The organism is Bacteroidales bacterium, from assembly GCA_014860575.1.
Classification (GTDB): domain Bacteria; phylum Bacteroidota; class Bacteroidia; order Bacteroidales; family JAAYJT01; genus JAAYJT01.
Map to the genome: position 1 here is coordinate 57,672 of JACZJK010000026.1, position 57,671 is coordinate 115,342.

General features: G+C 44.0%; 38 protein-coding genes (2 of these 38 cut by a window edge). 18 read left to right on the forward strand and 20 right to left on the reverse strand.

What is annotated here, in order from left to right; translation table 11 throughout:
• Window positions 1-108: the 5' portion of a T9SS type A sorting domain-containing protein gene (locus IH597_07120; GenBank protein MBE0662222.1), read on the reverse strand. 1,695 nt of this gene lie to the left of the window's left edge; the window shows 108 of its 1,803 coding nt (coding positions 1-108); its start codon is at window positions 106-108; its stop codon lies off the left edge, out of view.
• A gap of 179 nt (window positions 109-287) precedes the next feature.
• On the opposite strand from IH597_07120, the gene IH597_07125 reads away from it, so the two are divergent.
• Complete coding sequence (locus tag IH597_07125; protein ID MBE0662223.1) at window positions 288-1,802, forward strand: GNAT family N-acetyltransferase; 1,515 nt, start codon at window positions 288-290, stop codon at window positions 1,800-1,802.
• A gap of 120 nt (window positions 1,803-1,922) precedes the next feature.
• A complete protein-coding gene (locus IH597_07130; GenBank protein ID MBE0662224.1) occupies window positions 1,923-2,957 on the forward strand; it encodes a pirin family protein in 1,035 nt (344 codons plus the stop codon).
• A gap of 224 nt (window positions 2,958-3,181) precedes the next feature.
• Here IH597_07130 and IH597_07135 read toward each other — a convergent pair whose 3' ends face one another.
• Window positions 3,182-5,236, reverse strand: a complete 2,055-nt coding sequence (locus tag IH597_07135) for an insulinase family protein (GenBank protein MBE0662225.1) — start codon at window positions 5,234-5,236, stop codon at window positions 3,182-3,184.
• Between the two features lie 15 nt (window positions 5,237-5,251).
• Window positions 5,252-6,577 carry an insulinase family protein gene (locus IH597_07140; protein ID MBE0662226.1) on the reverse strand — a complete coding sequence of 442 codons (1,326 nt, stop codon included), beginning with the start codon at window positions 6,575-6,577 and terminating at the stop codon, window positions 5,252-5,254.
• Window positions 6,578-6,788: 211 nt separating this feature from the next.
• On the opposite strand from IH597_07140, the gene IH597_07145 reads away from it, so the two are divergent.
• The 4 genes from IH597_07145 to IH597_07160 all read left to right on the forward strand — a co-directional run bounded on the left by IH597_07145 (window position 6,789) and on the right by IH597_07160 (window position 11,090).
• Window positions 6,789-7,718, forward strand: a complete 930-nt coding sequence (locus IH597_07145) for an ATP-binding cassette domain-containing protein (GenBank protein ID MBE0662227.1) — start codon at window positions 6,789-6,791, stop codon at window positions 7,716-7,718.
• Between the two features lie 140 nt (window positions 7,719-7,858).
• Window positions 7,859-8,578 carry an ABC transporter permease subunit gene (locus IH597_07150; GenBank protein MBE0662228.1) on the forward strand — a complete coding sequence of 240 codons (720 nt, stop codon included), beginning with the start codon at window positions 7,859-7,861 and terminating at the stop codon, window positions 8,576-8,578.
• 27 nt (window positions 8,579-8,605) lie between these two features.
• Window positions 8,606-10,114: a Gldg family protein gene (locus tag IH597_07155; GenBank protein ID MBE0662229.1), complete on the forward strand. Its 1,509-nt coding sequence runs from the start codon at window positions 8,606-8,608 to the stop codon at window positions 10,112-10,114.
• Window positions 10,107-11,090 carry a DUF4340 domain-containing protein gene (locus IH597_07160; protein ID MBE0662230.1) on the forward strand — a complete coding sequence of 328 codons (984 nt, stop codon included), beginning with the start codon at window positions 10,107-10,109 and terminating at the stop codon, window positions 11,088-11,090. Before IH597_07155 ends, IH597_07160 begins: the two co-directional genes overlap by 8 nt.
• Before the next feature lie 33 nt (window positions 11,091-11,123).
• On the opposite strand, the gene IH597_07165 is transcribed toward IH597_07160, so the two are convergent.
• From IH597_07165 to IH597_07195, 7 genes are all read right to left on the reverse strand, one after another.
• Window positions 11,124-11,801, reverse strand: coding sequence for a flavin reductase (locus IH597_07165; GenBank protein ID MBE0662231.1), 678 nt, complete (start codon window positions 11,799-11,801; stop codon window positions 11,124-11,126).
• Between the two features lie 66 nt (window positions 11,802-11,867).
• Complete coding sequence (locus IH597_07170) at window positions 11,868-12,953, reverse strand: acyl-CoA desaturase (GenBank protein ID MBE0662232.1); 1,086 nt, start codon at window positions 12,951-12,953, stop codon at window positions 11,868-11,870.
• A 316-nt stretch (window positions 12,954-13,269) separates the two neighbouring features.
• Window positions 13,270-14,124, reverse strand: coding sequence for a LytTR family transcriptional regulator DNA-binding domain-containing protein (locus IH597_07175; GenBank protein MBE0662233.1), 855 nt, complete (start codon window positions 14,122-14,124; stop codon window positions 13,270-13,272).
• Between the two features lie 206 nt (window positions 14,125-14,330).
• On the reverse strand, window positions 14,331-15,536 hold the full coding sequence (locus IH597_07180; protein MBE0662234.1) for an alkaline phosphatase family protein: 1,206 nt from the start codon (window positions 15,534-15,536) through the stop codon (window positions 14,331-14,333).
• A gap of 97 nt (window positions 15,537-15,633) precedes the next feature.
• A complete protein-coding gene (locus IH597_07185) occupies window positions 15,634-18,930 on the reverse strand; it encodes a TonB-dependent receptor (GenBank protein ID MBE0662235.1) in 3,297 nt (1,098 codons plus the stop codon).
• Between the two features lie 275 nt (window positions 18,931-19,205).
• Window positions 19,206-20,009, reverse strand: a complete 804-nt coding sequence (locus tag IH597_07190; GenBank protein ID MBE0662236.1) for a C40 family peptidase — start codon at window positions 20,007-20,009, stop codon at window positions 19,206-19,208.
• Between the two features lie 26 nt (window positions 20,010-20,035).
• Window positions 20,036-22,150 carry a cation:proton antiporter gene (locus IH597_07195; protein MBE0662237.1) on the reverse strand — a complete coding sequence of 705 codons (2,115 nt, stop codon included), beginning with the start codon at window positions 22,148-22,150 and terminating at the stop codon, window positions 20,036-20,038.
• A gap of 210 nt (window positions 22,151-22,360) precedes the next feature.
• Between IH597_07195 and IH597_07200 the strand changes: the two genes are divergently transcribed.
• The gene (locus IH597_07200; protein ID MBE0662238.1) at window positions 22,361-24,430 is read left to right on the forward strand and encodes an HDIG domain-containing protein; all 2,070 of its coding nucleotides are present in this window, start codon (window positions 22,361-22,363) and stop codon (window positions 24,428-24,430) included.
• Window positions 24,431-24,443: 13 nt separating this feature from the next.
• Here IH597_07200 and IH597_07205 read toward each other — a convergent pair whose 3' ends face one another.
• The gene (locus IH597_07205) at window positions 24,444-27,380 is read right to left on the reverse strand and encodes a GH92 family glycosyl hydrolase (GenBank protein MBE0662239.1); all 2,937 of its coding nucleotides are present in this window, start codon (window positions 27,378-27,380) and stop codon (window positions 24,444-24,446) included.
• Between the two features lie 157 nt (window positions 27,381-27,537).
• Window positions 27,538-30,120 carry a glycoside hydrolase family 2 protein gene (locus IH597_07210; protein MBE0662240.1) on the reverse strand — a complete coding sequence of 861 codons (2,583 nt, stop codon included), beginning with the start codon at window positions 30,118-30,120 and terminating at the stop codon, window positions 27,538-27,540.
• Window positions 30,121-30,265: 145 nt separating this feature from the next.
• Here IH597_07210 and IH597_07215 point away from each other — a divergent pair, with 145 nt between their 5' ends.
• Together IH597_07215 and IH597_07220 are read left to right on the forward strand one after the other, a co-directional pair.
• Window positions 30,266-30,484, forward strand: a complete 219-nt coding sequence (locus IH597_07215) for a hypothetical protein (GenBank protein MBE0662241.1) — start codon at window positions 30,266-30,268, stop codon at window positions 30,482-30,484.
• A gap of 7 nt (window positions 30,485-30,491) precedes the next feature.
• A complete protein-coding gene (locus tag IH597_07220) occupies window positions 30,492-30,773 on the forward strand; it encodes a type II toxin-antitoxin system RelE/ParE family toxin (GenBank protein MBE0662242.1) in 282 nt (93 codons plus the stop codon).
• Between the two features lie 10 nt (window positions 30,774-30,783).
• Here the strand turns inward: IH597_07220 and IH597_07225 are convergent, their stop codons facing one another.
• On the reverse strand, window positions 30,784-31,962 hold the full coding sequence (locus tag IH597_07225; protein MBE0662243.1) for an MFS transporter: 1,179 nt from the start codon (window positions 31,960-31,962) through the stop codon (window positions 30,784-30,786).
• A 379-nt stretch (window positions 31,963-32,341) separates the two neighbouring features.
• On the opposite strand from IH597_07225, the gene IH597_07230 reads away from it, so the two are divergent.
• The 4 genes from IH597_07230 to cydC all read left to right on the forward strand — a co-directional run bounded on the left by IH597_07230 (window position 32,342) and on the right by cydC (window position 38,621).
• Entirely contained in the window at window positions 32,342-33,700 is a 1,359-nt protein-coding gene (locus tag IH597_07230; GenBank protein MBE0662244.1) for a cytochrome ubiquinol oxidase subunit I, read from the forward strand.
• A gap of 35 nt (window positions 33,701-33,735) precedes the next feature.
• The gene (gene cydB, locus IH597_07235; protein MBE0662245.1) at window positions 33,736-34,761 is read left to right on the forward strand and encodes a cytochrome d ubiquinol oxidase subunit II; all 1,026 of its coding nucleotides are present in this window, start codon (window positions 33,736-33,738) and stop codon (window positions 34,759-34,761) included.
• 381 nt (window positions 34,762-35,142) lie between these two features.
• Window positions 35,143-36,918 (forward strand): thiol reductant ABC exporter subunit CydD, encoded by a 1,776-nt coding sequence (gene cydD / locus IH597_07240; protein ID MBE0662246.1) that lies wholly within the window; start codon window positions 35,143-35,145, stop codon window positions 36,916-36,918.
• The gene (cydC, locus tag IH597_07245) at window positions 36,915-38,621 is read left to right on the forward strand and encodes a thiol reductant ABC exporter subunit CydC (protein ID MBE0662247.1); all 1,707 of its coding nucleotides are present in this window, start codon (window positions 36,915-36,917) and stop codon (window positions 38,619-38,621) included. The genes cydD and cydC overlap by 4 nt, the downstream gene beginning before the upstream one ends.
• A 60-nt stretch (window positions 38,622-38,681) precedes the next feature.
• Here cydC and IH597_07250 read toward each other — a convergent pair whose 3' ends face one another.
• On the reverse strand, window positions 38,682-41,009 hold the full coding sequence (locus tag IH597_07250) for a family 20 glycosylhydrolase (protein ID MBE0662248.1): 2,328 nt from the start codon (window positions 41,007-41,009) through the stop codon (window positions 38,682-38,684).
• A gap of 54 nt (window positions 41,010-41,063) precedes the next feature.
• On the reverse strand, window positions 41,064-42,890 hold the full coding sequence (locus IH597_07255; protein ID MBE0662249.1) for an alpha-L-fucosidase: 1,827 nt from the start codon (window positions 42,888-42,890) through the stop codon (window positions 41,064-41,066).
• 128 nt (window positions 42,891-43,018) lie between these two features.
• Here IH597_07255 and IH597_07260 point away from each other — a divergent pair, with 128 nt between their 5' ends.
• The 3 genes from IH597_07260 (at window position 43,019) to IH597_07270 (ending at window position 49,780) form a co-directional block, all read left to right on the forward strand.
• A complete protein-coding gene (locus IH597_07260) occupies window positions 43,019-45,502 on the forward strand; it encodes a prolyl oligopeptidase family serine peptidase (protein ID MBE0662250.1) in 2,484 nt (827 codons plus the stop codon).
• Window positions 45,503-45,939: 437 nt separating this feature from the next.
• Window positions 45,940-47,736: a T9SS type A sorting domain-containing protein gene (locus IH597_07265; protein ID MBE0662251.1), complete on the forward strand. Its 1,797-nt coding sequence runs from the start codon at window positions 45,940-45,942 to the stop codon at window positions 47,734-47,736.
• Between the two features lie 250 nt (window positions 47,737-47,986).
• On the forward strand, window positions 47,987-49,780 hold the full coding sequence (locus IH597_07270) for a T9SS type A sorting domain-containing protein (GenBank protein MBE0662252.1): 1,794 nt from the start codon (window positions 47,987-47,989) through the stop codon (window positions 49,778-49,780).
• Window positions 49,781-50,002: 222 nt separating this feature from the next.
• On the opposite strand, the gene IH597_07275 is transcribed toward IH597_07270, so the two are convergent.
• From IH597_07275 to IH597_07285, 3 genes are all read right to left on the reverse strand, one after another.
• Window positions 50,003-50,365: a DUF4180 domain-containing protein gene (locus IH597_07275; protein ID MBE0662253.1), complete on the reverse strand. Its 363-nt coding sequence runs from the start codon at window positions 50,363-50,365 to the stop codon at window positions 50,003-50,005.
• A 259-nt stretch (window positions 50,366-50,624) separates the two neighbouring features.
• Window positions 50,625-51,389 carry a T9SS type A sorting domain-containing protein gene (locus IH597_07280; protein ID MBE0662254.1) on the reverse strand — a complete coding sequence of 255 codons (765 nt, stop codon included), beginning with the start codon at window positions 51,387-51,389 and terminating at the stop codon, window positions 50,625-50,627.
• Between the two features lie 99 nt (window positions 51,390-51,488).
• Window positions 51,489-52,499, reverse strand: coding sequence for a hypothetical protein (locus IH597_07285; protein ID MBE0662255.1), 1,011 nt, complete (start codon window positions 52,497-52,499; stop codon window positions 51,489-51,491).
• A gap of 625 nt (window positions 52,500-53,124) precedes the next feature.
• Here IH597_07285 and IH597_07290 point away from each other — a divergent pair.
• Window positions 53,125-53,556 carry a hypothetical protein gene (locus IH597_07290; GenBank protein ID MBE0662256.1) on the forward strand — a complete coding sequence of 144 codons (432 nt, stop codon included), beginning with the start codon at window positions 53,125-53,127 and terminating at the stop codon, window positions 53,554-53,556.
• Between the two features lie 90 nt (window positions 53,557-53,646).
• A complete protein-coding gene (locus IH597_07295; protein ID MBE0662257.1) occupies window positions 53,647-53,952 on the forward strand; it encodes a hypothetical protein in 306 nt (101 codons plus the stop codon).
• Between the two features lie 91 nt (window positions 53,953-54,043).
• Here the strand turns inward: IH597_07295 and IH597_07300 are convergent, their stop codons facing one another.
• Window positions 54,044-55,489, reverse strand: coding sequence for an alpha-L-fucosidase (locus tag IH597_07300; GenBank protein ID MBE0662258.1), 1,446 nt, complete (start codon window positions 55,487-55,489; stop codon window positions 54,044-54,046).
• A 340-nt stretch (window positions 55,490-55,829) separates the two neighbouring features.
• Window positions 55,830-57,671, reverse strand: partial view of a glycoside hydrolase family 3 C-terminal domain-containing protein gene (locus IH597_07305; protein MBE0662259.1) — the 3' portion only. It continues 822 nt past the right edge of the window; the window shows 1,842 of its 2,664 coding nt (coding positions 823-2,664); its start codon lies off the right edge, out of view — the gene reads right to left on this strand; its stop codon occupies window positions 55,830-55,832.

Sequence of the window (57,671 nt, forward strand, 5' to 3'; positions counted from 1 at the left end):
GCGGGTGTAGTTAAGCGTGCTTTTTATTAAGCCTTGAGCCTGGCTATAATTGAACTGAGCTTGTCCGGCAAGAATAAGTGAAAGAGCATAAATGAATATTTTTCTCATGATTTTCAGATTGGTTTTCAAAAATACGGTTTTCCTCAAAATCTCTTTGCTTCATTGTTGGTATTTGCCAGCCGATTGTAATAATGGCCTAACTTTACCGATCCTTTGCCGGATAGTAAACGATTTCGTGCGAACCCAACAACAATTGGATTGTTGTATTACTTAAACCTTGTTTATATATGGAAAAGATTGAAACCCGCAACCTGCAACTTAGCGATTATCTTGAACTTAAAGAAGCAATGATGATGGCTTATGAAAACTGGCAGACAGCTTACTGGAGAGAACACCATATTGAGAAACTGCTTGAGCTTTTCCCCGAAGGCCAGTTATGTGTTACTGTTGACGGTAAAGTTGCGGCCTGCGCACTGAGTATCATAGTCAACTATGATCATTTTGGCGATGATCACACTTACAAACAGATAACCGGCAATTATACTTTCAATACGCACGATTCTGAGGGTGATGTGCTCTATGGCGTTGAAATTTTTGTGCACCCCGATTTCAGGGGCCTACGGCTTGGGCGTCGCTTGTATGATGCACGCAAGGCGCTTTGCGAAAATCTTAACCTAAAAGCCATTGTTGCCGGAGGCCGCATGCCCGCTTTTCATAAATATGCCGATGAGATTTCTCCGCGCGAATACCTCTACAAAGTCAAAAAGAATGAAATTCACGATCCGACCCTGACTTTCCAGCTTGCCAACGATTTTCACGTTGTGAAAATCCTGCGCAATTATATGCCTGGCGATGAGGAATCGCAGGAGTACGCCACATTACTTGAGTGGAACAATGTTTTTTATCAGAGCAAGAAAAAGTTGTTCCGCACTTCCGACGAAACTGTTCGCCTGGGGCTTGTTCAGTGGCAGATGCGCCTGTACAAAGATTTTGAGGAACTCATTGACAATATTGAGTTTTTTATTGATACCCAGTCAGGTTATACTTGCGATTTTATTCTTTTCCCGGAATTATTCAACGCACCATTGATGCGAGATTACAACCACCTAACCGAAGCCGAATCCATAAGAGAGCTTGCCAAATACACAGAGCCTTTGTGCGACCGTTTCCGTGAATTTGCTATTTCTTATAATGTGAACATCATCACAGGTAGTATGCCATTGCTAGAGAACGAACGCCTGCTGAATGTGGGTTATTTATGCCACCGTAACGGCACTGTTGAGCGTTTTGAGAAACTGCATATCACCCCTAACGAAATTGCTTACTGGGGTATGTCGGGGGGCAGCAAGCTGCAGGTTTACAAAACCGACTGTGCCCGCATTGGAATCCTTATATGCTACGATGTTGAATTTCCTGAACTTTCCAGGCTACTTGCACACCAGGGAATCGATATTCTATTTGTTCCGTTTCTTACAGATACCCAGGCTGGCTTTAACCGTGTGCGAACCTGTGCCATGGCGCGTGCCGTTGAAAACGAGTGTTTTGTTGCCATCGCCGGAAGTGTAGGCAACCTTCCAAAGGTGAAGAATATGGACATTCAGTATGCCCAATCAGCAGTGTTTACCCCATCCGATTTTCCGTTTCCTGTGAATGGCATCAAAGCCGAAGCCACTCCCAATAATGAAATGACGTTGATTGTAGATGTGGATATTTCTCTTCTCAAATACCTTCATCACCACGGTTCAGTAACTATTTTGAAAGACCGCCGGAAGGATTTGTATGAGTTGAAGTGGAAGAAGTAGGAGCGTGGGGCATGGGGCAGAGGGCTGAGAGCGAAGGGATGCAAGCCCTGACCAGAGGGGATGGCATCCCTGGGTGTCGACATTTTCTTACCTTTGATCCATCACCAAAACCGCCAAACCATGTACAACAAAGCCATCATCAACATCAAGCCGTTGGGTTTTATGTGGGAAACCATTGATCCGTTTCTTTTTTGTGTTCACCATCTGGATCATTATCCGGCCGGAAATGATCAAATGGGACCTGCTGCATTATTGCAGGGACGGAACCTGGGGCAGGATTTTGAAATCAAAGACGGCTGGCGCATGTATCACGGCGAAACCATTCCCGGGTTCCCGGCACACCCGCACCGTGGTTTCGAAACGGTAACCATTGTTCTGAATGGTTTTGTTGATCACAGCGATTCGCATGGTGCAGCAGGCCGATATGGAGAAGGGGATGTGCAATGGATGACTGCCGGTGCAGGATTGCAGCATAGCGAAATGTTTCCACTTATAAAAAAAGATGAAGGGAATGAACTCGAACTTTTCCAGGTCTGGCTCAACCTGCCAAAAGCAAAGAAGTTTGCCGAACCCCATTTTAAAATGCTATGGGCCGAAGACATCCCTGTTTACAGCACCAAAGATGAAAAAGGAAAACTCACCGAGGTGATTGTTGTTGCCGGCAAAATCGGGAACGTTGTTGCAACAGGCCCGGCACCCGATTCATGGGCTGCTGATCCGGCCAATGAGGTTGCTATGTGGAGAATTAAAATGGAAGCCGGTACCCAATGGACACTCCCCGCTGCTTCACCTGAAGTCAGGCGCACGCTATATTTTTATAAAGGTTCGCAAATCCGCATTGCCGGCCTTGAAATTGATCCCTACCATGCCATACAACTTTTGGCCGATGAGGAAGTGATAATTGATAACGGAGGAGAAGATGGTTATATGTTCATGTTGCAAGGACTTCCTATTGCTGAGCCTGTGGCTCAATACGGACCTTTTGTGATGAACACCCAGGAAGAAATCCACCAGGCTATCCGCGATTACCGCTTAACACAGTTTGGTGGCTGGCCATGGCTCCGGCACGATAATGTGCATTCACGTTCCAAAGGCCGGTTCGCAAAACATGCTGATGGGAGAGAAGAGGAAAAACAAAACCCCGCCTCAACTTAGTGAAGCAGGGTCTTGTTTCTTGTTTCAGTTTGTAGGTTTCAGATTCAAGGTTCAAGGTTGCAGGATTCCTGCCCTTTCGTCCCTCGTCCCCGATTCCTGTTTCTTGTTTATGGTTCCAGGTTGCTAGTTCCTCATCCCTTCGTCCCCTCATCCCTTCGTCCCTTCGTCCCTCGTCCCTGTTTCCTGTTTCTTGTCTCTTGTGTCTTGTTTCAAACTCTTCCACTCTAATCAACCCGAAACAACTCGTCCTTCAGTTTAGGATTCACTTTCACTGAAATTACCTTCAAATCAATTATCTGGGGTCCAGCAGATTGTTTGATTGCGAATGGGAACTTAATTCCGTCAACTTCACGGTAATCAGAGAATTCAGTTGCACCAGCAATAGTCAACGATTTAACTTTTAGTCCTGATTCAACATCATAATAGTTTGTAGTGGTATTTCCTGAAGGATAAGTAAGTTCCACCTTGTAGGCATCTTTTCCGTTTACAGCTTCAATACCCAACAGTTGCTGTTTAATGGCATATTGGTCGTAATAAAGTTCAATGTTCATGATGGATTGCATTTTCATTGCTTCCAGCATTTCGCCGGTAACTTCTTCTTTGCCCATGGGCGAAGTAGCCACAGCCCGCTGTCCATCAAAAATTTGTGTGCTGAAAATCGTTCCGCCACTTCCAATCTCAACCCTCGATTTATCAGGCGCTTTCTGATAATTATCAAAAGTAAGCGACATGCCCTGCATTTCGGTTGTTGCTGACATGGTCATATCTTTGATACTACTCAATTTTTTTTCTCCTCCAATGGCGCTCACATACATTGCAGTAACTTTCTCTGCAGTCATATCGGCAGGCGCTGTTTTGAGCCGTTTGGCCGGGTCGTATTCATTGCCATCTTCATCAAAGTAATGGAGCCGCCCATCACCGGCAAATTTTTTGAGACTTTCAGCAACATCCGAGGCTTTACCCACAATCAGCACATTTGCATTATCGGGATAGAGATACTTATTGGCTACATCCATGATGTCTTTCTCAGTAATGCCTGCCAGACGCTGCAAATAGGTAGAATAGTAATCTTCATGAAGATTATACCTTGCAATATTCAAGGCGAAATTGGCTACAGTTTGCGGATTCTCAAGCGATAATGCAAAGTTGCCATTCATCTCGTTTTTATATAGCCGCAGTTCCTCTGCTGATACAGGCTCTTTGCGTATTAGATTAATCTCATACAGTATTTCGTGAACCGCGCTGTCGGTCACCATATTTCTCACGTCTGTTGAGGCAGTGAACGAACCAATCAACTTATCACTGTTCAGGCTAGAGTATGCGCCATAGGTCCAGCCGTGGGTTTCACGCAGGTTATCAAACAATCTCGAAGTTCCACCACCAAGTATGTTATTCATTACGCGGGCACTTATTGCGTCTTCTGAACCGGGTTTGTATTCAACCGGAAAGCCTATTCTGATTACCGACTGCACCGCGGTAGGCCTGTCAACAATGGCTACACGCATTCCTTTGGGTGGTTGTGGGTTCGGATAAATTTGTTCAGGAACATTGCCACGTTCCCATGCACTGAAATACTTCTCAATCAGTTTTTGGGTTTCTTCAAATTTCACATCACCAACAATGGCCATATAGGTAACCTCAGGCCTGACATAAGCGTGAAAATATTTCTCGCACATTTCCAGCGTGATTCTTTCAAAGCTTGCTTCGGTAGGGTTCACACCATAAGGATGATCTTTACCATACAGCAATACTTTGTTAACGCGCTCAGCAATGGAGGTAGGGTCATTCTTTGCAGCAGATAAACCTGATTTTGACTGGGTAAGAATCCTGTCGAAATGCTCCTGTTCAAACTGTGCATTGATCAGTACATCTGCGATTAACTCAGCAAGTGTTTCTGTGTATCCCGAAAGACCTGATGCATACAAACTTGTTGCGCTTGCACTCAATGATGCGCCAATGAAGTCAATTTCATCATCAATCATTTCTTTGGTGCGATTTTCGGTAGCTGTTCTGATCATTTGCCCGGTAATGTCCACCATTCCAGCGAAATCGCCTTCATGTACAGGACTGTAATCAAAGATCATTGAAAAAGTTACGCGGGGAACCTTGTGGTTCTCAACAACAAAAACACGCAATCCATTATCGAGCGTAAACGATTTTGCGTTCCCGATCTCAATAAGAGGAGCGGGGCCCGGTTCAGGACGAATGGAGCGGTCAAGCTGGGCGTAAGCATTCGCCAGGACTAAAAATGAAACTATGGTTAAAAGTATGTTTTTCATGATTGATTCCTCCGCTTATTGTTCTGATTTTGGTAAATAATGCAAAACCACCCGGTTATCGTTGTTCAGATATTTATTGGCCACCTGCAGAATATCGTCCATGCTTACCTGCATATAACGGTCAATCTCTGTGTTGATCAGGCCTGCATCGCCGTAAAAGATATGATACTCCGCCAGGTTATCGGCGATTGTTGACATGCGGGCGTTGGCAGTTACAAAACTTGTTTCAGCCATGTTGCGCGATTTCTGGAACTCGCGTTCGCTCATGCCTTCTTTCTTAAAAAGCTCTATCTGCTCATCAATGGCAGCTTCAAGCTCCATTGGATCAATACCCATGTTGGCGATCCCAAAAACAATAAACAATCCCGGATCAGCCAATGGAAAAGGAAATGAGAATACAGCAAGGCCTTTCTGCTGATCATCAACAATGGCTTTGTGCATGCGTGAACTCTGACCCGATGATAGGATATTGGTCAGCATTTCAAGCGCGTAACTGTCGGGATGGCCTTTTTGCGGGATGCGGTATGCCTGGATTACTGCCGGCAGTTGTATGTTGTCGTAAACAACATCCCTCACTTCGCCACCCAATTCAGGTTCATTAATATCCGGACGATACATTGATTTCTTACCTGAGGGTATTTCAGAAAAATACTTTTCAACCAATTCCTTGGTCACTGAAATGTCAATATCACCTGCAATGGCCAGCACTGCATTATTGGGCACATAATATGTCCGGTGAAAATCCTGGAACTCTTCCAGCTTCGCCTCGTCAATATATTGTACTGAACCGATAGGGGTCCAGTTGTAAGGATGCTTTGTAAAAGCACGCCTGAATATTTCTTCAAATATTGAACCGTAAGGTTGATTGTCATAACGTTGGCTGCGTTCTTCTTTTACCACGCTGCGCTGGGTTTCAACACCCAAGGAATCAATCACCAGGTGCAACATCCTTTCGGCTTCCATCCACAAACCAAGTTCAAGCTGGTTTGATGGCAGCAATTCGTAATAATGTGTTTTGTCCTGCGACGTGTAAGCGTTCACCTGCCCTCCGGCATCCTGAACGATTTTAAAATATTCTCCCCTTTCGATGTTTGCCGAACCTTCAAACATCAGGTGCTCCATAAAGTGTGCAAAACCCGTGCGGTCGGCGTTTTCGTTTTTCGAACCCACATGGTAGGTTACTGTAACAGCTACCACGGGAGTTGTGTTGTCCTGATGCAGGATCACATGCAAGCCGTTTTCGAGTGTGTATTCCACGAACTCAATCTGGCGTTGTTGAGCCTGCAGAGTGCCGGCAATCAGCGCCGGCAGCAGAAGCAGAAAAAATTGTTTTAGTCTCATCAGTTAAATGTTTTTGTTTCTTGAACCCCGGTTTGAAAGGCGTTTGAAAATTTCAAATTCAGGAATGGCAAATTTATAAAAATTAGAAGCCTGTGATATTGCCGGGTTGAATTATACTTGCGATCCTTTAAAAAATCATGTTAAAAAATGTTAAACCATTTGATAGACAGCATGTGTTTTTTTTATTTTGCCCAAAAATTTACAATCAATCATGGATATTGTTGTTGATAAATTTACACGCAAGTACGGTGCCCAACGGGCTGTGGATAACATCTCTTTCACAGTAAAAACAGGTGAAGTGCTTGGTTTTCTGGGTCCCAATGGCGCCGGGAAAACCACAACCATGAAGGCCATCACCACGTTTCTTGCTCCAAGTGCCGGCGATATTACGGTTGGCCCATATTCAGTCACGAAAAATCCTGATGAAGTTAGAAAACTCACCGGGTATTTGCCTGAAACCAATCCCTTGTATCCTGAAATGCCGGTGATTGACTACCTGAAGTTTGTTGCCCGCATCCATGGGATCCCGACTGCAAAACTTTCTGAAAAGATATTTGAGATGGTTGAGGTTTGTGGCCTTGGCGCTGAAAAGCACAAAAAAATCGGCGAACTTTCAAAAGGCTATAAGCAGCGTGTGGGGCTGGCGCAGGCTATGATCCACGATCCTTCGGTGCTGATCCTCGATGAACCTACTTCCGGACTCGATCCAAACCAGATTGTTGAAATCAGGGAGCTCATTAAACGCATTGGCCGTGAAAAAACGGTGATTCTCAGTTCGCATATCCTTGCCGAGGTAGAAGCTACCTGCGATCGGATTCTCATTATTAATAAAGGCCGTATTGTAGCCGACGGCTCTTCTGCTGATTTGCGCAAGCGGGCACAAGGCAAAGAGGTATTACATGCCTGCATCGAAGATGCCGACCCCAACCTGGTTTTTGAGGCATTGCGTGAATTGAACACAGTAGAGATGGTTGATTTTATCAAGAACAAGAGTAATTATTTTGAAATCCAGAGCCGGACCAACCGTTCTTCGCGCCGGGAAGTATTTCAGCTTTGCCGCGATAAAAACTGGTTCCTGACTGAGCTCACACCTCTGGAAACCAAGCTTGAAGATGTGTTCCGCGAACTGACTATGAACTAATTTAAAATTGAAAATTCGAGATTCAAAATTCAAAACCTCACTGGTATAACTTGCTATCAATTAATAAGTTAAATCTATGAATATTAAATCTTGAATTTGGAATCTTGAATCTATAATCTGGAATCAAAAATTAAAGAAACATGAAAGTCTGGGTAATTGCAACAAGAGAACTTCGATCATTTTTCGACTCGTTGATGGCCTACATTATGCTGGTGGCATTTCTGGGCTTCAGCGGATTTTTTACCTGGCTCTACGGGTCTGATATATTTTTCGTCCGTCAGGCAAGCCTTCAGGTGTTTTTTTCCATCGCTTACTGGACACTGTTTTTCTTCATTCCTGCATTGACCATGCGCCTGCTTGCCGAAGAAAACCGTACTGGTACCATCGAAATGCTGATGACCAAACCCATCAGCGATTTGCAGGTGGTGATGGGTAAGTTTTCTTCCGTGATGTTGCTGATTGTGATAGCGCTCGCACTTACTATTCCTTATTACATTACCGTGGCAAGCCTGGGCCCGATTGACCACGGGGCTACCATCACAGGATATGTTGGCCTTCTATTGATGAGCGCTGCCTATGTGAGCATTGGCCTGTTTGCCAGCAGCATTTCAAATAACCAGATTATCGCATTCCTGCTTGCCTTGCTTATAAGTATTTTCTTTCACATCATTTTCGATGTGCTTAGTTATAGTGTAACAGGGGGGATCGGTTCAATATTTTCGTACCTCAGCATCTCTACTCATTTCGATTCGATATCGCGTGGTGTGATTGACAGCAAGGATATCATATACTTCTTGTCAATTACCTTTTTGAGCCTCGTTGCAACTGAAGCTGTTCTTACAAGGCGTAATGCTGTTTAATTCAACGACTGAAAAATTATTTGAGCCATGAAGAATAAAAGACGGATTACCTTACAATTATTAATGATCCTCGGGGTGGTGATCCTTATCAACATTGTTTCCGACAGGTTTTTCGTGCGGGTTGACCTCACACAGGATCAGCGCTATACCCTCAGCGACGCAACCAGAAATATCCTTCGAGATCTGAAACAACCCGTTACAGTAAGTGCATATTTCACCAGCGATCTGCCGCCGCAGTACATCAACCTGAGGCGTGAATTCACCGACCTGCTGGTAGAATACGGCAATCTTTCGCGTGGAATGGTGGTTTTTGAAATGATTGACCCAAACGACGAAGAGACCGAAATGGCGGCAATGCAGGCAGGTGTGCAACCGGTGATTGTAAACGTTAGAGAGCGTGACCAGGTAAAACAACAAAAAGCATATATGGGCGCTGTGGTTCGCATGGGCGATCGTAAAGAAGCCATTCCGTTGATTCAGTCCGATGCCGCCATGGAATATTCGCTTTCAACATCAATAAAAAAAATATCAATTGTTGACAAGCCATTGATCGGGGTTGTGCAGGGACATGGCCAACCGCCTTTGAGTTCGTTGCAGCAGGCACTTTCAGGTTTACTGGTTCTCAACAATGTTGAGGAAGTGAATTTTTATGACACTATTGAGGATATTTCCCGCTTTCAGTCATTGATGATTATTGGCCCTACCGATAGTATTCCGAGCCTGCATTTCAGCCTGCTTGATAGTTACCTGGCCGGTGGCGGCAATTTACTTGTTGCATTGAACCGTGTTAGCGCCGATTTTAATACACTGCAGGGTTTTGCTGTAGAGACCGGGCTTGAAAACTGGCTTATGGATAAAGGTGTGATTGTTGAAGGGCGTTTCATTGTAGATGCCAATTGTGGAACCGTTGGTGTTACGCAGCAAACCGGAGCCTTCCAGTACACTACCAATATAAGATTTCCCTACCTCCCGCTTATCAATGATTTTGCCGATCATCCGATCACCAAAGGTTTGAGCAATATAGTTTTGCAGTTCGCAAGCCCGATTTTATACACCGGTGATACCTTGGTCAGGTTCGAACCGATAGCTTTTACATCCGAAAAATCGGATGCCCGGAGCGTACCGCTGATGTTTGATATCCAGAAACAATGGACTGACCGTGATTTTACCCGTTCAAAACTTGCTGTGGCTGCTACCTTGCAAGGCCCGATCTCAGGAAATCTGCCTTCGCGCATGGTAGTGTTTGGCGATGCTGATTTCGCCGTGGCTTCTGATCCTCGTCAGAACCTGCAAAGAGAAAATGTAAGCCTGCTTGTGAATGCTGTTGACTGGCTATCAGACGATACCGGACTTGTTGAACTGCGAACCAAAGGCCCGAAAGCCCGCCCGCTTGATGAAGTTGAAGATGGACGCAAGCTATTTCTGAAACTGCTGAACTTTCTGCTTCCAATCATCCTGATTATTATCTATGGTGTTTACAGGATAATCCGAAACCGCAACATACGCATGAAAAGAATGGAGGATGTTTATGTTTAAGAAATTAAACCCCCTGGTATTAGTAGCGCTGCTCGCAGTATTAATAATTGCCGTGGTAGTTGTTCTGCGAATGGATGCCCGCAAACAAAAAGGCAGCTTTTTGAACGAACTGATCAATGCTGATCGTGAGAAAACAACAAGCATCATTGTTATTCCTAAAGGAATCGCGGAGGATGCCATTACACTGGAGAAAAACGAAGACCGGTGGATGGTTGGTTCGCATGGAAAAATGTACCAGGCAAACCGCGAACATATTGCACGCATTTTTGAATCACTTTCGCCGATGATACCTGAACAATTGGTTTCGCGTTCAAAAGACAGCTGGCCTGAATATGAGATAGAAGATGTTTCGGGAACACGTGTGAAGATATATGAAGGAAAGCGCTTAAGCGGTGACTTTACATACGGTAAACTCAGTTTCCAGCAACAGATGATGCAGGGACAACAGCGGCCAAAGATCAGCACTTTTGTTCGTCTGCACGATCAGGAGGATGTTTATTCGGTTGATGGTTTTCTGGGTTCGGCATTTCCTGCGATCACAAAACAATATCGTGATCAGACTGTGATCAGCGTAAATAAAGATGATATCAGCAAAATTTCTATGCAGGGCGCTGGTGAATATAATTATACGATTTCAAGGGAAGGGACCAATTGGTTACTTAATGGCAATCAGTTAGATTCAGTTATGGTTGAGCATGTTCTGAATTCAATCAGCAATGCAAACAGCAGCGGTTTTGTGGAGCAGGAATCAGAAGGCCTGCTCAGTGTTCCATCACACCAACTTACGGTTGAAAGAATTGATGCAATTCCTGTTGAGATCAAAGCATATCCAGCCGATAGTACGCACCAATATTTTATCACCAGTTCCCAGAACCCTGGGGCTGTTTTCAGTGGTTCGCAAAATGAATTGTTTGAAAGCATCTTTTACCGGGTTACATACTTTTCCGGAAAAGATGCCAGCGATGATTCGCTTTGAAATAATGCTTGTCTACATGAGTTTGCAATTCCATCAATAGCTGGTGAACTCACTTTTTTCGGTTCCGCAAACAGGACACACCCATGTTTCAGGAAGGCTGGCAAAACTAACACCTTCTTTACTTTCATCGTAAATGAAGCCACACACCGAGCATCGGAATTTATCTGAGAAGCTACCTGTTTCCACTGGTTTCAGATGCTGTACATCAATAAATGTAGGGGCATTTGCAGGAGCCACGACCTTCCTGGTTTCACGGTAGTGATCGTAGGTTATGGGCACATTCGTTTGATCGAGCACCTGGGCATCAAGAAGTTCGCCAATAAACATCCAATGAGTACCCACATCAAGTTTTTGTACAACTTTGCATTCAAGGTAGGCAATGCTGTTGTTCAGTACAATTGGCGTTCCTGTTTGGCCAAGTTTAATATCCATGCCCTCCAGCTTGTTGAAATCTTTGCCACTTTTGTAACCAAAACGATTAAAGATCACCATATCAGTGTTTTGAGACAAGACTGACACTGCATAATGACCAGACTGCTCAATAAACCCGGCAGTGAAGTTGTTTTTGTGGCAACATGCTGCAAACAGAGGAGGAGTCGCGCTGACCTGGAATACCGAGTTTGAAATATACCCGTTTCCACGGTTTTTGTCTCCCGCACTTACGAGATATAAACCATAAGTGACCTTAGATAGAGCGTCGAAATTGATCATGGGGATTATTGTTTTTAATGCCGCAAGATAATCAATTTCAATGTGAGAGCAATATCCAAAATTAATTTAACGACCCAGTGATTTTAGCATGCTGGCATGACTTTTTACGGCATGAAGAAAGCTTGGCTGAACATAATAGGGAAGCCCATGTTCCAGCGCAGTTCCCTTAACTATATGAGCAATATTCCTGTAATGAACATGGCTTATATTCGGGAACAAATGATGCTCAACCTGGTAATTCAATCCACCGATCAACCAGGAGAAAATCCGGCTTTCGGGTGCATAATTGGAGGTTGTAAGCAATTGATGTACAGCCCAGTTGTTTTCAATATTGCCATCTTCGTCAGGCAAGGGATATTGTGATGTTGGCATAACATGAGCCGTTTGAAAAATGGAACTCAGCATCAAACCAGTTGCAAAATGCATTATAAAGAAGAAAAGCAAAATCCAGTACCATGCAATTGGAAGAACGATGAGCGGGATCACCAGAAAGATCGCATAATACAGAACTTTAGAAATAACCAGTTCAAGGATCATTTGCGTATTGGATTTGGTTCCGCTGAGCACGGCTCCACTCTTTTTGTAACTAAAGTACTGTTTGAAGTCTTTGGTGGTGATCCATGAGATGGTCATCAAACCATAGAGAAACCATGCATACAGGTGTTGATATTTGTGTATTTTTTTCAGTGGGTTGTGAGGTGAAAACCTCAGAATACCTGCCGGGTTTATATCACCATCATGGCCATGAATATTGGTATAACCATGATGCAGGGTGTTATGCTGGTATTGCCAGGTTGGCGGAAAACCACCCAGGAAATACAGAGAGTTGCTGAGAAATCTGTTAATGCGCGGATTTTTTGAGAATGTGCCATGGTTTGAATCGTGCATAAGCACCATTCCTAACCCGGCCATTCCAAGACCCATCATAATGAAGGAGAGTAAAATCATGGGTAATGTTTGAATCACCCCGGCCACCATTAATACATAAGGAGTGAAGTATACCAATGTCATCAGTACGGACTTGGCTACTATGCCAGGATTTCCATATTTTGACAGCTTATTGGTTTCAAAGTAATCTTTAACCTTCTTTCTTAGTTCTATTATGAAATCGGGTTTATTTTGGGACGAAAATTTAATTTGCGTATATGACATGTTACTGGTTTTTAAAATGTTAGGGTTTGCTTGAAATTGCTTTGCTGCAGAACCATGTGTTTAAAAAAGGATTAGGTAATCAAACTTAAACTGTAATCAAAACATGCGGAAAGCCTCGTATAATCCACATGATGAAGTGCGGACGATCCGGGGATATTGCAGATATTTTAAATCTGATTTCTTTGTTTCCTGAATAAAAAAATACAAAAATAATGCTGTGATCCTGATTCGGTCAAGATTAGGGATTAAAGCAAAGTAAAATGTGGCCACAAGCCTGGTTTATTGGTTTGTGGCAAAGTAGCCGTGCGGATGCCATTCACCCCTTAAGCGAATGGAGGCGTTCCTTTAACCTGAGAAGGTATTGACGGGAAACAGGAATTTGTTCATCAAAACCTTTAAGCTTAAGCCATTGTGAAGCGTGATTTCTGTTAAGCCGTTCAAAATGCTGTATATTCACGAGGCTGGTTCTGTGACAGCGCACAAAATTTGAATAAGGCCTCAGTTGAAGCTCAATGTTCTTCATCGTGTTTCTGATGAGTTTCTTGTGGAAAACATCATCCTGCTTGTGAACAATTTCCACGTAATTGTCGGCTGATTTGACGAGGAAGATATCAGCAATAACCAGACTTACGTTTTCAGAACCATATTCAGAACCAAATTCAATAGTCCTGTTCAGTTGATCTTCTTCAAGCTTCCCCATTTTTTCATACACCGACTGCTTTTCAAGAATCAGCATTCTGTTTTGCTGTTTCAGTTCACTGATAACATCGTAAAGTCTTGAAGCAACCACCGGAATCAGACATATCAGGATCACTTTGATCACATTGTAAAAAGACATGCTTACATTTCCTACATAACGGAGGTAGAATATAAATGACAGGGAAGTCACTACCAGCATAATGAATCCGCTAAGAAACGCAGGAATGTTGCTTTCCTCATCAACGGCCCCGTACTTCACAAGAAGCAGTGGAATAAAGGTTCGTATGATAACCAATATAAGGAACACTATGGCAGCTAATCCGGCCACGAATACCAGGAGATTATTAGAATCAAAATGACGAAGCTGAAAAGGTTGAAAAAAGAGCACAAACAAAAATACTCCAAAGCTGATGCTCAGGTTAAGGCTCTTTTCTTTACTTAACATCCTGCTTATATTCCTGATGCTTTCCATCCTGCATTGATTGTATGTATTTGAGAGTGCTGCGGTTTCGGCAAAATTAATATAAATTGTGGGGATGCCGGGCAGCTTAGCATTTGTCTTTTAGCAAAGAAGGCTTGTCTGCCTGCCTTAAAGCGTGGTAGTCGGTGGTACTATCGGATGAAATGCTACAAGAAAGTCTGTTATTTCTCACGGAAACTCTATTCTTACTGCTTTGCCTATTTTCTCAGCATCCCACTGGTGTTTTCAGGTTTCCCATCTACTTCCTGTGGTACGATGCCAAGAATCTTTGCCATCAAAGGATACAGATCCACATTGTCGAATTTTGGATGTACATGGCCTTTCTTAAAAGCAGGGCCTGTGGCGTAAAAAATTGCCTGCATATCAAGCTGGCGGATGTCGTAGCCATGTGCTCCGCCCGAATTGTAATGGTCAGGTGCGGGAGTCCAGTTGATGCTCCAGGCACTGTCGGCTGCAACAACCAGATCAAGCGTCCGGGGGTTGTTGCCGTAATTAAGTTCTGCGGGAACCTCGCCATGTTTCCATACCTTAATATTTTCAAGCCCATACAATTTCTGATAAATGGAATCAGCATAACCTTCTTTGGCTTTAATATTATACACAGGATTGCCACCAAGTGCTACTTCTGCCCACTCCGCCGGAAAATGATCGGTGAGTGTGACTGTACGGTCAGGGGAAATAGCGCCCATACCATGATCCGACGTAAAGATTAAGTTGATTTTGCCGGCATTTTCAAGTTGGTTAATTTTTCGACAAAACACACCTACAAGGCTGTCGAGGTAAGTAACATTGGCAAGTGTTGCTTCGCTTTCCGGGCCATGACGATGTCCGGTGGCATCCGGTTCGTGCATATACCACATGATAAGCCGGGGGCGTTGCTCTTCCGGTAATTGAAGCCATGCAATGACACTGTCAATGCGTTGCTCGAAAGAGAAATTGTGATCGTAATATTTCCAGATTGAAGGGCGGATGCCATCTGTTGGATGTTCGCTGCCAACCCAAAAATAAGTGGCGGTTTTCACGTTCTGCTTTTCGGCAGTGATCCAGATTGGTTCGCCCCCGTAATAATATGGATCATGACGTGTCGCGCTATCGCGCATGGAATAGGTGGTTCCGGTTTCCGGATCGTAAAAATGATTATTTACAATGCCGTGATTATCAGGATACAAACCAGTGGCCATAGAATAATGGTTCGGAAAAGTTTTGGAAGGAAAGGACGAACGAATGGCTTCAGCCCGCACACCGATCTTTGCAATGGAATCAAGGTTTGGTGTATTGGTCATGTTGGGATAATCCCAGCGAAAACCATCCATGGAGAGGATGACGAGGTAATTGTCATTTTTTTGTTCTTGACTGCACGAGGCAAACAATAGTATTAGGATCGTAGGAATAATGAATCTCATGGTCATTTTGATGCTTAAGATATTATTTTGCTGCGAAAATAGGCATAAAAAAAGTCCCGCAACCAGGCGGGACTTTTTACATATTGTTAAGTAAACTTTAGAAGATATATCTAATACCAATCTGCAATTGCCAGTTTTGGGTATAGTTGAAGAATGTTGAATACGTTTCTGATAAATAATTGCCATCAGAATCCTTAACCATTGAGAAACTTGGAATATTACTGCTATCTTTCCCTTCATACCTTAAAATCCGGCCATTGTTGGCCTCAAACATATTCTGGTTAACTCCCCATTCGCTGTTCAGAAGGTTTCCAAAGTTTAAGAAGTCGAGGCTGAATTGTAAGGTGTTGGTTGTACTACCTATTTTTATATAGTATTCGCGTGCAATGCGTAAGTCGAATTTATTCACCCATGGTGCCCGTGCAGCATAAGCTTCAGCATATTCACCCTTGTGGTTACTCAGGTATCTGTCCTGTTCAACAAATTCAAAGAAAGCATCTTCGTCCGCTGGGCTAACAAACTTTATTTCACCTTTTTCATTCGGAATATAAATCAAGTCGGTTGCATAACCATCGCCATTCATATCGTTTGCATAGGTGAAACTGTAGCCTGCTGGTGAATAACCGGCATAGAACAGATTAACCAATGTTGCAGAATTAACGCTATTGTTCAGCCAGGGAATTTTGTATGATACAGAAGCAATTGCTCTGTTAGGCACTACATATTCTGAACGCTGCACCATTGGAAGATGTGGGCCATTAATCTGAATAAGGCCATTATATGCCGATGCTGCGTTGCTGCCGGGCATACCTGAAACTTCTTTTGATTCAGTATATGTATAGGCAAGCATTACATTCATATCATTTAAGGGTTCGGCTACGATTGATATGTTTCCAATTGCTCCCCATCCTTCGCTACTATTTGCAAGTACGTATGCATTTTTTGCATTGTATTTTAAATCGCCACTTGCAGGATAAATATATCTATCGTCGGGTCCATTAAAACGCTGCCATGTGTCATCTGGTTGCTTCAGGTCATAATTTTTCAACATAACCCCGTTGATGTTTTTTGTGAAAATACCCTCCACAGTTACCGACATTGGAAATGAAGCAGGTACCTCAAAATCTAAAGCAAGAGAAGATTTCCACACCTGAGGCATTTTGAAATCAGGGTCAATTGCATTTATATCACGAGGCAAGGCTCCATCTTCAGGAGTAATTGTGTTTTGCAAATTCAGTCTTTGAATCATTTCTTCTACGCTTATAATCATTGGTCCTGCCAACGATGCTAATACTGGATCAGCGCTGGTAACATTACCATCGGCATCGTATCTGGTAACAGCGGCATAGCTACCCTGTACCATTCCTGAGTTGGTTGGCATATTGGTAAAGAAAACTAGAGGTAACCTTCCTGCAAACAATCCGGTACCACCACGTAGTTTCATTGTTTGGTCTCCCTTGGCATCCCAAGTGAAACCGACCCGGGGTGAAATCTGAACTTTTGCTGTTGGCCATTCGCCGGTATCAATTTTCTCACCGCCAAAATCCAGTTCATAAATGGCATTGTTTCGTATAATATTGTCCTCATATTTTAAATAATCGGCTCGTATTCCATAGGTTAATTTAAACCCTGAAGCAACATTCCACTCATCCTGCGCATAGAATCCAAGCTGGTTAAAAGCTACTTCGGCAGCTGGGTTCTTGTCTCCATCGTAGCCATAGGTTAGTGCGAAATCTCTTGGAGCGGCCTGGTTCAGGAAATCGTCAATGCTGGCATAGCGGTAATATCCTGTTCCGTTTCGCATATAGGAGTTGTTAGCCATTTGGTATTCAAAACTTGCTCCAACAGTTACTTTGTGTTTACTCAAATAAAAATTCACGTTGTCAATGATATTGAAAATATTATTGTTAACGCCATTATTCCAGGTAAACAACTCATAACCTGCGGACATATATGGCTCAAGTATCTGACTACCGTCTTCGTTAACTCCATTTAAAATATCAATAAACGGAAATGGATCAGAATTAGAACCACGAACATCTGAAATATTGGTGTAGGTAGTCAGGAACTGATTTGAAACCTTATTTGAAATTCGGCTGTTCAAATCCAGCGCTATAGAATTTACAATGTTATCACTTGAATAAATGGAATTTGAGAAAGACATGGAGTATTGCGAAATACGATTAAATGCATTGTGCCTAAAGCCTCCATCGGTCGAATTACCATTGGTTGGATACCATGCCTGATTTTTGGTGTGGTTATAGCGTAGACTCAATTTATTGGCATTGTTAATATTCCAGTCAATACGCGCAAGCAGTTTTCTGTTACTTTCGTCGGCCGGGTAATCGGTGTAGGAACCGGGATTATAGCCATAATTAGTAATCAAATGTTGTTTTACTCTTTCCATATCAGCAATACTGGTGCGTGAAAGTGACAGGTCAGTGTTGGCAACACCGTCTTCTGATGGCCTCCAGGTCACTACTTGCCCCGGACGAATTTCGTATTCACCATTAACAAAAAAGAATAATTTGTTTTTGATAATAGGACCACCAATGGCTGCACCATAAATTTTTCTCGATTCTATATCACGTTCTCCAAAATCTACATCACCGATTCTATTTCCGCGCAAATCCTGGTTGGTTAGGTAGGTATATGCTGTTCCTTTGAATTTATTGGTTCCTGATTTAGTAATGGCATTTATACCTCCACCAATAAAATTGGACTGACGAACATCAAAAGGAGCAACTACTATCTGAATTTCTTCAATAGCGTCCAAAGAAATAGGATTACCACCACCAGGTAAACTGGAGCCTAATCCAAAGTTATTGTTAAAATTAGCTCCATCAACTGTAAAGTTGGTTGAACGTCCATCACCTCCGGCAAAACTCATTCCATTTGCATACGGTGAAAGGCGTGCAATATCCTGAATGCTACGGTTGATAGTAGGCATCTCACTCAGTTGCTGGTTCGAGATATTTGTTGTGGCACCTGTTTTATCTGTTTGAAATGCAGAAGCTTTTTGACCCACAATCATCACTTCTCCTAATTCTACTACTCCCTCAGTCAGAACAGCATCCAATACAAAGGATTCCCCAAGATACAATCTGATATCCGAATAGCTTTCTTTGGAGTAGCCCAGGAACGAAACCTCTACCAGATATGGCCCCCCTGTGCGCATCCCTTGAAGGTTGAAACGACCTTCAATGTTGGTAATTGTGCCATACTGCGTTCCTGATGGCTGATGAACAGCAACAAGAGTAGCCCCGGGAAGAGGTTCATTGTTATTGTCAAGTACACGGCCATTCATGCCAGAAGTAGTAATCTGAGCATAAATGGTTCCTGTAAGCAGCATAAAAGCTGCCAGAAACATGATAAACTTGTTTGTTTTTTTCATAAAAATGAAATTTTGATTAGTAATTAAACCTTGGTGTTTGATTTCTGGTGTAAATGTAGAAAAGTTAGCTTCGTTCGTATTAAAAATTTATTAAAAGTTATCAAGATACAATGTGTTGTAATGCAACCATATGCCTGTATTTTGCGATGATAATGTTAACTCGTTGGCATTGATTTCTACAACGTAAAATGACGCGGCAAAAATAAACCTCTGATTAATATTGAACAGCGGTTGGATATTATTAAATTGTTAAGTTGCCAATCCGGCAGTGGTTGTTATAGTATTCGCCTGAGCAGGCGTAATTTATGAGTATACTGCATGGTTTCTTCATTGAAAATACCGTGATGGTCAATTTTATCGGTTCGCACCCTGCCGCTGGCATGGATAATTGTATTGCGATCCAACAGCATACCCACATGCGTAATTTCTCCTTCGTCATTGTCAAAAAAGGCAAGATCGCCCGGATGCGCCTCGCTGAGCAAATTCACAATATCGCCTTGCGTAGCTTGCTGCGAAGAATCCCTCAACAAAGCAATGCCACAAAGTTTGTAAACCATCTGCACAAATCCTGAACAATCAACGCCAAAAGGCATACGTCCGCCCCATAGGTAAGGGCTATGCAAATACATGTAAGCGTTTTCAACCAGCTTTCGGCAATGGGTGCCAACTCCCGGGCAAACGGCAGCTCCATCAAAAGAATACTGTATCCCGTCGAGTTCGAACGACTGATCAATTAATCCGGGCAGCGAACTTCCTATTAAAACCGGAAACATGCGGTTCCGTGTGTGGTCGAACATGATCTGGACGAGATCGGTAACCACTGCAGTAGGCATGTTTGATATGCTTAAGTACGATTCTTCACTGATTACCTGGAAATCAGACGAATTTACCCAACCGTTGTAGTTGTCGTAGCTGCACCTGATCCTGCGCCAGGTGTGGTATTTTTCAATCACCGTTAAGGATTCGCCAAACAATATCTGGCTGGTCATTTCCGAACTATTGAAAGGATGCTTGCGAACCGGAATGGCTGCCAGGAGACTGATGCCATACTCAATAGGCTTGTTGTCGTGGTTTTCCATGATGCAGATAAATTAATGGCCAAATTTCAGGATTTTTTTCGTCGTCTCCATAGCCGGCTAAAGAAACTGAGGTTTCGCTTAAGCGGAAATATAGAATAGTCGTCGAGTTGGAGACTGCTTTCAACTGAGTATTTTAGCGATTGCTGCGGGTACAGCACTATAAATGATTGTTCGGTAAAATGCTTCGAAAGCAGGAAAGGAATATCATCCAGCATATGATTATAACTGATTGTTGTTTTCCGGGCGCTAACAAAAACATATAAAGTATCGTTTCTTGCTGATGCTGCCATTTGTGGGAGATCCGGGTATTCGTCATTGGTGCTGATGCTGGTTTCAACAAATGGGCGCAGTTTGCCGAGTGAGGTCTTAATTGCAGTTTCGTCGTTGGTGTTTGTATAGATACGGATAGTGGTTCCTAACTGGTTAGCCAGCCTTTTAATAATCAATGCCCAATTCTGAAAACCGGTTTCAAATTGGGCGGCTTTTGGAACCACAACAACGATATGCCGGAAAAGATTAAGCGGTTCCGTAATTTTGCAAACCAGGATCATTTGGCTCATTTTGTCGAGCAATTGATCCAGGATACTGCCAAAAATCCACTGCCGTGTTGTAATTCTCGCATTCCAGCCAAGAACAACAGTGGTAATGAATAATTCCTTTATTGCCCGTATGATGCCATTACTGATATTCAGGTCAACCCGGGTTGTTGGTTGTATATTTACATCAATATCATTTACAATTGAGAGTGTTTCTACCATTTCCTTATTACTGATTTGAAGCTGTTCTTCCACGTTTTCAGAATCCTTGATTACCGAAAGGGGAAAAATAGGTTCAGGCAGGGAAGGGTCTTTGAGGTAAACAGCAAGTTCAATGAGGCGCGATACATTTTTGGGATTAGCAACCGGCACAAGTATCCTTTCTGGTTTCACGGCCAATTGTGGCGCGCGCTGGCTTTCAATAATGGCAAGCTTACGCCCGGCCTGCTCTGTGATAAAACTACTTATAAGTGTAGTGATCAAAATGAGCAGTACAGTTACATTTAGTATGGTTTCGTCAACAATGCCCATGCTGAAACCAATGAGAATAACAGCAAGTGTCGCTGCGGCTCGTGAGGTGCTCAAGCCGAAAATGATCCTGCGCTGTATCACTGAATAGCCAAATAGTTTTTGGGAAATATATGCCGGTACCCATTTACTGACGATGGCTGTAAGAGTTATTACAGCTGTGATTAGCAACGCATGTGATCCAGAGAATATGACTTTAATATCCACGAGCATTCCAACACTTATCAGGAAAAATGGGATGAAAATCGCATTACCTACAAATTCAATTCTGTTCATCAAGGCAGAATTGGATGGTACAAGCCGATTAATGGCCAGTCCAGCCAGAAAAGCCCCAATAATGGGTTCAAGGCCTGCCAGATCGGCCAATACACCTGCAAGGAAAACCAAACTCAGCACAAATACATACTGGCTGGTTCCGCTTTCGGGAATATTTCTGAAAAACCATCGTGTAACGCGAGGGTAAATAAGTAAAATAAACAATACGAAAATGGTAAGTGATAGGGTCAAATGAATCCAGAATTCCATATCAAGGTTTCCGTCCGTAGAAGCAACGATCATTGCCAATAGTAACAATACCGCTGTATCGGTAATGATAGTCCCTCCAACTGATACGGTTACGGATTCATCTTTTGAAATGCCCAGATTTCTGACAATGGGGTAGGAAATAAGAGTGTGGGTTGAAAACATACTTGCAATGAGCAAGGATGCCGTAAATGAATAATCAAGGAAATAATACAAAATAACAATGCCTGAACCCAACGGAATAATAAATGTAAGAACACCGAAAATGAAACTTCGCTTGCTGCTTTTCTTAAAATCACCCATGTCGATTTCCAGGGCAGCAAGAAACATAATGTAAAGCAAACCAACAGTTCCGAAGAGGACAATGCTGCTGTCGCGTAGCAAAAGGTTCAGACCATTGGGCCCAACAATCACTCCGGCTAGCAAAAGTCCGATAATACTTGGAATCCGCAGCTTACGCAGTACAATAGGTGAGAGCAATATGATAAATAAAACCAGCGTGAAAATTATTACTGGATCCTCGAGTGGTAGTGAGAAAATGGAGGAGAATATCATGTTTTTATATTGCTAGTGACAAAAGTAGTTTTTTAGTGTTAATGTAAATGAAGACTTTGTTAAATAATATGCGCTTGTGAAATCACTTATTATGATTCTGTATTTTGGGCAATCTGTTGCACAAAAGAGATATTCTATTAGTTGTCTTAACAATGCCGGCCTCCGGCTTCAAAACAAAATTCCTATTTTCGCAAAATAATCTTAACCCGGATGAACAAGATCAGCACATATTTTAAAACAAATTCACTGATCATTTACAGGATATTGCTGTTTTTATTGGCAGCAGCTATTATTGTTGGAGTATTCCCAAAAGAAGGAAAGTTCAGGTACGAATTTCAGCGGGGTAAACCCTGGATGCATGAAGATTTGATTGCCCCCTTTGATTTTCCAATACTTAAAACAGATGCTGAACTGGTTCAGGAGCGTGAAAACGTGTTAAAGCAGGTTAAACCATATTTTGTATTCGACGCTGCGGCTTTCGAGACCAACAGAATCAAGCTGATTGAACAGTTCAACAACTATTGGCGCGAAACCGGATCGGAAAGCAATGGTAGAAAAACCCGGAATGAGAACCTTATGATCAAGGTTTACGATTCACTGTTCAATGCGGGAATTATTGAAAATCACACGGTCATAGAAGGTGTGCCAGCCGATTTCCTTATCATTTTATTAAGGGAAAACCTTGCCGTTGAACGTGAACTGAAAAGTTTTTTCACAATTCAGTCGGCAGATGTTTATGTTAAAAACTACTTTTCAGCATTGAACCCTGCCGTGGATCATGAACCCATTATCCGCATCATTGAAAATAACCTGGTTCAGAATGTACGCTTCGATCCAGCAACAACTGAGCGCGAGCGACAAACTGCACTGGGAAGGATATCGCTGATGCGGGGCATGATTCAGAAAGGTGAGCGGATCATTTCAAAAGGCGATCTTGTGAATACCGAACGACACCAGGTACTGGAATCCTTCCGTAAAGAATATGAAATCCAGGTTGGAAGTTCTGCCGCTTTTATAGGCGTAATCGCCGGTCAAACTATTTTGGTGGTGATCGCACTAACTGTTTTTATGCTGTTCCTGGTTTTTTTCCGGGCCGATATTTTCCGTCAGAATAAGATGGTTGTTTTTATGCTGATCGTGATACTCCTTATGGTTTTTGCACTCAGTTATATGACGAGGTTTCATCTCACCTATATCTATCTTGTGCCTATGTGCCTGGTTCCGGTTATCATACGCATTTTTTCCGATACACGACTGGCACTTTTTGTTCACCTTGTCACCATCTTTATCACCGGTTTCCTGGTTCCCAATAGCTTTGAGTTTGTTTTTCTTCAACTCATTGCAGGGATCATTGCCATTATCAGTGTTGTGAACCTGCAAAAACGTTCTCAATTTGCCAAAAGTGTTTTCCTGATTTTTATGACTTATGTTGCTATTTACGCGGGCATGAACCTTATGCAGGAAGGTAATTTTTCAACTATCGAACCCAATATGATCCTTATGTTCGGAGGCAGTGCAATGCTTACCCTGCTTGCTTATCCACTCATCTATGTTTTTGAAAAAATCTTTGGGTTCACCACCGATGTTACCCTGCTTGAGCTTTCCGATACAAACAATAAACTATTGCGAACCCTCGCCGAAAAAGCCCCTGGAACATTTCAGCATTCATTGCAGGTAGCCAATATTGCCGAGGAACTTATACGTGAAATTGGGGGCAACACCCTGCTTGTGCGAACCGGGGCATTATACCATGATATTGGCAAAATGAACAACCCTATGTTCTTTGTCGAGAACCAGGTTACTGGCTTTAACCCGCATGATGAACTCAGTTTTGAAGAGAGTTCGCGCATCATCATCAGTCATGTTATTGAAGGTGTTGAAATGGCGCGTAAGCATACGCTTCCGGAAATCCTCATTGATTTTATCCGAACCCACCACGGAACTCGCAAGGCGGAGTATTTTTATTCCATGCACAAGAAAGAAAACCCTGATGAAGCAATCAATGAGGATCAATTCACTTACCACGGCCCGATCCCTTTCTCAAAAGAAACCGCGGTTGTGATGATGGCCGATTCAGTGGAAGCCGCCTCCCGCAGCTTGAAAAGACCTGATCAGCAAATACTGAACGAATTGGTTGAAAATATCATTAACAAGCAGGTGGAAGATCATCAATTCGACAATTCACCCATCACGATGCGCGATATTACCCGGGTAAAAAAAATCCTTAAGAAGAAACTGATGAATATCTATCACGTGCGCATTGAGTATCCGGTTTCATAAAAGATGTTGCTGATTATTCAATGATAATCTCATCCACAAACAACCAGGCCTTTCCACCCGCTCCCAAATGCCAGTCGGGTATTGTGCCGAAGTTGGTGGCCAGCACTTTCATATAGCGGCCTTTGCAGTTCACTTTCGAACCCAATTCCTGAAAGTGATCTGTATAATCATCAATTGCAATCGTGTTCTTGATGTGAGCCAATTGCTTAAAGTTTTCGCCGTCCTCTGAAACCAGGAAGGTAACATCGTTGGGCATCCATATCCATGAGCGGATTTCCTGCAGGAAACCAGCGCCAACATACCGGATGGGCTGAACCTTTCCAAGATCAACCACAGCCTCAAAATCAATGCCCTGGTAGCCGTGCCAGCCACCAAGGCGAAAGTTGGCTGTACCTCTCAATCCGTCAATCAGGGCTTCAGGTCCACCGGCATGGTAATTGGCATCCATCGGCGGTTTGATGTCAATGCTGCGGTTGATGTCAATTTTTACAAAATGCCCTTGCACTGGACTACTGAACCCAAAGCCTTCTTTCCAGGCCACCGCCGTTAACATTGCTGTTTCGCTGAGCGTGATTGGTTCAGAATACCTAAAAGTATTTTTGCCGGGTGTGGTTCCGTCAAGCGTATAATAGATTTCACAATCCGGGATGATTGTTTCAATTGAAACCTGTACAGGTTCTTTTATGATTGATCCATCGGCTACCAGGAATGGAACTGGAAGTATAAGTTGTTTATCTATTTGTGAAATCGGAATATCTTCATCACGACTGCCCCAGATTTTATTGGGTTGGCTGCCCATCTCAAAATGCAAATGGCCGCCATTCATAATATCCTGATGCGTAATCCATGATTTGGAATAGTTTTCTCCGTTCAATGTGGCTGATTGAATGTAAAAATTACTGTTTGAAACATTGTTGGCTGTGATCCTGAAAACATTTCCGTTCTCCAACTGGATTTCCATTTCGGGGAACCAGGGTGTACCAATTACGTATTCCGGAGCGCCAGGCGTTACCGGGTAAAATCCCATGGCGCTCATGATCAGCCATGCCGACATTTGCCCACAATCCTCGTTTCCAATGAGGCCATCAGGATGAATTGTGTAAAAATTATCCATGATTTTCCTGACGCGCTGCTGGGTTTTCCAGGGTTGGTTCACAAAATTATAGAGGTAAGCCATGTGGTGGCTTGGTTCGTTGCCATGTGCATATTGGCCAATCAATCCCGAAATATCTTTCATATCGCGGCCACTGATATCAATTTCGGTTTCGAACAATTCATCAATTTTAGAAACCAGTTTTTCCTTGCCTCCATGCATCTCAGCCAAACCAGTTATATCCTGTGGCACGTAAAAACTGTATTGCCAGGAATTCGCCTCGGTGAAATGCCAGTCAACGGTAGTGGGATCGAAAGGCGTGAGCCAACTGCCATTCAGTCTTGGGCGCATAAAGCCGGTTTCAGGGTCGAAAATATTTTTATAGGATTGCGCCCGGCGAAGGTATTCGTGGTAAATTTCTTCATTGCCCAGGTCGCGGGCCATCATGGCGATGCACCAGTCGTTAAATGCGTATTCAAGGGTTTTGGAAATGGATTCATGTTCCATGTTGCCGGGAATGTAGCCATGTTTCTGGTAAACATTAAGTCCGAAATGGTCGCGGGTGGCGCTGTGGATCATGGCTTGCAAGGCTTTTTCGCCATCAAAACCACGCAGACCTTTCATCCACGCATCAGCAATTACCGATACACTGTGGTTGCCAATCATGCAATATGTTTCATTGGCAGCTAACTCCCAGATGGGTAACAGCCCGCCTTTTTCATACATATCCAGCATCACATGAATAAAATCTCGGGTGCGATCCTGCTCAATGATGGTCATCAACGGATGCCAGGCGCGGTATGTATCCCAAAGTGAGAACACGGTGTAATTGGTGAAATCCTCAGCAGCATAGATCTTTTTATCCATGCCACGATATCGCCGGTCAACATCCATGAAGGTATTGGGTTGGAGGAAAGCATGGTACATTGCTGTGTAAAACACCATGTTCTGATCCTGATTTCCTCCTTTCACCTTTATTTTGCTCAATTCCTGATTCCAGGCTTCGTAACTGTTTTGCCTTACTTGTTCAAAGCCCCAGCCTGGCACTTCAGCCATCAGGTTTTTATAAGCGCCTTCGGCATCCACGGCTGAGAGGCCAACTTTTATTTCAATCATTTCGTCTTTTTCGGTTTCGAACCCAACAAAGGCTTTAATATTCTGGCCTTCAGCACTGAAAATCCCCGGATTAACAATATCATCCACTGCAATGCCGCTGCGTTCAAAAGGTTTTGAGAACACCATGTGAAAATACCACACCATGTCTTCGGCCCAATTTCTTGAACGCCGCATGCCGCGGATTTCGGTATCGCTTACTATCTCTATCCAGGACTCCATTACAGGGTCACGGTGTTTGAAGTCAATGATGAAATTGGCTTCATCGCTTACCGGGAAAGTATAACGGTGATATCCTACTCGGGTTGTAGCCGTCATTTCAGCTAAAACGTTTGGTTTGTCAAGAAATACGCTGTAATAAGCCGCTTCGGCATGTTCGTTTTCTTTTTTGAAAGGAGAACTGTATTCTGTGTTTTGAAAAACCGGTTCACCCACTACCGGCATAACAAGAATATCGCCGTAATCGCTGACACCGGTTCCACTTAAAGCAGTGTGCGCAAAGCCATACAGGATACTGTCGGTATAATGATAACCTGAGCAGCCGTCCCAACCATCAAGCCGGGTTTGCGGACTCAACTGCACCATCCCAAAAGGCGTAGCTGCTCCTGGATAGGTGTGTCCATGTCCACCAGTTCCGATGAAGGGATTGACGTAGGAAGCGGGATCGCTGGGTTCTTTATCAATTTTGCATGTTGAAAGAACTAATGCCAGGATCAAAAGCGGAAAAATCAGTTTTTTAGTCATATTGTTTAATTTTACATAACGGAATCTTCATATAGCTGTACTGCTGGAGAATAGCTCAAAAATTAGTATTTTGCAGGAAACCTTCCCCCTTTGAAAAAGGGGGTTAGGGGGATTTACAACAAAAATTAAGGAGTACTGATAAATGTAGGACATAATCTTAATTATTCATTAAATAGTCGCGCAAGGAGCAAACATTCAACTGCGACTCAAACTCCATTAAAGATAATGTGGAATTACAAAACACCACCTTCTCTTCACCAGGCCAAAGATGAAAGAAATTATCATCAAACCAGGCATGGCTGTCGCTTAGGTACAATTGCACGTGGGCGGCGAAAGCATTGCTCGTAAGCTTTATCAGATATCCGTCTTCGGTAGACTGAATCTCGTAATCAATTAATGCCAACGGTAAATTCAAATTCCCGAGGGTTTCGAGGAATTTCTCATTTTGATAAATTTCTCCTGATAGTGTTTCGAACCTTGCCCGAACCAGCCATTCAGCAGGATTGATGTTTTCTCTAAGTTCTGACGAAGAAACTGTAAATGCGTGGGTTGATTTATTGGTTTCCAAAACTATGGGTTCAGAAAATTGAACCTGGGCTTGGCCTTCAAAGTTTACTAATGAAATGTACAGATTTCCGCTCGTGGGTTCGAGCCGGTCAGAAACAAGAAATACTTTTAAACTGTCCTGGTGTTCAATCACTGAAACTATGATGTCATCGTACAAATCCCTTACTTTGTATTGAAGGGCTTTCCAATTGCCATTCACATCCGTAGCCGACCAGCTTGTAACCGGCCAGCAATCGTTCAACTGCCAGTAAAGGGTTCCCATGCAGCGGGGCATGACGCGGCGGTGCGCTTCAATGGCCAGGCCAATGCCTTTTGCCTGAACCATCTGACTCAGATAAATAAATTCCTGAACCGATTCCGGGTAGAGGTTTTCCCTTTCAAGATAGGTGCTGATGGTATGGTAACCTGTTGGATGTTTTTGGTGACATTTGAGGGGATCAGAGAAAAGGAAATCATCTTCCGGCTCCTGAAATTGCCTGATGGTAGCCAGGGCGGGCATGGCCTGAAAACCATATTCGCTCATAAAGCGCGGGACTTTTTCGAGATACATTTCAAAAGGCTGCAAGCCCCACCATACACCCCAATAATGGGCGCTGCCTTCTTTCAGGCTTTCTTCACGGCCCCAGCCATGCATTGGTGAGGTGGAAAGGTAAGTACGCTGAGGGTCATATTTATTGACAACGCCAGGAAGCAAATCATGAAAAACCCGCTTGTAGCCTTCCCAAATCGTGGCAGAGTCTTTTGGTGAGATGTCAAGTGTCCGCTGCCATTGCCAATTGTGCCAGCCTTCGTCAGCTTCGTTATTACCACACCACAATGCAATGTTGCTATGATTTCTCAGTCGCTTGACTTGATAGATGGCCTCCTGCCTGACATTCTCAACAAAAGCATTATGGCCGGGATACATCGCGCAGGCGAACATGAAATCATGCCAAACCAGCAAACCGTGGCGGTTGCAGAGTTCGTAGAAAATATCCTTTTCATAAATTCCGCCGCCCCAAACACGCAACATGTTCATGTTAGATGCAACAGCCATATCTATAATGGCCTGGTAATCTTCGTCCTGCACTTCGGTGACAAAACTGTGCTGTGGAATATAATTGGCACCTTTCATAAACACGGGCACATTGTTCAGCTTCACATACAAGGAGTTGCCGAATTCATCATCTTCGGTCACCACTTCGAGTGTGCGGATGCCGTATGGAATACTTTGCTCAAAAGTTTTACCCGAGGCGGTTTCTATTACAAATTCCAACTCATACAAATGTTGTTCGCCTAGTCCGTTTGTCCACCAGAGAATGGGATTTATGATAGAAAAATCCAGGGCGTACTCATTCACACCTGGCTCCAGCTTGATTTCCTCTGCAGCCAGTTGCTGACCATTGCCGGCGTTTATTACTCTCAGGCTTGCGTTCTCAGCCCTTGCTGATTCAACGGTAAAAGTACTTTGCAAATCAGCCTTTTGATTCGTGACGCTTTTAGTGACTACGTGAATGTCTTCAACTTTATGCGAATCCCATGCTTCCAGGTAAACCGGTTTCCAGATTCCGGCAGTTACGAATTTTGGCCCCCAATCCCAGCCAAAATGATAGGCAGCCTTGCGACTTTGGTTCCAGCGTCCGCCAGGCAGCGGATAGCCTAAAGCAATTGAATCCTGTAAGAAACGGTTTTCGGCTGATTCAAAGATTATTTCAAGGACATTTCCCCCTTCTTTCAGGAATTCCTTACAGTTGATTTCCCATTTGCGGAACATATTGTTGGCTTCCAGTATTTTATTGTCGTTCAGAGAAACTACGGCATAGGTGTCAAGTCCTTCAAAAACCAGGTTTACCTTAGATTTTTCCAACAGGCTCGCATCAACCTGGAAAGTGGTCCGGTAAACCCAATCTGTTTGGCCGATCCATTGTAAATTTTTTTCGTTGCAGCCGTAAAAAGGATCAGGGATCTGATTGTTTTTTAACAAATCGGTGTGAACCGTACCGGGCACGATAGCCGGATTCCATTCTTCCTGACCGGATTGGCTGAATTCCCAGTTATGCATCAGTTCAAAGCGCTCACCAAGAGGTGCATCGTTTATATTGCAGGCAGGAAGAATGAATATTAATAAGAAACGAGAAAGCCATATCATTGACCGTTCACGTTTGCCAGGCAGCGACTTCTTACTAAGAATCATGAGTCTTTAAAATTGAGATGTAATTGTACTCTTTACGTTTGTTCAAATTTATGTCAGCTTAAAGAAATGAATGATGATTTCATCCCACCAGTTGCATTTTGTGTCACTTTTGAATTAATTTTGCAACGTTTTAATAAATTATACAATGCCTACTGCAATCAGAATATCAGACGATTTATTGAACAATGCCCGGAGTATCAGCAAAGTTGAAAACCGTTCAGTCACCGGACAAATAGAACATTGGGCTACCATTGGCCGGATTGCTGAGGAAAACCCTGATATGCCTTACACTCTCATTAAAGAAATTCTCAGAGGAAAAGCCGAAATCGAATCAGGCCGGTTTTCTGATTATAAATTTGATTGAACCGGCAATGCGAATCATTCAATCGCGAATCTTCGAGCAAAAAGTTAAAAAACTGAGTTCATCAGATAAGACCGAACTTGATAACGCCGTGAGAGAAGTGATAGCCCGACCTGATATTGGGGAGCAAAAGAAAGGGGATCTCAGAACGGTGTTAGTGTACAAATTCAGAATCCAAATAATACTGTACCTGATGGCTTACCGATATAATACTGATACTCTAGAACTACTGATGCTTGGCACGCATGAGAACTATTACAAAGAACTAAAAAATTACCTGAAAAACCGCTGACTTCACACGATCAACTTTTTAACGACCTGATCGCCACACCCAAAATATAAACAATACAGACTGCTGGAACCATGAATCCAAGTGTTACATTCACATCCGCTACGGCTCCGGTAATGGGTGGAATAATAGCGCCACCTAGAATAGCCGTTACCATAAGTCCGGCCAGCTCATTCGTGCGCTCGGGCATAGCATCCACCGTAATTGAAAATATCAGTGGGAAAATATTGGCAAAGCCGAGCCCGACAAGGAAAATTCCTGTGAAAGCAACATACTGGCTTCCCAAAAATAGCATGGCCATGCCCAGGATTGAAAACATGACGCTGAATATCAAAAATCTGCCAGCTTTCACGGTTCGCAATAAAAAAGCGCCTGCCAGTCGGCCAATGAAAATTGGTAAAAAGAATAATCCCCAGGCAAGCCACAGCCCGAAATCGCTGAAACCATAAACTTTGTCCATCAAAATGGGAATCTGCGCACTCATTGAAACTTCGGCTCCCACATAAAGAAAAATACCCAATACCATCATCAGCACAAAAGGATTTTTGAGCAGTGCCAGGCTCGAACCCAGCGTAGCTGGCTGAGCATCCAGGTTTTTCCTTTCAGTGATTTTGATGGTTCGTACCCAAATGAGTGTGATAACCAGTATGAATGCGAAAAGTGGAAAGAGGATGGTCCAATCCAGTCCGAACCAAATGGCTACGGCAGGAGGGACGAGAAATCCCAGCGAAGAACCTATGGCTTTTATGGATTGCCCGAGCGAGAGATTGCTTGAATAGCGTCCCTCGGCTGACACGTCACGCATGATGGGGTTTCCGGCTACCTGCAGCGTTGTTGCTCCGGCGCCAAGCAGAAAAATACTTACAAAAAGTGCATAGAGTTTAACATTCGATCCCGGTTCAATAACGGCAACCGGGCCATACATGCCGAAAGCGATTGGGATCAGCAAACCAAACAAGGCAATCATCAAGCCCATGGAAAGAATATACTTTTTCCCCCTGGAATCCTGAAGAACACCCAACGGAATTGATAAAATTCCAAACATCAGGAAGCCGCTGGTAGTCATCAGTGAAGCAACAAAGTTTGAAACCATAAACGTATCTTTTACCAGCGATACCAGCGGGCCGACAACATCGCCGAAACCCATGGCCAGGAAGGCGAGAAAAATAGGAAAAGTTTTGTTTTTTGTCATGATCAGATTACTCGTTAAAGGTTGATAGTTTCTGTGATAACACGCTTGCAATACTAAGGAATAATTGCCAGATAAACCATGCCTGATGCTGAAATTTCATCCATGCAAATTTTCTGATGCAACAATAGCGCTGTGAGCGTTTATTACATGTGAACTCAGATTCCACATCCCCTGACTTTTTTTTATCGGGAAATTTTGGACAGTAATTTCAGCTTTGGTATTGGCAGACCTTTCCAGTTGAGAACTTAAAGTAGATGCACAAGCTTATAATTTGAATTTATTTACTTGTTGTTTGGAAAAAAAATCTGATTTTTGTTATTCACATAGCAGAGGGATTTTATTGATACAAATCATTCATTTACTCTTTAATTAAATCTATATGGAAGCACTAGAAATCGCCAGATGGCAGTTTGGCATCACAACAATCTATCACTTTTTCTTTGTCCCCATAACCATGGGACTTGCTGTGCTCACTGCCATCTTACATACATTTTACTACCGTACCGGAAGCCTTGATTACAAAAGACTGACCAAATTTTTCGGAAAACTTTTTGTGATCATATTCGCTTTAGGCGTTGTTACTGGTATCGTTCTTGAATTCCAGTTTGGAATGGCCTGGTCGGCATACTCACGTTTTGTCGGAGATATTTTTGGGATCCCGCTGGCTATTGAAGCACTTTTGGCTTTTTTCCTTGAATCAACATTTATTGCCGTTTGGCTTTTCGGTTGGAACAAGTTGCCCAAGGGACTGCATTTGCTCAGCATCTGGCTTGTAGCGATTGGCTCTAATCTATCAGCAATATGGATTCTAATTGCCAACGCATGGATGCAGGTGCCTGTAGGCTACGTTTTGAATGAAGGACGCGCCGAGTTAAGTGATTTTATTGCTGTGATGCTCAACGAACAAATGCTAATAATGGCTCAGCACACCATTATTGCAGCTTTTACAACAGGTGGCCTTTTTATGCTGGGTATCAGTGCATGGCACATTTTGCGTAAAAACCAGGTTGAGATTTTCTCCAAATCAGCTCACATAGCACTGGTCTTCACGGCTGTTTCCAGCCTCCTTGTTGCTACTACCGGGCATAAGCATGCTCAGCACACTGTTAAGCATCAGCCTATGAAGATGGCGGCCATGGAAGGTATGTGGGAATCGGAAAAACCTGCGAGTTTCTCACTCTTTGCAATCATTAATCAGGAAAATAAGACCTCCCTCAGGGAGTTGAAATTACCATACATGTTAACTGTGCTGGCCTACAACAATCTCACAAGCGAAGTAAAAGGACTGAATGAACTGCAGCAAGAATACGAAGAAACATACGGTCCTGGCGATTACCTGCCCCCGGTAGCCTTAGTTTATTGGAGTTTCAGGTTCATGGTGGGATTGGGTATGTTGTTTATACTATTTTCAATATTCGGGCTTGTACAATGGTGGCGTAACAAACTGACAATAAGCAGGCCATATCTTCGATTGGCTACAATCATCATGTTTTTGCCGCTTTTGGCAAATACACTGGGATGGATTGTTGCTGAGATGGGTCGGCAACCCTGGATAGTTCATGGTTTAATGTTTACCCGCGATGGTGTTTCACCTAATGTTAGCAGCAGTTCCATGGCTCTGACCACCATTGCGTTCACACTCGTATATGGTTTGCTTGCTGCCGTTGCCGTTTACCTTGTTCACCGTTTTGCGAAATCAGGTGTACCTGATGATGACGCAGCGACCCATGCTTATTGATCATGCTTTCAAAAAACCTTTAAAATAATTGAATTATGGATTATCAGATTATATGGTTCATATTAATAGCGATCCTGTTTATCGGCTATTTCGTTCTCGAAGGATTTGACTTCGGAGTTGGAATACTCCTGCCTTTTATCGCCAAAGATGATATTGACCGCAGGGTCGTTCTGAATACCATCGGTCCGTTTTGGGATGCTAATGAGGTTTGGCTGATCACCGCCGGCGGAGCCATGTTTGCAGCATTTCCGCATTGGTATGCCACACTTTTCAGCGGATTTTATATTCCATTGTTCCTGTTGCTGCTTGCACTCATCTTCAGGGCTGTCGGGATTGAGTTCCGCAGCAAAATGAAACAAACCTTATGGCGAAAAACTGCCGATCAGTTTATTTTCTGGGGTAGCTTTCTGCCGGCTCTGCTGTGGGGCGTAGCGTTCACAAACATTGTGCAGGGCCTTCCTATTGGCGCTGATATGAATTTTACAGGAAACTTGCTCGCAGCACTTAATCCTTACGCCCTGCTTGGCGGTGTGGTGGTGGTGCTGATTTTCATGCTGCACGGAGCACTGTTTCTCAGCCTTCGTACTACAGACAACCTAAAGGCTCGTGCAGAAAAAATTGCCAAAACTATGTGGTGGCCTATTGGTATAGTTACAGTAGTTTTTGCTGTGCTGGGTTACTGGCAGACTGTACTTTTTGATGGTCTTGGACTGGTTCCGGGTACGTTGCCAACACTTGCCCTATTTACTTTTATAGCTTGCTTCGTGTTTATGCGGCTCAAAATGCAGGGATATGCTTTTGCATCCATTGCTCTGACCATTCTGTTAGGCACTGCTATAATCTTTTACGGTTTATTTCCCAATGTGATGCCTTCATCATTGAATGAGGCTTACAATCTCACTATCTATAATGCATCATCCAGTAAGATGACTTTAAAGATCATGACCATTGTTGCATTATTCTTTGTCCCCATCGTTCTTGCATACCAGGGTTGGAGCTATTACGTTTTTAGCAAACGCATAACCCGCGATGCCATCCCACGAGAGGAAGTGAAACTGTGATACAGTGATGCAGTGATGCGGTTGTTGGAGTATTGGAGTGATGGAGTAGTGGATGGTCAAATGGTTGATTAGTCAATTAGTGCCAGCCCAAATACAGTAACCCCGACAGGATTGCAAATCCTGCTGGGGTTTGACATGGATGGACTAATAAATCAACCCTTACAGAAATTCATATCCTGTTTAAGTGCTTTAATTTTAAAACTAGCCAACTTGTTGTACTTATCAATTGTGTTACAGTGTTGCAATTTAAATTTGATGGTGAAATTGAGAGATGTATTTGATTGCCGACTGTCTTTTGCCAACTGCCAACTTATCCCCGCAGGGCTATTCTCTTACAGGGAGCCATTTGGTATAAATGGAAATAATGTTTAGAACCGATCAGTGAACAATAACGATAAAAAGATTTCTGAAAAACGTCCGAAGAGCATTCATCGCAGGCTGTTTGGGCTGGCGAAGGGTGTACGAGGTTTTATATTTTCATTGGCAGCTTTTAGTTTGGCAATGGCTGCTGTTGTTATTCTGCAAATGTACCTCTTGAGCATCATTATCAATGATGTCTTTTTCTTGTCACAACAACCTAAAACCTACTCACTTTATCTGCTGTTCGCCACTATCATTGCACGGGCTTTGCTGATCTGGGTTCGGGAAAGGCTTGCCCAGCAAAACGCCGTAAAAATTAAATCAGCACTACGATTGAAACTTTTCGGTCATCTGCTGGAACTTGGCCCGTCTTATACGAAGTCCGAGAAAACCGGTGGGCTGGTAGCCGTAGTAATGGATGGGGTTGAAAAGCTTGATGAGTATTATACCCGCTATATTCCAGCAGTCATTCACCTGATTATTCTTCCACCGGCCATTATCCTCTTTGCGCTTTACACTGATTGGCTCAGTGGTTTGATAATGTTGTTTACAGGCCCGTTAATAGTGTTTTTTATGTGGCTGATCGGAAGTTGGGCTAAAAGCCTCACACTAAAACTGTGGCATGAATTAAGCGGAATGTCTTCTTATTTTCTAGATGCCCTGCAGGGTCATAAAACGATGAAGATATTCGGTTCGAACCGTAAGGAAACCGATAATGTAGCAAGTATCAGCGAAAGCTATCGTACTATCACCATGAAGGTGCTTAGGGTTGCATTTTTATCGGGCATGGTGCTTGAGCTGGCTGCCAGTATCAGCATTGCACTGGTAGCAGTGCAGGTTGGAATCCGGCTTATCGAAGGCCTGATGGTGTACCAGTTGGGTTTGTTTGTATTGTTGCTGACTCCAGAATTTTATCTTCCTTTCCGGGCCCTCGGCCAGCATTATCACAGCGGTCTGGAAGGTGCGGCAGCAGCAGAAAAGATTTTTGAAATTACAGATTCCAGTCAGTTTTCGAGCGAACCAAATCACACAGCTAGCCTGGACAATCATATAATTACTTTGAATTTTGCCGATGTCAGCTTTACTTATCCCAAATCTGAACATCCTGCATTGCAAAGTATAAACTGCAGGCTCGAGCCAGATACCTTGACCGCAGCAGTCGGAAAAACCGGTTCAGGAAAATCAACATTTGCCTATTTGCTGATGGGATATCTACAGGCATCATCGGGTCAGATTATGGTGAATGGAATTCCGCTTAATCAGGTTGATCCCGAAGAATGGAAAGCTCAAATTGCTTATGTTCCTCAGCAGCCTCATTTCTTCAATATGAGTGTGCTTGAGAACCTTTTGATGGCACATCCAAATGCAAGTATTGATCAGGTAATGGAAGCTGCTAAAAACGCCGGAGCGCACGGTTTCATCAATCAACTTCCACAAGGCTATCACACTTTGCTTCATGAAAATGCATCACGCCTCAGTGGTGGTGAAAGGCAGCGGTTGGCTATTGCAAGGGCTTTCCTGAAAAATGCGCCTGTATTGATTCTCGATGAACCAACGTCAAACCTTGATCCTGAAAGTGAAGAAAATATTGCGGAAGCAACAGAGAAATTGCTTAAAAACCGAACCACGTTCATTATTGCACATCGCTTGAAGACCGTTTACCTCGCCGATAATATCCTGGTTTTCGATCGTGGAAGAATAGTTGAGAGCGGATCTCATGATACTTTAGTCAGGCAGGAAGGAATCTATGCGGGTTATATGAAAACTATGGGCAACAGGGAAGGAGGAATGGCATGATCCGAAAATTGCTGCGGTTCCTCAAAAATAACAAATTGCACTTTGCCGGCGCTCTACTGCTGGCGACAGCAACCATACTCACCGGTATCGGTCTGATGAGTTCATCAGGATTTCTCATAACACGGGCAGCACAACGCCCGATGTTGGTTGATTTGTTTGTAGTTACCGCTGCTGTTAGGTTTTTTGGAATATCGCGGGCTGTAGTAAGGTATTTTGACCGTGTTGTTTCGCACGAACTGACTTTTAACACCCTTTCATCCATGCGCAGCCTGCTGTTCAGGAAAATTGATTCGCTGTCGTTGAAGTGGTTGATGGGGCGTAGGTCAGGCGATTTGCTTGCGCGTTTGGTAACTGATATTGATACATTGCAGAATGTTTACTTACGCATCATTTCTCCGGTAATTGTTGCGGTCGTCATTACAGCTTTTACCTGTGTAGCTTTATGGTTTTTCGATCCGGTTTTATCATTGGCAACGCTCTTCTTCCTGCTTGTGAGCGGAGTTGCTTTGCCGGCATTAGCGGTGCATCTGGCTAAAGGAGTTGGAAAAAATAACGTAGAAATGAAATCCGGATTTAAAGCATACCTTGTTGACAGGATTCAGGGCTTGCAGGAATTGTTATGGTTGGGTAAGAAAAAAGATACCAGAAATGATGTTTATGAGATGCAGGCGAAGTTGGATACCCAACATCGTAAAAATGCTGGAATTACAGGCCTTCTAGAAGGATTACACAGCCTTTCAGCAAACCTGGGGGTGTTTGCGGTTCTGGTACTTTCAATACCTTTGGTGTTGTCGGGTCAGTTTTCCGGTGTGATGCTTACCATGCTTACCCTTGGGGTTCTGACCAGTTTTGAGGCTGTTCAGAATCTGGGGAATGCTTTCCAGCAATATGAACCTTCCAGGGAATCAGCAGATCGGTTCTTTTCGGTTGCTGAAAGCACTCATATCATTGCTGATCCTGAAATACCTGCAACAGTGACGGATTGGAAAGATATTTCATTCCATCAGGTTTCGTTCTCCTATGAAACAGAGAACATTACGCTGAACAATGTTTCTTTTGAAATTCCCCGGCTCTCAAAAACAGCGATCGTTGGCCCTACGGGCAGCGGCAAAAGCACGCTTGTTAATCTGATGCTGCGTTTCTGGGATCCCGAATCAGGAATCATTTCTATTGGTGGAACCGATATTCGAAATCTTGAAGCATATAAATTGCGATCGTTGTTTGCGGTGGTATCACAAGATGCTTACATCTTTAACAGGACTTTGCGTGAAAACCTGCTCATTGCTAAACCCACAGCTACTGATGGTGAATTGACCGAGGTTCTGAACAAAGTAGGCTTAAATACTTTTGCCAACGATCTGAACCTGAATGCCGGCAACTTTGGTGCGCGGCTTTCTGGCGGTGAACGCCAGCTTCTGGCTCTTGCCCGTGCCCTGCTTAAAGATGCGCCCATCTGGATTTTTGACGAACCCACCGCCAACCTCGATGTAAAAACCGAAAGAAAGGTTCTGGATGCCATATGGGCTACAGCCGGCCACCGCACGATGATAATGATCACGCACCGTTTGTTGGATATGGAAAAGGTGGATCAGATTATTGTGATGAATCGCGGTGAGATTGTTGAGAAAGGCACGCACGCCCAACTGCTTGAGGGGCAATCCTTTTATGCGAAGATGGTGGGGTATCAGGTTGCTTTTCGGTAAGCAAAATATATTTATGCTAATTGTCGTGCCTCGGCGCTTGGATCCCTTTCTGAGAAGTACTTACCTCACAATTATTTCACTCACAAACAACCACGATTTCTGACCTTCGCCGCTGTGGCCGGGTGGACAGGTACCGGGGTTTTTCATGCTGACGCGGATAGCTGTGATATTTTCGGCGGATTGGGTGGTTTTATAATGCTTGATCAGTTTACCTTTTTCATCTTGTGGGATATCAGTAGCAATCTCATCCAGCTTACGAAAGCTGCTGCCATCTTCTGACACTTCAAAAACAACTTTCTCAGGCAAAAATATCCAGGAAGCATAGTTTTGCAGGGCGTCCACTTCAATGGAAGATATGTCTGTGAGCTTCTGAAATCGGATTGTAGCGATCATATCATCTCCCAGGAAACCTTTCCAGAAACCATCATTAAAATGCTTGCTACCACTTATTCCATCAACCAGGCTGTATGCTCCTGTGCCGTCGTATTTTGTACTGGTGGGATATTGTAGTTCTACTTCAGTGGCGAAAGCTTTATGCAAGTCAAATGAGCGTTCCAGGATCTGATTTGTACTTATACCATTTAGAAAAACTGCTACTTTCAGGGTAGCGCTCTCATTTATCTCTACCGGGCGTTTATACATTGGTGAATTAGATCCGGGAATACTGCCATCAAGTGTGTACCGAATTTTGGAATCATTAACTTCAGTAATTAAGCTGAGAACCAGGCTGCGATTAGTAGGATTAACTTCAGGTTTAACGCTTACCTGGAAAGCGCTTTGCGAGTAATTGATGCCGAGTCGTTTGTAACGCCTGTATTGGTGTTCCATTCTCCGGGAAAAATCTGCCCAGTTTCGGGTTTCTTTAGGCGACCAGACCACTTCTGCCATCGCCGCGAGCCGCGGAAAAACCATGTATTCAACATGGGCCTTTGTTGGCATGTACTCAGTCCACACATTTGCCTGGGCGCCAAGAACCAGTTTGGCTTCCTCAGCAGTAAGTTCAGTGGGGATGGGTTCGTAATTATAAACCTTTTTCAGGGTTGTATTGCCGCCAATTGCCAGTGGTTCAATAGCCGGATCTCCCTGGTAATGATCGAAGTAACAATGGCTGCCAGGTGTCATAACAACATGATGGCCCATTTTGGCCGCTTCAATGCCACCCTGCTCGCCACGCCATGACATAACGCTTGCATTGGGAGCCAATCCGCCTTCGAGAATCTCATCCCAGCCGATGATCTTGCGGCCGTGTTCGTTCAGGAAGCGTTCAATTCTCTGAATGAAATAGCTTTGCAGGCCATCTTCATCAGCAAGGTTTTCATTCTTGATCCTTGCCTGGCATTTCGTGCAGGAGCGCCAGTTTGTTTTGTCGGCTTCATCGCCACCAATATGAATGTATTCTGATGGAAACAAGTCCATGACCTCCAGAAGTACATTCTCGAGAAACGTGAAAGTTTCATCTTTGCCGGCGCAATAAATATGTGTGATGGGCCAGACACCACCCGGAGGAACACCGAGATTCTCGCCGGTACAGGAAAGTTCAGGATAGGCTGCGAGGGCTGACATTACATGGGCGGGCATCTCAATTTCAGGCACAACGGTAATGTTGCGTTCATCAGCATAAGCTACCAGCGCCCTGATTTCATCCTGTGTGTAAAACCCACCATAACTTGCATTTTCAGTGTCGTTGATCAATGGCCTTTCATTCCAATGCAGGTGCAACATATCCACCCGCCAGGCGCCCACTCCGGTAAGTTTTGGATATTTTTTAATTTCGAGCCGCCAGCCCTGATCGTCAACCAGATGCCAGTGAAACACATTGAGTTTGTGCATGGCCATGTAGTCCATCAATTTATACATGAACTCAAGCGGCATGAAATGGCGGGAAACATCCAGATGCAGTCCACGCCAGGCAAAACGCGGATAATCTTTGATAAAGCACGAAGGCAAAACACGAATGTTTTCTGAATCCATCAGTTGGGTGATGGTTTGAATGCCATAAAGAATTCCTGCAGGTGTATTGGCTGACAGGACTGCTTTTTCCGAATTTATTTCCAGGATGTAACCTTCATTTCCAATTTCCATTTCCGGGTTCTCTAAAAGTCTAAAAGCGATGGAATTCTTGCTCTCTGATCCGATTTTTTGTTCAACATCAGGCTTGTATCCATGAATAGGTTCCCATAATGCTGCTGCATACTGTGCTGAAAAATCCAGGCTTTTATCCTCACAGATCAGTTTAGTGTCCTGATTAAAATTAAAGGTTCCTTTATTGAAACGGATTTCAACAGGCTGAGGAATGATGCTGGTTTGGAAATTTTGTTGATGATTTTTGCAAGTAATAAAGGATGTGATCAAATAGCAATAGAAAAAAAGCCGGAGTGTATTTTTCATAATTAATTGGTTTATCAGGGCCTCAATCCCTTTCGGGCTTGGATCCCTTTTGATTTACCTGTAATTTTCAATTCTGAACGTCCATGCCTCATGGCCGGGCATTTCGCTATAGAGTACCTGGCTGGTGTCAATCAGCAACAGGCCGTTTTCATATTTCCAGGGCAGGTTTCCGGGCCTGCCAAGCAGGCTGATAGCAGTTCCGGGGGCCGGTTCCGGAATGGGCAATGCAAGTTCCTGCTCTGGCCACTCAAAGCAAATAACATATAAGTTGCCGTGATTGGTGGTGTAAGCAATATGCTGGCGCATGGATTTGTAAGTGGCGTTCAGACCATTGCCTTGTTTTATTTCTGTAGAAGTAAAAAGGTTTTTCTGCGGAACCACTTCCCGCTCCTGTGAAGGACTTTCCCAGAACAATGTGATATGCGCATTCTGAATGGATTCGTAATATTCTACCCTGATGGAATATTTCCTGCCTTTATCCAGCCTGATCTTTCCCGACGCCGAATCATTGATTTCCTCACGCATTGCTTCCGAATCCGTACCTTCAGATTCGGGTTCCCACATATCCATTACCAGGCGTTCATCAATATACAGTTTCATGCCATCGTCAATAAGGGCGGAGAATAGGTATTCCTCGCTGAAATCTGCAGCGATATATCCTGTCCAGGTGGCAGTGAAATGGTCTTCAACAACAGGATAACCCGGAGAATTGCGTACCAAATTAAAATTTATCTGTGGGTCAATCTGCTCCAGCCTTACTTCTTTCTCTTCCCCGCTTCTTATCCATTTTTCCGAACCATAAATGGCTTCTTCATTGATACGTATCCACTCGCCCAGCTTTTCAATTCTTTCCTGCTGCAACAGCGGTATCTTGCCATCTGCAGCCGGGCCAACATTGATGGTGAGGCCGCCGCCATATGCTACGGTTCGCACGAAAAGATGGATTAATTCAGCCGGAGTTTTAAAAGCATTCAGCTTTTCGTTGCGGTTCAGGCCAAAAGAGCGGCCAAGCCCGCGCACTTCAGCCCAGGGACGGTCGGTTTCAATGCCACCCGAACTGTATTCAGGTGTGATGAAGCCAATATCACTGCCATGGCCCCATCGATCGTTGACAATTGCGTCGTTGCCTACCAGGTCATAATACCACGCAATCAGTTCGCGGGCATGCCAGTCTTCGGCTGTGTTGAACCATTCTCCGTCAGTAAACAGCAAATCGGGTTTGTAGGTTCCAACCAGCTCTTTGAATTGCGGGATCATATGCTGCTCCACGTAGGTGTGAATGGAATCATGCGGATCGGTGTACCAGCGGTGCAGGCGATGGTTCCATTCGGCCAGGGAATAATAGAGGCCAAGGCGAATATCCTTTGCCCGCACTGCTTCAGCCAGTTCGCCAACGATATCGCGTTTGGGTCCCACATCAACACTGTTCCAGCCAGGGGCATACTTGCTCGGCCAAAGGCAAAAGCCGTCGTGATGTTTTGAAACCAGGATGATGTATTTTGCTCCGGCTTTTTCAAAAATTTCTGCCCATTCGTTTGGGTCGAACAACTCGGCTTTCCAGAGCGGGGCAAAATCTTCGTAGGCAAAATCTTCACCGAAATTGTTTTTCATGAAATCTATCCGGTTCTGAGCGCCGGCCTGCAAACCCCGCAAATACCATTCGGCGTAAGATTCAGGGCCACCATAAGATGGCACCGAGTAAACACCCCAGTGAATAAAAACGCCCAACTTTGCATCCTTAAACCATTTCGGATAAGGTCGGGAACGGAGGGATTCCCAGGAAACGGTATTTTGAGCCTCAGTCTGACCGCTTTGCGAATAAACCGAAAAAGCCAGTAGAAATAAAATTCCCGAAAGGCAAGCGCTTGTTAATGATTTCATTGTACCTAAACGTTTGGTTCGCAAAAAAAATGGGTTGGCGTATGCCTGGGTTGTCTATTTTTGTTTGCTCAATTTTCCGAACGCAAATTATAAAAGAATTTCATACCATGAGAAAAATCCCCGCTTTATTGCTGCTTGCCGCATTATTTTCTGCATACACTTCATATGCCCAGCAAACCGGTAACATTGTTGAAATATTTGGAAAAGATAAAGTTGAAACCGTCGAAGAAGGAATCATCATCCACGAATTTACCCAGGGCCTGGCACTCCGAAATGCTATGAAGCCGGGTATGTTGACCGGAACACAAGACATAGTTTTCTGGCAAATCGCAACCAAACAGTTTGATAGGCCACAAGCAGGATCAAAGCTCAATCATCGCTATGAAAATGATCCGGAAGATCAGGTTCTCATGTGGGAGGCCATTGAAGCCGACACCGCCGGCATTTTTCAAGGTGATCTGAACCGCGCATATGTCTACACCGAATTTGAATCGCCGGAGGAAACGATTGCATTGCTGGATGCCACCGGCCACACACGGGTTTTTATCAATGGACTGCCTCGCGAAGGCGACCATTATGATTATGGTTACACTTTAATTCCTTTTAAGCTGCAGAAAGGCCTGAACCAATTTGTATATACTTATGGCCGCTTTGGCCGGGTTGGTTCAAAGATTATTTTGCCTGAAAAACCCGTACAATTCACTTCCCGCGATATAACGCTGCCTTCAATTATCCGTGGTGAGAACCAGGAACGCTGGGGTGCTGTAAGGGTGATCAATGCAACCGAAGAAACAGTCAGCGGATACCAGATTTTTTGCATTCTCGAAACTGGCGAACAAACGGTTCAGGAAATGGATCACATCATCAGTCTCACTACACGCAAAGTGAAATTCAGAATTCCTTTTCCCGTGCGAACCATTGCAGCGGATTCAATGATGGCCACGTTGATTTTGAAAAACAATGAAGGCCAGGAAATTGACCGCATGAAGATTAAACTTACCGTGATGAATGCCAACCGCCACCACGAGCGGACATTTATCAGCCAGATTGATGGTAGCGTGCAGTATTACAGTATAGCGCCTTCAACTTCGGATGAGCCAGGACAGGCTTTTGTGTTGTCAGTGCATGGCGCTTCGGTGGAAGCTACCAATCAAACCCGCGCTTACAAGCAAAAAGACTGGGCGCATATTGTGGCGCCCACCAACCGTCGGCCTTTTGGTTTCAATTGGGAAGAGTGGGGCAGGTTGGATGCCCTGGAAGTGCTGCATGAGGCCCGTAAGGTTTTTCATACAGATAGTGCCCGAACCTATCTCACCGGCCACTCCATGGGCGGGCACGGAACCTGGTTTCTGGGCGCGACTTATCCGGATAAATGGGCTGCTATTGCCCCGGCTGCCGGTTACCCTGATATCATTAGTTATCGCCGCACAGGTGTGGATTCCGCCATGTTTGAAGCGCCGCATTTTGAAATGATATATAGAGGTGCCAGAACCGGAAGGGTGGTAGATCTGGCGCGTAATTACCTGCAATCGGGTGTGTATGTGCTGCATGGCGGCGCCGACGCCGTGGTGCCGGTAGAACAGGCAAGGATGATGCGGGAAGTGCTTGGCAAATTCCATAATAACTTTACCTATTATGAATATCCCGGCGGTTCGCACTGGTACGGCGATCATTGCATGGACTGGCCACCGTTGTTCGATTTTCTTCGTCAGAACAGCATTCCTGTCTTGAAGGAGGTTGACAGCATCGAGTTTCAGACGGCCTCGCCCGGGGTTTCGGCTTCGAACTACTGGCTCTGTATAAACCAGCAAATTCATCCTAATGAGATTTCGCAGGTGAAAGCCGTAAAATCCGGCGATACCATCGGGTTCGAAACCAATAATGTGGCTTCGATTACTTTCCTGCTTTCGCAACTTGATTTTGAGAACAAGCCAGTGCTTTCGGTTCAGGACAAATTCATTCATGCTGAAACAGACAAAGATGTTACGTTGCATTTCAGGCAGGGGCACTGGCAAATTGTGGATGCTGTGAACCTGACAGAGAAGCATCCTGGAAGATATGGCGGGTTCAAACTGGCATTCACCAACAACATGGTGTTTGTGTACGCCACCAACGGAAACACCGAAGAAAATGAATGGTATAAAAACAAAGCCCACTTCGATGCCGAAACGTTCTGGTACCGCGGTAATGGCAGCATTGACATCATCCCCGATACCGATTTTGCTCCTGACCATTACGCTGATCGCAATGTGATCATTTATGGTAATGCCGACAATAACCTGGCGTGGAATCAATTGCTGGCGCATTGTCCGGTTCAGGTAAAAAACGGAAGCATTTCCTTTGGCGAAAGAGTTTTTGATTGCGAATCGCTGGGCACTTATTTTATTTATCCGCGACCCGACAGCCAATTTGCCAGCGTTGGCGTGGTGGCAGCCTCAGGAATTGATGGAATGAAAGCGCTTTATCCCAACGATTATTTCTCTGGCATCACCGGCTTCCCCGATCTGATGATCTTTGATGTGGACTTGATCAAAGAAAGCCTTGGCAGCGTGATCGTTTCCGGGTTTTTTGGGAATGACTGGAGCGTGGAAGGAGGGGAGTTTGTTGATTGAATGGTTTGGAGAATAGAACAATTGAATAAATGAATAATAGAACAACTGAACCATAGAACAAATGAATAATAGAACAATTGAACCATAGAACCATAGAACATTCAAACAGCAAAGTTTTTATGGATATTTACAAATTGCAACGCTGATTCAGACAAGCCAAAAAATTTAAAAGCCCTGCAAAACTGCTTGATTTTTACAAATCTGGCTGGTTTGTTATTTGCCAGTGCAGGTGACGCGAGGTACTACAAAAGCTCCACTCTATGCCATAAGGTTAAATGGATGTTACTTCCCTGAAAATTATTATCCTTGAGCCAGCATTATCCGGTTCACCCGAATACTGTTAAGGATTTGTTAAATTGGGCAATATCTTTGTAAAACCGGTCTTTAGCCTGAACCATTATTATGCTATTTTGTTTAAGAAACTATAAACATAAACAATGAAAAATATCTACTTTTTCACATCAGCCTATTTTAAATCATTGGCAGCAGGAATTTTGCTACTTGCAGTTCTGATTCCCTTCAGCGGGCAGTCACAGTCCATCACCCTGCTTGCTCCGAATGGAGGCGAAGCCTGGTTTGCCGGAACCTATGAAGAGGTCAGTTGGTCAGGAGATAACTTAAGCAGTAATTTACGGCTTGAATTTTCCCCGGACGGGGGAGATAACTGGTATTACTTAGCCGATGTTCCTTCCTCTCCAAATGGCGGCATTCATCCGGTTTGGGCGCCCAATTATATTAGCACAAACGCCCTGCTGAAAATCATCGACTTCCTCAATCCCTCGGTAAGTGATATCAGCGATGCACCATTTACTGTTTCGTTCCTGCCGTTTACCATCTGGGAGCCTTTTTCAGGCTCTGTGGTTTTTAATAGCACACCCACTTATGTATCATGGGCCGTTTATCAAACAGGCATTAGCTTGCTAAATGCGGAAATATCAACTGATAATGGCTTGACATATACACCATTGGCTCAAAACATCAATGCATTGACGGGATATACTTTCCTTGTTTTGAGCGAAACGCCTGCCAACGCCTGTATTCTTAAGCTTTACAATGCCGAAGACCCTTCAACCTTTGACCTGAGCGAGGTTTTTCAGATCAGACCTTTACCCGTTTTCACCCTTACCTCACCTACAGAAGGGCAAATTGTAAATGCCAATAGTCTTCTCATAATAAGCTGGAATGTCCAGAATCCCTATGCACAAAGCAACTATATTGAATTTTCCGCTGATAATGGTGAAACCTGGGAATATATAGCCGAGGGCACCAGCCTTGGCAATTCAGGGAGTATTGAATGGTTTACACCCAATGTGAATTCTGATGAATGCCTTATCAGGATCAACGATTACTATTCACCATCCAACGATGTTAGTGACATGTTTACCATCATGCCTTACCCCGAAACCCCGGTTTGCATGGTGACGGTAGACAGCCTCACAAATCAGAATGTTATCATCTGGGAAAAGCCTGATTCTGACCTCATCGCCGATTTCCTGATCTACAAGGAAACTGACGAAGCCAATGTTTATGAAGTAATTGATACCATAAGCTTTCTGGAGCTGCCAATAGTCACAGATTTTGACTCCAACCCTGCAATAAGACCTTACCGCTACAAAATCGGATTCAGGGATAGCGAAAACCTGGTATTCCCGGCAGGAGACTATCACCAGACCATTCACCTGACCATCAATCAGGGTGTTAACAACAACTGGAACCTGATCTGGACACCTTACGCAGGATTTGCTTATAATTCATACAAAATAATGCGGAAATCGGGCAATGGCGCCTTTGAGCAAATTGCAAGCGTTTCAGCAAGTTTTACCTCCTTTACCGATTTCAATGCGCCTTTAGGCGACATCGCCTATATGGTTAAAATCTTGAACACGAATGGTTGTAACACCGGCCTCCGCAATGCTGTTTATACGGATGTTTACTCAAACCAGGCATCGGCAAGTCTGGTATCGGTGGGTGGTATCGGTAAAACCGGTTTCAGCGTTTATCCGGTCCCGGCCAAAGATCAGCTCAACATTCAATTCGGCGACAATGCCTTAGGAACCATCAACCTGACCATCACCGATGTTACCGGCAGGATCATTATTTCCGCTGAATATTCTGATATGGTTGCGGGGCAGGTACTTCCCATCAACACTTCAGATTATTCCGAAGGCTTGTATTTACTGAATATTGTTACTTCCGGTGAAAGGATTTCAAAGAAATTTATTATTCAATATTAATCCTTAACAGAATCAAATCCGCCTTGTGTGCCTGCAGGATCGGTAAGGTTTCAAACAGACACCCATGGCTATGTCGTGATTGTCTGTTTTTTATGTCTGGCAATGACCGGTATTTGAATTTAGTTGAAGGTTCTTATATTTCAGTTGAATAAATTTTTTTAGAATTCTAAGAGACTGTTTGAATTTGGTCTGTGCGTTTTGAACTTTTTCCAATTAATTTCGTTTAATCTTTTCTTAAAAATATATAACAATGAAACAGAGATACACCAGCATTCCGAAATATGCCAGATTCCTTGCCTTTGCAGTGTTTTTTGCAGCAACATCAATCACTTTACAGGCTCAGTCCATCACCCTCTTAGCTCCGAATGGAGGTGAGGCATGGCTAGTTAATAGCTTTGAAGATGTCAGTTGGACCGGTCAGGGCCTTGGAAACGTAATGAGGCTTGACTTCTCCCCCGACGGTGGAGTCGACTGGTGGTACTTTGGAGAGGTTCCTTCGGCACCGAACGGAGGCAGCGCAATGGTTTTTGTTCCCCCCTTCCTCAGCCAAAATGCTTTGCTTAAAATCACCGACTTAAGCAACCCCGCTGTCAGCGATATCAGTGATGCAACATTCACGGTTTCATTTCCGCCAATCAGCATTTATGAGCCATCTTCCAACTCTGCGGTCTTTGCTAACACCCTTACTTATGTGAACTGGACTCTTTATCAACAAGGCATTACTCTGCTCAATGCAGAAATATCAACCAATAACGGACTGACATATTCTCCCTTAGCACAAAACCTCAATGCATTTCTGGGTTCTACCTACCTTATCTTAAGCGAAACGCCTGCGAATGCCTGCATCCTGAAACTGTACGATGCTGCCGACCCTTCAACCTTTTCCCTGAGCCAGGTTTTTCAGGTCATTCCTGCACCTGTGTACACCATTACCTCACCCGTCGAAGGCCAGATTGTAAATGTTAACAGCTTTCTTACCATCAGCTGGAATGTTCAGAACCTCTACGGAGCGGAAAACTACATCGAATTCTCCCCGGATAATGGTGAAACCTGGGAAGTAATCGCTTACGGATTAAGTCAGGGCACTTCAGGGAGTGTCGTTTGGTATACTCCAAACGTGAGTTCCGATGAATGCCTTATCCGGATCAACGATTCTTATTCATTGTCATCCACCGATGTAAGCGATGTTTTTACCATCATGCCTTACCCCGAAACCCCTATCTGTATGGTGACGGTGGACAGCCTCACAAATCAGAATGTTATCATCTGGGAAAAGCCTGATTCTGACCTCATCGCTGATTTCCTAATTTACAAGGAAACTGACGAAGCCAATGTTTATGAAGTAATTGATACGGTAAGCTATCTGGAGTTACCAATAGTCACAGATTTTGACTCCAACCCTGCAATAAGACCTTACCGTTACAAAATTGGATTCAGGGATAGCGAAAACCGGGTATTTCCATCCAGCGACTTCCATCAGACCATCCACCTCTCCATCAATCAGGGCGTTAACAACAACTGGAACCTGATCTGGACACCTTACGCAGGATTTGATTACACTTCGTATAAAATAATGCGCAGATCGGGCAATGGTGTTTTTGAGCAAATTGCCAGCGTTTCAGCAAGCTTTACCTCCTTTACCGATTTCAATGCGCCTTCAGGCGACATCGCCTATATGGTTAAAATAGTAAATCCGGATGGCTGCGGCATCGGCTTGCGCAATGCTATCTATACCGATGTGTATTCAAACCAGGCCTCTGCAAGCCTGGTTTCGGTAGACAACATCCGTAAAAGTGATTTGAGTGTTTATCCAAATCCGGCCAATGACCGGATCAGCATTCAGTTTGGAGACAACCTGGAAGGAACCATCAACCTGACCATCACCGATGTTACAGGCAGGATTATTTATTCCGGGGAATACAGTGATGTGCGTCCGGGGGAGGTGCTTTCAGTCAACACTTCTGAATATGCTGAAGGTATCTATTTGCTTAATGTAATTTCAGCAGATGGCTGGAACACAAAGAAAATTGTGGTAAGGCATTAAATTCTGACTGATATCCGATCTGCATTACGCAAGCCGGATCAGGTTGCCAAGAACTTGTCCAATATTGCGGACAATTTTTGAGGTAAACCTATTTGAATTCCATCCTTAAATTTGTGGTCATTTAGTTTCTTTTGATGCCACGAATTCACAAATAGTATTTATGCAATTGCCGGTCCTGATAGGCTTCATGGCATTAAAGCCCTTCTTATGATTTGCCACTTTTCAAAAGCTTGCAAGTACGTTTATAGCTTCAGCCAGGGAACCAACAAAATTGATTTGCTTTCCTCTGTTGCATTCAAACATAAAGGCGTTCACACTTTTGCCTGAATATTTCGAGAAATCGCCAATGATGGCCAGTGGCATGCGGTAGTTTGAAAACTTTTGAAGTATATCGCCTGCAATGCGGTTTTTGAGGTCAAAAAAATCTGGCGTCAGGTTTTTCTCGTGGATTATAATCTTGTCAAAGCCTTGATAATATAGGTTCCCTAATAGGTTTATTGTGTCATCAACGCTGTTTATCAAAATGTCTTCCGAAATTACTTCGGCAATCTTAACATCATTTATCTGGTGGGTTTCAATTTTCATTTTTATGTCTTTGATTGATGGAACCATTCCTTGGTCACCAGTTTTTTAATATCACAAGGGCTTTTATTGATTATCTACTTTCTTCACATGAAACCCACAAATAAGACGGCGAAAAGTATGGGCACAATGACAGACTGCACTAAACTCTGTTTTCTCATGAACAATGTTATTGATTAAGATTTTTGAGTTACACAGTCAAATATGTTTATGCCCGAATGCAACCGGTGCCTGGCAGAAATTAATTCAGTTCATTCCCTTATTATTGTCTGATAAACTTCTCTGTCAATAGCTGGTTATCAAACAAAACTCTAAGCAGATAAACGCCACTCGCATAGTTAGACAAATCGAACTGATATTGTTGCTTCCCGGCAGTTTGCCTTTGCAACAGCCGTTCTCCCATTATGCTGTAAATCTCAATCAGGATGGTATCAGAATTGACTGTTTCCAAAAATTCCAGGACAATGCTTGTAGTAGCTGGATTAGGAAACAATCTGATTAATTCTTGTTGTTTCTTTTGCTCATAATCAATCCGATGGATGTTGAGATGTTCAAAGTATTCAGAAGAAGCAAGCAAACTTTCAGGTTGCTGACAATCAAAGCCCATGGGGTCAATATATGCATGAAAAGATGCACCACTGGAAACAGTTGATGATGGATGTATCGATATCTTAAATCCGGCAACTAAGGTTGCATTAGCATTGCTGGCAACATAAAGGTTTGAAGCACTGAGTGTATGGTTGGTAAAAAAGCACCAGTTTGAAGTGGGATTAATGGAAAGATCTGAGACTTCAAGTAGGTAAGGATAAGTATTGGCTTCAAAAAACTGTGAATGCCTGTTAATATACTCTCCCCTGGTTTTGAATTCGTAAACTGAACTTTGCCCGCCAACACTATGAAATTCTTTCACTACTGTTCCAAGTGCAAATACATTTGACTGGTCAAGGATTATACTTTGCGGGCACACATACCCTGTATTCAGAATGAAAACAGTGAGCAGTAGCAGATGTCTGGGATATATCTTCATTGTTTTGTTTTTATGATCATGTCTCCACATTAAACAAAAAAATCCTGTATGGTCTTGCCCTGATTTTATGACTTCAGAAATCATCATTTTTCAAAAAACCTAATCCTTGAGACAACGCAGACTATGCCCGGTCGTCTTAAGTGTGTTGTTGCGTGACACGTTACCATTGCCGCTGTAAATGCTACGGTACCACGCATAACCGGAGGTGCTTTCCATAGCCGACCACCAGTAGCCATATGCACCGAGAGAGCCGAACGAGCCAAGGTTGTCGAAGCCACCCGGAAGTGCTGAAAATCCAAAATCATTCGTTCCATAATGTGTTGCATTTGAGTTCCAGCGCGGGTGGTCTGAAGTGTTGCAATCGTTTCCCAGGGGAGAACTAAGCTGGCGGCAGGATTTTAAGCGATTGCCTACATTTGAAGATGTTACGTCAACATAAGTAGAAATTAAATAGCCTGTTAGCTGTGTCCATTCGGCATCGCCTGGCACATGCCAGCCATTCGGGCAAATACCTTGTACACCACTCGGGTTTGAATTGCTGCTTGATGCCCCGTTCATAACAGTGGCCCAGGAATACAGGCCTCCATAATACTCGCAGTTTACAGGATTATCGGCATAACATTTACGGGTAATGGAATTTCCGGCGGCATTCCTGATCGAATTCAGATTTGATGCCATCCAGCACTGATCTCCTATTTGAACGGTAGCATAAACATTCCCGTCGTAATCAGTTACTGTAGGGGTTCCCGGGCAAAAATTTGAATTATTTATGTGATAGGCAACCACCAGTAATTTGGCTTGTGGACTATACCTGTTAGGATGGTCAATGGTAGGATTCCATACAATATGCTTGCTGGTTCCGGGACTTACCGGTCCCACATCTCCACTCATACTGGCCGGTGAAATGGGGAAAAAGTTTAATCCTTCATTAAAACTTACACGCATATTTACATAATAGTCGCTTTGTGCACCGGAAAGGTCATAGTGTACGTCCACGAGTCCGCTCTCATCGCTTCGCTGGCTTACAGAGTTTATGATTACTGAACCACTTTGCGAAAAACAGGCCATGAAGGGCAAAAGTAAAGTTGAAAGGAGCAGTGCTTTTCTCATAAGATCAAGTTTTTAGTTATGGTTTGATGGCTTTGGAACAATACAGGCTTCACCAGGTATATATCGCAAATTTATGCATTATTACGAAACACAAAAATTTCAAGGAAAATTTCAAATCTATTCGTGCATTTGCTGCGTTGGATTTTATTGCTTAACAACCGCAGGATATCACAGGGCTTTAAAGCCTTAGCCTTAAACATTGATCTTTCCGGCAAAACTTACGGTTACAAAGCAATCTGTGCTGGAAAGTTGGATTGCGAATTCAAATGTGTTCTGAGCTGTAATGAAATTGGTGATTAGCAGAGTTGTTGCAGGCGGCAAGGCAATTCCCGCTTAGAGGAGGCAATCTTTGGATAATAACAAATGATCCAGCGTTCGTAACAGCATTGCAAATGCCGCTCAGCAGGGATGTAGGATTGTAAATTCTGCTCAGCGAGGAATTTTATTTTGGATAACTACAATATTGCTTAATAATTTTCATATATTCGACAAGAATTTATATGAATATTATTTTAGGCTCTTGTAAGCAGTATTTTGCAAATAATATGATAATCAATATTTTACAAAAACATTAGACCTAATAAGTTGAATATCTGTAGTCTTTTTAACATCTAAATTGAACGAAATGTCGTTAAAAAACACTCATCTTGGATGGCAGAACGAACACCTTGCTAGGTACTTGCTTTCTAAGGTAGCCTTTATTACTAGCCCGACAATGCCTGGGGACGATGTTGGTGTTGATTTGGTATGTACATTATACGACCTTGAGAGAAGTGATAAGAGTGCACCGGTTTTGGTACCAAAGAATGCTATCGCGGTGCAGGTAAAGAGCACCCGCAAGGTTTGGGACTTTACGAAAAAAGTGCCCTACTTGCAGAGATTAGAGATACCATTCTTCGTTGCCGTGGTGATGCAGAATGATCTCAGCCTCGACCTCTATTCAGCGAAGTACCTCTCTCATCTCTTCTCATTTCGTGGCTCTCCCAAGAAGCTGAAATTTCACCCAGTTGATGATCTTACCTCCCACTACCGTGAGGGAAACGACATGGCTGGATAAAGCATAAAACTGCCAAGAATTTGTCAACTGAAGGCTGGGGCTTCTGAGGCTGAAAACGAAGCAAACCGATTGTCAATTTTTCAAGAATCCATGGCAGCGCAAAAGGCAATTGCATCGAGGCAAAATCGAGAGTTTATCTTTGATATTGTCGGCGGTATCGAGATCTTCACAGGCAAAGATTCGGTTAAGGGATTCATGGATAATTATATCTTGAGGCTTGCAGAGGCATTATACAATATCGCCTGGAAATTGGAAAATAAAATAACTTTTAACATTGATGATGAGAAGGAATACTTTTTGGAAACATATTATAGATTCTCAGAGCGTTTTAATGTGCCAGACCACCTTACGAAGGCTTATGAGCAACTGATGGCGGCAAGTGGTGAATCCGATTAAATTAGCACTGCAGCTTTTCATCTTCATTGACAGTTAGCGCCGACTAAGGTTGATTATCATTGAGTTTTTCTCGCCACCAACAACAACAATTTCACATTTCTACCCCAAAAACCAACACCCCAAAACCCTCATCATCAACAGAACCGGGAACAACAACGGTGAACAATTTCTTTTCACGCCTAATTTCCAGCTTTTCAGAATAACCAAGCAAATCCACCTTACCAACCTCTTTCACAAATCCCGCAGGCAGTTCAAGCATTTCAGGCAAAATCTCACCTTCCTCTTTCAGATAAAACGCATACCTTGTTTTTCCGTCTTTGCTTTGGGTGAAGCACCATTTGCCTTCCTGGTAAGGGGCAAGCGGTTTGGTTTCGTAGATGGCCTGGGAATTAATATTCATCCATTTGCCTATTTCTTCCAGCCGTTCATATACTTCGGGTGGCATGGCGCCGGTTTTGTCGGGACCTATGCCCAACAGGAGGTTGCCACCTTTGGCAACTATCTTCACCAGGGTTTGTATGGCCCAGCTGGCGGATTTATAGCGCTCGCGTTCGCCGGTATGGTACCAGCTATCGCCAAGGGTAATGCAGCTTTCCCAGGGATAGGAGGGAATCTCACCGGGGATTTGCTGCTCTGGGGTGCGGTAGTTTTCAAATTCGCCGTGTACGGTGCGGTCAACAATCAGCAATTCGGGCTGTTGTGTGCGGGCCATGGCGGCAATGGCGGGCATGTCAATATCCTGCACCCACTGGTTTTTGCCCAGCCACGGACGGGTTTCTTCGGTAAGAGTTCCGGCAGGTCTCACCCATCCGCCGTCGAGCCAAAGAATGTCCACATCGCCATAATCAGTCATCAGCTCTTCAAGCTGGTTAAAGGTGAATTCCCGGAAGCGCTGCCAGCGTTCGGGATATTTTCCGGGGTCGTAGTTTACATTGCGGTCGAACACCGGGAAGTAAGGCCACCAGTAATCATCGTTATGCCAGTCTGCCTTGCTGAAATACACCCCAACGCCCATTCCTTTTTCCCGGAAGGCACTGAAAATATTTTGCGTGATATTGTTGCGGGGGTCGGTGGAGAAAATGCTTTCGCTGCCGGTGATCTTGTAATCGGTGTAGCGGGAGTCGTACATGCAAAAGCCGTCGTGGTGTTTGGTGGTGAACACCAGGTACTTCATGCCGGCGCTGTGGCAAGCTTCGGCCCATTGTTGCGGGTCGAACTGCTGCGGATTGAAAGTATGCCTGATCTTTTCGTATTCACGCACATAGGTGCAGTAATCATCCGCATAAGGGCCACGGCGTTCGCACCAGGGCTCGTCTTCGGGGCAGAGGCTCCAGCTTTCCACAATTCCCCATTCGCTGTAGGGGCCCCAGTGGATGATCACCCCGAATTTCCAGTCTTGCCAGGCTTCCAGCTTCGCGCTCACTTCCGGATCGGAAGGCCAATGGTAAGCTTCTTCAGGTTCATGAACTTTGGTAGGATTGCAGCCCAACATCAGGGCCAGGATCAGGACAAGGAGGAAGGAGGTAGGGTTTTTCATTTTTGGTAGTGTTTATGTGTTCAAGGTTCAAAGTTCAAGGTTCAAGGTTCGAGGTTCCGGGTTCAAGGATCAAGATTTAAGATTCAAAATTTTAGATTCAAGATTCGGGGTTTCAGGTTATTAATCGGTATAAAACTCTTGGGTTGGGATTTTGAATATTGAGCCCACTCCAAAAAGTCACAAATTGCTGATTTTTATCGTTTTTGACCCCTGACCCCTAAAGGGGAAACGCTAAAAATCAGCACTTTGTGGAAGTCCCCTTTAGGGGATTTAGGGGCAGATATACTTTTCGGAGTGGACTCAATATTGGATTTTGGATTTTGGATTTTTCCGGGTTTCGTTAATCAACTACATTCAGTATAATCCGCTGCCGGATGTCTTTTGAGGAAGCGCCGATCATGATCCGGAATTCGCCCGGCTCCACAATTTTGTTCATTTTGGGGTCGTACATCGAGAGCATTTCGGGATCAATGGTGAATATCAGCGTTTTGCTTTCGCCGGCCTGCAGATGAATGCGCCGGAAAGCTTTCAGTTCCCGCAGCGGCCTGGCCACAGACGCCAGTTCATCGCGGAGGTAAAGTTGCACTACTTCGTCGCCGGCCACATTGCCCGTATTTCTCACTTTTACGCTTACCTGGCTTGCACCGTTTGTTTTTATCGTGCGAACCGAAAGCGCAATGTCAGAATACTCAAAGTTTGTATAGCTTAGTCCGAACCCAAAGGGGAAAAGCGGCTGGCCGGTGAGGTTCATATAATCGTCGCCGCGGCCGGTGGGTTTGTGGTTGTACACCAGCGGCAACTGCCCTTCAAAAACCGGGAAGGTGACGGGCAGGCGTCCGGCGGGATTGTAATCGCCAAACAGCACTTCAGCCATGGCTTGTCCGCCTGCTTCGCCCGGATACCAGGCCTGAACGATGGCGCCCGCTTTATCAATCCACTTGTTCATGGTAATAGCGCTTCCACCCACCAGCAACACCACCACCGGAGTGCCTGTTTCGGCGATTTTCAAAATGAGTTCTTCCTGCCGCCCGGGAAGATTCAGGTAAGCCCTGTCGAGGAATTCGCCTTCTTCAATGCCCACGGCCAGCACAGCTAACTCGCTGTGGCGGGCAAGCTCCATGGCTTTTTCAATTTCTGCCGACTGCAAATCTTCAACGCCCATATTCCAGATCAGTCTGAACCACGCATTGCCCACAGGTTCGTAAAACTCGATCAGCAGATCGTATTCCCGGCCTTTTTCGAAAGTAAAATCCTTGAGAACCGCCTGCCTTGTGCGTTTTGTCCAGTTGTCGAGCAGCAGTTGCTTGTCGAGATACAAACGGTAGCCGTCGTTGCCGTCAATGCCGATGTTGAAAGTTCCGCTCTCAGGGGCTGTCAGTTTTCCGCTCCAGCGCACCGACCAGAAATCATAGCTGAGTTTTTCGGGATCGGGGCCAAACAAAGTCCATTGAAACTGGATTTGCTTATCATTTCTTACAAAAACCGGTTGGCCCGAAAACGAAACATTGTCAAAATATTCCCCTTTCAGACCTGATTGCTGTTGGCCGTCCATTTCGCAGCTGAGGGTTTCTGTGGGAACCGTCAGATATTCAATGTTCTGGTGTTCGCAACCCAAAGCATATTTTACTTCAACTTCCGAACCTGCCTTTTTCCGGATTCCTTCCAGGATGCTGATTTTTTGATTTCCCGGCCCGCTGTAACCGCCCAGCCGTGCTTCGGCGGCATCGGGTCCAATTACCGCGATTGATTTCACGTTTTGTGAAATGGGCAGCAATTGATCCTTATTTTTTAGCAGCACCATGGATTCCCTGGCTGTTTGCAGCGCAATTTCCCGGTGGTTTTGGTGGCCGTTGAGCTTGGCGGCTTCTTCCGGATCCACATAAGGGTTCTCAAACAAACCCAGTTCAAATTTCAGTTTTAAGACCCTTGCCACAGCTGCATCAATCGTTTCCTGAGAAATGCTTCCATCATAGAAGGGCGGCGAGAACAGCGCCTGGTGGTTGTAATTGGTCTGGAAAATCACATCCAGGCCTTTTTCCAGGGATTTAACCGTGGCATCCGCATAATCGGCGGCGGTGAAATGCAGCACATTGGCGCCACCGGTTCCGCCGGCATCGGAGATCACAAAACCATCAAAACCCCATTCCTTTTTCAGCAATTGGTTGAGCAGCCAGTCGTTGGC

What these genes read in the sequence shown, in the direction of transcription:
- IH597_07125 (MBE0662223.1), top strand. Translation starts at nt 288, where the DNA reads ATGGAAAAGATTGAAACCCGCAACCTGCAACTTAGCGATTATCTTGAA.
- IH597_07130 (MBE0662224.1), top strand. Translation starts at nt 1,923, where the DNA reads ATGTACAACAAAGCCATCATCAACATCAAGCCGTTGGGTTTTATGTGG.
- IH597_07135 (MBE0662225.1), bottom strand. Translation starts at nt 5,236, where the DNA reads ATGAAAAACATACTTTTAACCATAGTTTCATTTTTAGTCCTGGCGAAT.
- IH597_07140 (MBE0662226.1), bottom strand. Translation starts at nt 6,577, where the DNA reads ATGAGACTAAAACAATTTTTTCTGCTTCTGCTGCCGGCGCTGATTGCC.
- IH597_07145 (MBE0662227.1), top strand. Translation starts at nt 6,789, where the DNA reads ATGGATATTGTTGTTGATAAATTTACACGCAAGTACGGTGCCCAACGG.
- IH597_07150 (MBE0662228.1), top strand. Translation starts at nt 7,859, where the DNA reads ATGAAAGTCTGGGTAATTGCAACAAGAGAACTTCGATCATTTTTCGAC.
- IH597_07155 (MBE0662229.1), top strand. Translation starts at nt 8,606, where the DNA reads ATGAAGAATAAAAGACGGATTACCTTACAATTATTAATGATCCTCGGG.
- IH597_07160 (MBE0662230.1), top strand. Translation starts at nt 10,107, where the DNA reads ATGTTTAAGAAATTAAACCCCCTGGTATTAGTAGCGCTGCTCGCAGTA.
- IH597_07165 (MBE0662231.1), bottom strand. Translation starts at nt 11,801, where the DNA reads ATGATCAATTTCGACGCTCTATCTAAGGTCACTTATGGTTTATATCTC.
- IH597_07170 (MBE0662232.1), bottom strand. Translation starts at nt 12,953, where the DNA reads ATGTCATATACGCAAATTAAATTTTCGTCCCAAAATAAACCCGATTTC.
- IH597_07175 (MBE0662233.1), bottom strand. Translation starts at nt 14,124, where the DNA reads ATGGAAAGCATCAGGAATATAAGCAGGATGTTAAGTAAAGAAAAGAGC.
- IH597_07180 (MBE0662234.1), bottom strand. Translation starts at nt 15,536, where the DNA reads ATGAGATTCATTATTCCTACGATCCTAATACTATTGTTTGCCTCGTGC.
- IH597_07185 (MBE0662235.1), bottom strand. Translation starts at nt 18,930, where the DNA reads ATGAAAAAAACAAACAAGTTTATCATGTTTCTGGCAGCTTTTATGCTG.
- IH597_07190 (MBE0662236.1), bottom strand. Translation starts at nt 20,009, where the DNA reads ATGGAAAACCACGACAACAAGCCTATTGAGTATGGCATCAGTCTCCTG.
- IH597_07195 (MBE0662237.1), bottom strand. Translation starts at nt 22,150, where the DNA reads ATGATATTCTCCTCCATTTTCTCACTACCACTCGAGGATCCAGTAATA.
- IH597_07200 (MBE0662238.1), top strand. Translation starts at nt 22,361, where the DNA reads ATGAACAAGATCAGCACATATTTTAAAACAAATTCACTGATCATTTAC.
- IH597_07205 (MBE0662239.1), bottom strand. Translation starts at nt 27,380, where the DNA reads ATGACTAAAAAACTGATTTTTCCGCTTTTGATCCTGGCATTAGTTCTT.
- IH597_07210 (MBE0662240.1), bottom strand. Translation starts at nt 30,120, where the DNA reads ATGATTCTTAGTAAGAAGTCGCTGCCTGGCAAACGTGAACGGTCAATG.
- IH597_07215 (MBE0662241.1), top strand. Translation starts at nt 30,266, where the DNA reads ATGCCTACTGCAATCAGAATATCAGACGATTTATTGAACAATGCCCGG.
- IH597_07220 (MBE0662242.1), top strand. Translation starts at nt 30,492, where the DNA reads ATGCGAATCATTCAATCGCGAATCTTCGAGCAAAAAGTTAAAAAACTG.
- IH597_07225 (MBE0662243.1), bottom strand. Translation starts at nt 31,962, where the DNA reads ATGACAAAAAACAAAACTTTTCCTATTTTTCTCGCCTTCCTGGCCATG.
- IH597_07230 (MBE0662244.1), top strand. Translation starts at nt 32,342, where the DNA reads ATGGAAGCACTAGAAATCGCCAGATGGCAGTTTGGCATCACAACAATC.
- cydB (MBE0662245.1), top strand. Translation starts at nt 33,736, where the DNA reads ATGGATTATCAGATTATATGGTTCATATTAATAGCGATCCTGTTTATC.
- cydC (MBE0662247.1), top strand. Translation starts at nt 36,915, where the DNA reads ATGATCCGAAAATTGCTGCGGTTCCTCAAAAATAACAAATTGCACTTT.
- IH597_07250 (MBE0662248.1), bottom strand. Translation starts at nt 41,009, where the DNA reads ATGAAAAATACACTCCGGCTTTTTTTCTATTGCTATTTGATCACATCC.
- IH597_07255 (MBE0662249.1), bottom strand. Translation starts at nt 42,890, where the DNA reads ATGAAATCATTAACAAGCGCTTGCCTTTCGGGAATTTTATTTCTACTG.
- IH597_07265 (MBE0662251.1), top strand. Translation starts at nt 45,940, where the DNA reads ATGAAAAATATCTACTTTTTCACATCAGCCTATTTTAAATCATTGGCA.
- IH597_07270 (MBE0662252.1), top strand. Translation starts at nt 47,987, where the DNA reads ATGAAACAGAGATACACCAGCATTCCGAAATATGCCAGATTCCTTGCC.
- IH597_07275 (MBE0662253.1), bottom strand. Translation starts at nt 50,365, where the DNA reads ATGAAAATTGAAACCCACCAGATAAATGATGTTAAGATTGCCGAAGTA.
- IH597_07280 (MBE0662254.1), bottom strand. Translation starts at nt 51,389, where the DNA reads ATGAAGATATATCCCAGACATCTGCTACTGCTCACTGTTTTCATTCTG.
- IH597_07285 (MBE0662255.1), bottom strand. Translation starts at nt 52,499, where the DNA reads ATGAGAAAAGCACTGCTCCTTTCAACTTTACTTTTGCCCTTCATGGCC.
- IH597_07290 (MBE0662256.1), top strand. Translation starts at nt 53,125, where the DNA reads ATGTCGTTAAAAAACACTCATCTTGGATGGCAGAACGAACACCTTGCT.
- IH597_07295 (MBE0662257.1), top strand. Translation starts at nt 53,647, where the DNA reads ATGGCAGCGCAAAAGGCAATTGCATCGAGGCAAAATCGAGAGTTTATC.
- IH597_07300 (MBE0662258.1), bottom strand. Translation starts at nt 55,489, where the DNA reads ATGAAAAACCCTACCTCCTTCCTCCTTGTCCTGATCCTGGCCCTGATG.